Source organism: Bradyrhizobium sp. OK095, assembly GCF_900109945.1.
Taxonomy (GTDB): domain Bacteria; phylum Pseudomonadota; class Alphaproteobacteria; order Rhizobiales; family Xanthobacteraceae; genus Bradyrhizobium.
On the sequence record NZ_FOBX01000011.1, the window covers coordinates 1 to 57671 of the forward strand.

The 57671-nt window shown below is 64.5% G+C and carries 51 protein-coding genes (1 of these 51 running past the window's edge); 26 read left to right on the plus strand and 25 right to left on the minus strand.

The window, feature by feature from the left end; translation table 11 throughout:
• From BMW89_RS26670 to BMW89_RS26690, 5 genes are all read left to right on the plus strand, one after another.
• Positions 1–207 (plus strand): chemotaxis protein CheW (locus BMW89_RS26670; RefSeq protein ID WP_177196332.1); only part of this gene is annotated, 207 nt, incomplete at its 5' end.
• A gap of 31 nt (positions 208–238) precedes the next feature.
• Positions 239–625, plus strand: a complete 387-nt coding sequence (locus BMW89_RS26675; RefSeq protein ID WP_092030530.1) for a response regulator — start codon at positions 239–241, stop codon at positions 623–625.
• Between the two features lie 60 nt (positions 626–685).
• Positions 686–1564, plus strand: a complete 879-nt coding sequence (locus BMW89_RS26680; RefSeq protein WP_092030533.1) for a CheR family methyltransferase — start codon at positions 686–688, stop codon at positions 1562–1564.
• Positions 1565–1566: 2 nt separating this feature from the next.
• Positions 1567–1884, plus strand: coding sequence for a pilus assembly protein PilZ (locus BMW89_RS26685; protein ID WP_092030535.1), 318 nt, complete (start codon positions 1567–1569; stop codon positions 1882–1884).
• Between the two features lie 140 nt (positions 1885–2024).
• Positions 2025–2528, plus strand: a complete 504-nt coding sequence (locus BMW89_RS26690; RefSeq protein WP_092030538.1) for a response regulator — start codon at positions 2025–2027, stop codon at positions 2526–2528.
• A gap of 53 nt (positions 2529–2581) precedes the next feature.
• Here BMW89_RS26690 and BMW89_RS38460 read toward each other — a convergent pair whose 3' ends face one another.
• Positions 2582–2872: a hypothetical protein gene (locus BMW89_RS38460; RefSeq protein WP_092030541.1), complete on the minus strand. Its 291-nt coding sequence runs from the start codon at positions 2870–2872 to the stop codon at positions 2582–2584.
• 149 nt (positions 2873–3021) lie between these two features.
• Here BMW89_RS38460 and BMW89_RS26700 point away from each other — a divergent pair, with 149 nt between their 5' ends.
• Positions 3022–3657, plus strand: a complete 636-nt coding sequence (locus tag BMW89_RS26700; protein WP_092030544.1) for a response regulator transcription factor — start codon at positions 3022–3024, stop codon at positions 3655–3657.
• A gap of 156 nt (positions 3658–3813) precedes the next feature.
• Here the strand turns inward: BMW89_RS26700 and BMW89_RS26705 are convergent, their stop codons facing one another.
• The 3 genes from BMW89_RS26705 to BMW89_RS26715 form a co-directional block, all read right to left on the minus strand.
• A complete protein-coding gene (locus BMW89_RS26705) occupies positions 3814–7401 on the minus strand; it encodes a PAS domain S-box protein (RefSeq protein ID WP_092030547.1) in 3588 nt (1195 codons plus the stop codon).
• On the minus strand, positions 7382–7807 hold the full coding sequence (locus BMW89_RS26710; protein ID WP_092030550.1) for a response regulator: 426 nt from the start codon (positions 7805–7807) through the stop codon (positions 7382–7384). The genes BMW89_RS26705 and BMW89_RS26710 overlap by 20 nt, the downstream gene beginning before the upstream one ends.
• Before the next feature lie 191 nt (positions 7808–7998).
• Complete coding sequence (locus BMW89_RS26715; protein ID WP_092030552.1) at positions 7999–8721, minus strand: GntR family transcriptional regulator; 723 nt, start codon at positions 8719–8721, stop codon at positions 7999–8001.
• A 94-nt stretch (positions 8722–8815) separates the two neighbouring features.
• Between BMW89_RS26715 and BMW89_RS26720 the strand changes: the two genes are divergently transcribed.
• The 6 genes from BMW89_RS26720 to BMW89_RS26745 all read left to right on the plus strand — a co-directional run bounded on the left by BMW89_RS26720 (position 8816) and on the right by BMW89_RS26745 (position 15100).
• A complete protein-coding gene (locus BMW89_RS26720; protein WP_092030555.1) occupies positions 8816–9832 on the plus strand; it encodes an ABC transporter substrate-binding protein in 1017 nt (338 codons plus the stop codon).
• Positions 9832–10593 carry an ABC transporter ATP-binding protein gene (locus BMW89_RS26725; protein WP_092030557.1) on the plus strand — a complete coding sequence of 254 codons (762 nt, stop codon included), beginning with the start codon at positions 9832–9834 and terminating at the stop codon, positions 10591–10593. The genes BMW89_RS26720 and BMW89_RS26725 overlap by 1 nt, the downstream gene beginning before the upstream one ends.
• 11 nt (positions 10594–10604) lie before the next feature.
• Entirely contained in the window at positions 10605–11468 is an 864-nt protein-coding gene (locus BMW89_RS26730; protein WP_092030560.1) for an ABC transporter permease, read from the plus strand.
• Entirely contained in the window at positions 11465–13204 is a 1740-nt protein-coding gene (araD, locus tag BMW89_RS26735) for an L-arabinonate dehydratase (RefSeq protein ID WP_092030563.1), read from the plus strand. The genes BMW89_RS26730 and araD overlap by 4 nt, the downstream gene beginning before the upstream one ends.
• 10 nt (positions 13205–13214) lie before the next feature.
• Positions 13215–13934 carry a ribonuclease activity regulator RraA gene (locus BMW89_RS26740; protein WP_092030566.1) on the plus strand — a complete coding sequence of 240 codons (720 nt, stop codon included), beginning with the start codon at positions 13215–13217 and terminating at the stop codon, positions 13932–13934.
• Between the two features lie 74 nt (positions 13935–14008).
• Complete coding sequence (locus BMW89_RS26745) at positions 14009–15100, plus strand: SMP-30/gluconolactonase/LRE family protein (protein ID WP_092030569.1); 1092 nt, start codon at positions 14009–14011, stop codon at positions 15098–15100.
• 124 nt (positions 15101–15224) lie between these two features.
• Here the strand turns inward: BMW89_RS26745 and BMW89_RS26750 are convergent, their stop codons facing one another.
• Positions 15225–17324, minus strand: coding sequence for a S9 family peptidase (locus BMW89_RS26750; RefSeq protein ID WP_092031009.1), 2100 nt, complete (start codon positions 17322–17324; stop codon positions 15225–15227).
• A gap of 151 nt (positions 17325–17475) precedes the next feature.
• Here BMW89_RS26750 and BMW89_RS26755 point away from each other — a divergent pair, with 151 nt between their 5' ends.
• The gene (locus BMW89_RS26755) at positions 17476–18912 is read left to right on the plus strand and encodes an MBOAT family O-acyltransferase (RefSeq protein WP_092030571.1); all 1437 of its coding nucleotides are present in this window, start codon (positions 17476–17478) and stop codon (positions 18910–18912) included.
• Entirely contained in the window at positions 18912–20024 is a 1113-nt protein-coding gene (locus BMW89_RS26760; protein WP_092030573.1) for a hypothetical protein, read from the plus strand. Before BMW89_RS26755 ends, BMW89_RS26760 begins: the two co-directional genes overlap by 1 nt.
• A 176-nt stretch (positions 20025–20200) precedes the next feature.
• Here BMW89_RS26760 and BMW89_RS26765 read toward each other — a convergent pair whose 3' ends face one another.
• The 3 genes from BMW89_RS26765 to BMW89_RS26775 all read right to left on the minus strand — a co-directional run bounded on the left by BMW89_RS26765 (position 20201) and on the right by BMW89_RS26775 (position 24294).
• Entirely contained in the window at positions 20201–21388 is a 1188-nt protein-coding gene (locus BMW89_RS26765; RefSeq protein ID WP_092030575.1) for a pyridoxal-phosphate-dependent aminotransferase family protein, read from the minus strand.
• 168 nt (positions 21389–21556) lie between these two features.
• Positions 21557–22297, minus strand: a complete 741-nt coding sequence (locus tag BMW89_RS26770; protein WP_092030577.1) for a thermonuclease family protein — start codon at positions 22295–22297, stop codon at positions 21557–21559.
• Between the two features lie 266 nt (positions 22298–22563).
• Positions 22564–24294: a hypothetical protein gene (locus BMW89_RS26775; RefSeq protein WP_092030580.1), complete on the minus strand. Its 1731-nt coding sequence runs from the start codon at positions 24292–24294 to the stop codon at positions 22564–22566.
• A gap of 423 nt (positions 24295–24717) precedes the next feature.
• Here BMW89_RS26775 and BMW89_RS26780 point away from each other — a divergent pair, with 423 nt between their 5' ends.
• The gene (locus tag BMW89_RS26780) at positions 24718–25566 is read left to right on the plus strand and encodes a caspase family protein (RefSeq protein ID WP_092030582.1); all 849 of its coding nucleotides are present in this window, start codon (positions 24718–24720) and stop codon (positions 25564–25566) included.
• A gap of 162 nt (positions 25567–25728) precedes the next feature.
• Here BMW89_RS26780 and BMW89_RS26785 read toward each other — a convergent pair whose 3' ends face one another.
• From BMW89_RS26785 to BMW89_RS38075, 3 genes are all read right to left on the minus strand, one after another.
• Positions 25729–26616: an efflux RND transporter periplasmic adaptor subunit gene (locus BMW89_RS26785; RefSeq protein WP_092030584.1), complete on the minus strand. Its 888-nt coding sequence runs from the start codon at positions 26614–26616 to the stop codon at positions 25729–25731.
• 349 nt (positions 26617–26965) lie between these two features.
• Complete coding sequence (locus BMW89_RS26790) at positions 26966–28081, minus strand: lactonase family protein (RefSeq protein WP_092030587.1); 1116 nt, start codon at positions 28079–28081, stop codon at positions 26966–26968.
• Between the two features lie 174 nt (positions 28082–28255).
• On the minus strand, positions 28256–28393 hold the full coding sequence (locus BMW89_RS38075) for a hypothetical protein (protein ID WP_177196334.1): 138 nt from the start codon (positions 28391–28393) through the stop codon (positions 28256–28258).
• 279 nt (positions 28394–28672) lie between these two features.
• Here BMW89_RS38075 and BMW89_RS38585 point away from each other — a divergent pair, with 279 nt between their 5' ends.
• Complete coding sequence (locus BMW89_RS38585; RefSeq protein WP_283805334.1) at positions 28673–28795, plus strand: hypothetical protein; 123 nt, start codon at positions 28673–28675, stop codon at positions 28793–28795.
• Positions 28796–28916: 121 nt separating this feature from the next.
• Here BMW89_RS38585 and BMW89_RS26800 read toward each other — a convergent pair whose 3' ends face one another.
• The 3 genes from BMW89_RS26800 to BMW89_RS26810 all read right to left on the minus strand — a co-directional run bounded on the left by BMW89_RS26800 (position 28917) and on the right by BMW89_RS26810 (position 32286).
• On the minus strand, positions 28917–30611 hold the full coding sequence (locus BMW89_RS26800) for a GMC family oxidoreductase (RefSeq protein ID WP_092030592.1): 1695 nt from the start codon (positions 30609–30611) through the stop codon (positions 28917–28919).
• Positions 30612–30711: 100 nt separating this feature from the next.
• Entirely contained in the window at positions 30712–31386 is a 675-nt protein-coding gene (locus BMW89_RS26805; protein WP_092030595.1) for an NAD(P)-dependent oxidoreductase, read from the minus strand.
• Positions 31387–31416: 30 nt separating this feature from the next.
• A complete protein-coding gene (locus tag BMW89_RS26810) occupies positions 31417–32286 on the minus strand; it encodes an SDR family oxidoreductase (RefSeq protein WP_092030597.1) in 870 nt (289 codons plus the stop codon).
• A 102-nt stretch (positions 32287–32388) separates the two neighbouring features.
• On the opposite strand from BMW89_RS26810, the gene BMW89_RS26815 reads away from it, so the two are divergent.
• Positions 32389–33276: a LysR family transcriptional regulator gene (locus BMW89_RS26815; RefSeq protein WP_092030599.1), complete on the plus strand. Its 888-nt coding sequence runs from the start codon at positions 32389–32391 to the stop codon at positions 33274–33276.
• 3 nt (positions 33277–33279) lie between these two features.
• Here BMW89_RS26815 and BMW89_RS26820 read toward each other — a convergent pair whose 3' ends face one another.
• From BMW89_RS26820 to BMW89_RS26830, 3 genes are all read right to left on the minus strand, one after another.
• The gene (locus BMW89_RS26820) at positions 33280–33540 is read right to left on the minus strand and encodes a hypothetical protein (RefSeq protein WP_177196335.1); all 261 of its coding nucleotides are present in this window, start codon (positions 33538–33540) and stop codon (positions 33280–33282) included.
• Positions 33541–33592: 52 nt separating this feature from the next.
• The gene (locus tag BMW89_RS26825; RefSeq protein ID WP_092030603.1) at positions 33593–36256 is read right to left on the minus strand and encodes a bifunctional diguanylate cyclase/phosphodiesterase; all 2664 of its coding nucleotides are present in this window, start codon (positions 36254–36256) and stop codon (positions 33593–33595) included.
• Positions 36257–36410: 154 nt separating this feature from the next.
• Entirely contained in the window at positions 36411–37106 is a 696-nt protein-coding gene (locus BMW89_RS26830) for a hypothetical protein (RefSeq protein WP_092030605.1), read from the minus strand.
• A gap of 183 nt (positions 37107–37289) precedes the next feature.
• On the opposite strand from BMW89_RS26830, the gene BMW89_RS26835 reads away from it, so the two are divergent.
• The 4 genes from BMW89_RS26835 (at position 37290) to BMW89_RS26850 (ending at position 40499) form a co-directional block, all read left to right on the plus strand.
• Positions 37290–38267 (plus strand): LysM peptidoglycan-binding domain-containing protein, encoded by a 978-nt coding sequence (locus BMW89_RS26835; RefSeq protein WP_092030607.1) that lies wholly within the window; start codon positions 37290–37292, stop codon positions 38265–38267.
• Between the two features lie 100 nt (positions 38268–38367).
• A complete protein-coding gene (locus BMW89_RS26840; protein WP_244547694.1) occupies positions 38368–39729 on the plus strand; it encodes a Spy/CpxP family protein refolding chaperone in 1362 nt (453 codons plus the stop codon).
• 123 nt (positions 39730–39852) lie between these two features.
• On the plus strand, positions 39853–40089 hold the full coding sequence (locus BMW89_RS26845) for an AbrB/MazE/SpoVT family DNA-binding domain-containing protein (RefSeq protein WP_092031014.1): 237 nt from the start codon (positions 39853–39855) through the stop codon (positions 40087–40089).
• On the plus strand, positions 40086–40499 hold the full coding sequence (locus BMW89_RS26850) for a PIN domain-containing protein (protein ID WP_092030610.1): 414 nt from the start codon (positions 40086–40088) through the stop codon (positions 40497–40499). The genes BMW89_RS26845 and BMW89_RS26850 overlap by 4 nt, the downstream gene beginning before the upstream one ends.
• 2 nt (positions 40500–40501) lie before the next feature.
• Here BMW89_RS26850 and BMW89_RS26855 read toward each other — a convergent pair whose 3' ends face one another.
• The 3 genes from BMW89_RS26855 to BMW89_RS26865 form a co-directional block, all read right to left on the minus strand.
• On the minus strand, positions 40502–41368 hold the full coding sequence (locus BMW89_RS26855; RefSeq protein WP_092030612.1) for a hypothetical protein: 867 nt from the start codon (positions 41366–41368) through the stop codon (positions 40502–40504).
• Positions 41369–41594: 226 nt separating this feature from the next.
• On the minus strand, positions 41595–44042 hold the full coding sequence (locus BMW89_RS26860; RefSeq protein ID WP_092030615.1) for an adenylate/guanylate cyclase domain-containing protein: 2448 nt from the start codon (positions 44040–44042) through the stop codon (positions 41595–41597).
• A 247-nt stretch (positions 44043–44289) separates the two neighbouring features.
• Positions 44290–46365, minus strand: coding sequence for an AsmA family protein (locus BMW89_RS26865; protein WP_092030617.1), 2076 nt, complete (start codon positions 46363–46365; stop codon positions 44290–44292).
• 235 nt (positions 46366–46600) lie between these two features.
• Between BMW89_RS26865 and BMW89_RS26870 the strand changes: the two genes are divergently transcribed.
• Entirely contained in the window at positions 46601–47275 is a 675-nt protein-coding gene (locus BMW89_RS26870; protein ID WP_092030619.1) for a Crp/Fnr family transcriptional regulator, read from the plus strand.
• 110 nt (positions 47276–47385) lie between these two features.
• Here BMW89_RS26870 and BMW89_RS26875 read toward each other — a convergent pair whose 3' ends face one another.
• The 4 genes from BMW89_RS26875 to BMW89_RS26890 all read right to left on the minus strand — a co-directional run bounded on the left by BMW89_RS26875 (position 47386) and on the right by BMW89_RS26890 (position 53952).
• Positions 47386–50550, minus strand: coding sequence for an efflux RND transporter permease subunit (locus BMW89_RS26875; RefSeq protein WP_092030621.1), 3165 nt, complete (start codon positions 50548–50550; stop codon positions 47386–47388).
• Positions 50550–51479 (minus strand): RND family efflux transporter, encoded by a 930-nt coding sequence (locus tag BMW89_RS26880; protein WP_092030624.1) that lies wholly within the window; start codon positions 51477–51479, stop codon positions 50550–50552. The genes BMW89_RS26875 and BMW89_RS26880 overlap by 1 nt, the downstream gene beginning before the upstream one ends.
• A 158-nt stretch (positions 51480–51637) precedes the next feature.
• Complete coding sequence (locus BMW89_RS26885) at positions 51638–52312, minus strand: OmpA family protein (protein WP_092030626.1); 675 nt, start codon at positions 52310–52312, stop codon at positions 51638–51640.
• Positions 52313–52458: 146 nt separating this feature from the next.
• Complete coding sequence (locus BMW89_RS26890) at positions 52459–53952, minus strand: caspase family protein (RefSeq protein WP_092030629.1); 1494 nt, start codon at positions 53950–53952, stop codon at positions 52459–52461.
• Positions 53953–54322: 370 nt separating this feature from the next.
• On the opposite strand from BMW89_RS26890, the gene BMW89_RS26895 reads away from it, so the two are divergent.
• Entirely contained in the window at positions 54323–55129 is an 807-nt protein-coding gene (locus BMW89_RS26895) for an N-acyl homoserine lactonase family protein (RefSeq protein ID WP_092030630.1), read from the plus strand.
• Here the strand turns inward: BMW89_RS26895 and BMW89_RS26900 are convergent, their stop codons facing one another.
• Positions 55130–55672: a MarR family winged helix-turn-helix transcriptional regulator gene (locus tag BMW89_RS26900; protein ID WP_092030632.1), complete on the minus strand. Its 543-nt coding sequence runs from the start codon at positions 55670–55672 to the stop codon at positions 55130–55132.
• 110 nt (positions 55673–55782) lie between these two features.
• On the opposite strand from BMW89_RS26900, the gene BMW89_RS26905 reads away from it, so the two are divergent.
• The 3 genes in view from BMW89_RS26905 to BMW89_RS26915 are tightly spaced (at most 22 nt apart) and all read left to right on the plus strand, a layout consistent with a single transcriptional unit that may run on beyond the window.
• Complete coding sequence (locus BMW89_RS26905) at positions 55783–57399, plus strand: FAD-dependent oxidoreductase (RefSeq protein ID WP_092030634.1); 1617 nt, start codon at positions 55783–55785, stop codon at positions 57397–57399.
• Between the two features lie 8 nt (positions 57400–57407).
• Positions 57408–57632, plus strand: a complete 225-nt coding sequence (locus BMW89_RS26910) for a DUF2783 domain-containing protein (protein WP_008137646.1) — start codon at positions 57408–57410, stop codon at positions 57630–57632.
• A 22-nt stretch (positions 57633–57654) separates the two neighbouring features.
• On the plus strand, positions 57655–57671 hold the beginning of the coding sequence (locus BMW89_RS26915; RefSeq protein WP_092030637.1) for an MBL fold metallo-hydrolase. It continues 946 nt past the right edge of the window; only the first 17 of its 963 coding nucleotides appear in the window; its start codon is at positions 57655–57657; its stop codon lies off the right edge, out of view.

Here is a 57671-nt window from a genome sequence, read left to right on the forward strand (position 1 = left end):
CGCGGTGAATCCTACGGCCTGCTGATCGACCAGATCGGCGAGGTGCTGCGGCTTGCCGAAGACAACATGGAAGAGAATCCCGTCAACCTCGACCCTCGCATGGCCAAGCTCGCCGGCGGTGTCCACCGTCTCGACGGCCAGCTCATGGTTGTCCTCGACGTCGATCGTGTCCTCGAGCTCAAGACCGAAGTGCAGATGGCTGCGTGAGCCAACGAAACATCGAAGCCGGAGAATCAAAATGAAGACCTGTTTGGTGGTCGATGATTCCAGCGTCGTGCGCAAGATCGCGCGCCGGATCCTGGAAGGCCTGGAATTCGAAGTCACCGAGGCCGAGGACGGCTCCAAGGCGCTCGAGGTCTGTCAGCGCAAGCTGCCCGACGCAGTGCTGCTCGACTGGAACATGCCCGTGATGGACGGCTTCGAGTTCATGGGGCACATGCGCCGGCTGCCCGGCGGCGAACAGCCGAAAGTGGTGTTCTGCACCACCGAGAACAACGTGGCTCATATTGCTCAGGCGCTCAGCGGCGGCGCCAACGAGTACATCATGAAGCCCTTCGACAAAGACATCATCGCCGACAAATTCGCTGAAGTTGGCTTGCTCCCGGTCGGACAAGTCATGGTCTGAGTGTGTCTGGCCGCGTGCGTTGGCCAGAGTGTTCCCAGTACAGCTTCCGAGAGGCCATCCGTGACCCCGACCGAGTACGAGTATCTGCGTAAGTTCCTGAAGGACAATTCCGGGCTCGACCTGTCCGCAGACAAGCAATATCTGATCGAAAGCCGCCTGCTGCCGCTGGCCCGCAAGGCCGGACTCTCCGGCATCGGCGAGCTCGTGCAAAAGCTTCAGGGCGGCGCGCGTCCGCTGATCACCAACGTGATCGAAGCCATGACCACCAACGAGACCTTCTTCTTCCGCGACAAGGTCCCGTTCGATCATTTCCGCGACCACATCATGCCTGAGGTCATCAAGGCGCGGGCCGGCCGCCGCAGCGTGCGGATCTGGTGCGCCGCCGGCTCGACCGGGCAGGAGCCCTATTCGCTGGCGATGAGCCTGAAGGAGATGGGCGCAGCCCTCACCGGCTGGCGGGTCGAGATCATTGCGACCGACCTGTCGCAGGAGGTGCTGGAGAAGGCCAAGGCCGGCATCTACAGCCAGTTCGAAGTGCAGCGCGGTCTGCCGATCCAGATGCTGATGAAATATTTCAAGCAGACTGGCGAGACCTGGCAGGTCAATCCCGAACTGCGGGCGATGATCCAGCACCGCCAGCTCAATTTGCTGCACGATTTCGCCTCGCTCGGAACGTTCGACGTCATCTTCTGCCGCAACGTGCTGATCTATTTTGATCAGGACACCAAGATCAACATCTTCAACCGCCTGGCGCGCCAGATCGAGCCCGACGGCTTCCTGGTGCTGGGTGCCGCCGAAACCGTGGTCGGGTTGACCGACACGTTCAGGCCGATTCCGGAGCGTCGCGGCCTCTACAAGCCGAACGACCCGCGTGCGGCCGCAGCCAAGCCGGCCGTCGCCGGTGCGGCGCCGCGCGTTGCGGTGATGGCGGGACGGTAAGCATGTCCGAGGATGGAAAAGGTGTGGAGCGCGTCACGTTCAGTCGCGGCTATGATGTCTGCATCATGGCTATCGACGGCACCTGGCGCCGCGACTGCAAGCTCAACGCCATCTCCGACACCGACGCCATCCTCACGGTGGAAGGCTCGATCCAGGGATTGAACCTGAAGGAGTTCTTCCTGCTGTTGTCGTCCACGGGCCTTGCCTACCGCCGCTGCGAGCTGGTGCGCGTCAACGGTGCCGAGATGGACATCCAGTTCCTGCGCGGCAAGAACAGGAAGAAGCGCGGCGCTGCCGGCGGCCGTGACGAAGCGGCCTGACCGGCGCGTGGCGCAGCCTGCGCTTTCCGCCACGTTGCTTTATATTTGCTGAAACATCCAAACGAATTTGCCGTAGCGGTTTTACGTCGCCTAAGCGCGACCCGTGTATCCATTGCCGGTCTCAATCTCAGGATACGGTAATGCCCAGAAGTTCCCTCTCCCCTGTCACGTCAAACCTGCCCGACGGCACCGAACGGCGTGCGCTTCAGCTCCTCGTCGTCGACGACGACGCCACGCAGCGCAGCCTGATCACGGTCGCCGCCAAGCAGGCCGGCCACGAGGTCAGCGTGGCGCCGTCGGTGGCGGAAGCGATCGAAAAGCTCCGCGCCGCGCGCTTCGACTGCGTGACGCTCGATCTGGTACTGGAGGATGGCGACGGCATCGACGTGTTGCGCGAGATGGCGGCGGCGAAATTCGCCGGCGCGGTGATCGTGATCAGCGGTATGGACGGCAAGCGCCGCAGCGCCGCCCGCAGCTTCGCCCGCTCAGTCGGGATCGAACTCCAGAGCCTGCCGAAGCCGCTCGATCTGGCGGCCCTGCGCATCAGCCTCGCCAACCTCGGCAAGACCGCGATGGGGCTGCCGGCGATCCACACCTGGGGTGGTGTCGCCACCGACGCGATCGTGGAGCGGCACCGCACCTGACGCGCGGAGCTGCCATGCGATCGGATGCGGATTTCCGCCGCGCCGATCGCGGTCTATGTCGCGTTGCCAGATTCCGACATACATTGCAGGGCGTGGCCGAGGCCCGCCCGACAGGCGTTGAGGGCGGCATTCGCCGTGGCATAACGCGGCGTGACATCGTCAAGAATGAAGACGTCGGCGGAACCTTCCGGATCGCTACCGTGTTCTTGATCCAGGACTGCGGCTATCCGGCGCATGCTGGTCTCGATTTGCGAGATCAGGCTGCGAAGGTCGGCTGCGATCAGCTGACGGCTATCGGCGTCCGGCATCGTGACGTGAGGCGGCGTGCCAGCGAAATTTAGCATGGATATTCTCCGTCCCCTGCAATTAGGCGCCATGCCGCTACTTGTGCGTTAAGTCCATGTCCCGTACAAATACGGGTGGGCCGAATCCGCGCCGAACGCCATAAAGGTTGGCGCGGACGCGAGTCCGTAATGCCAACTGGATGTGGCACATGGCCGAGCAAACCTCTCGTGGTGAAATCTTTGTAGTCGACGACGACCCTGCCGTTCGCGAAACCTTGTCGATGGTGTTGAAGGCGGCGGGCTATGAGGTGATCTGTTTCGCGGACGGCGCAGCGCTGCTTTCCGTTGCGCGGAATCGCACACCTGCTGCGATCCTGCTCGACGTGAATATTCCCGGAAAGTCGGGTCTCGACATTCTGAAGGAACTGCAGGGCGAGGACTATCCGGCTCCGATCTTCATGATCTCCGGACAAGGCGACATCGCGATGGCGGTGGGCGCCATCAAGAGCGGTGCGCTCGACTTCATCGAGAAGCCGTTCCGTGGCAGCGAGATCGTCGGTCGGCTCGACGAGGCGATCGGAGCCTATGCACGCAGGCAGGCGGAGAGCGCATCGCCGAAATTCAATGCGCTGCACTTCCCCGGGCGCGAGCCGTTGACGCGGCGCGAACGCGAGGTGCTCGAACAGTTCGCCTCCGGTGCGTCCAACAAGGAAGCCGGTCGTACGCTCGGCATCAGCCCGCGCACCATCGAAGACCACCGCGCCAACATCATGAAGAAGCTCGGCGCGCGCAACGCCGCCGACCTGATCCGCATCGTGATGACCGCGGCCCAGCGCGCGTCTTAGCGCCGGGTTTTCCTCTCGTGCCCCGGGCGCAGCGCGTCACGCAGTGATGCGCTGCTGAGCCGGGGCCCATTTCTCCAAGTGCACGGTTGACAGTTCTGGGTCCCGGCTCTGCCACAGCAGCGCTTACGCGCTGCAGTGCGTCCGGGACACGAGGCCTCAAGCGCTCAGCGCCTTGCGGATGATCCGCGCCAGATCCGACTTCCGATACGGCTTTGCCAGCAGCAGCACGCCCGAATCCAGCCGGCCGTGATGGATGATCGCGTTCTCGGTATAGCCCGACGTGTAGACCACCCTGAGATCGGGGCGTGTCTTCATCAGCGCGTCGGCGAGCTGCCGTCCGTTCATCTTGCCGGGCATGATGACGTCGGTGAACAGCAGGTCGAACGGCTTTCCGGTGGCGACGATTGCGACGGCCTCCGCGGCGTTCGCAGCCTGCAAGGTGACGTAACCGAGCGAATGCAGCTGCGCCAGCACGTAGTCGCGCACCAGGCGGTCGTCCTCGACCACCAGGATCGTCTCGTGGCCGCCTTCGATCGGCGCCGGCGTGACGCCCTCGCCGACCGCTGTCGCGGTCTTGCCGGGCGGCAGGTACATCTTGATCGTGGTGCCGTGACCCTCCTCGCTATAGATCTTGATGTGCCCTGCGGACTGCTTGATGAAGCCGTAGACCATGGAGAGCCCGAGGCCGGTGCCCTTGCCCGGTCCCTTCGAGGTGAAGAAGGGGTCGAATACCCGGGCCAGCATATTGGCGGGAATGCCGGTGCCGGTGTCGCTCACGGCGATCAGCACGTAATGGCCGGGCGGAACGTCGTTGGCGCCGGCATAGATTTCGTCGAGATAGGCCGCCCCCGTCTCCACGATCAGCTTGCCGCCGCTGGGCATGGCGTCGCGGGCATTGAGCGCGAGGTTGAGGATCGCGGTGGTGAGCTGGTTGGGATCGACGATCGCAACGCAGTTCTCGTCCTCGAACACCGATTCGATCTGGATCTGCTCGCCCAGCGTCGGCCGCAGCAGCTTTGCGGTGTCGATGATCAACGAGTTGACGTCGATCTCGCGCGGCTGGAGCGGCTGCTTGCGCGCGAACGCGAGCAAATGCTGGGTCAGCTCGGCGCCGCGCCCGGCGGCCTCGTCGATCATCTTGGTGATCGCCACAAGCTCCGGCTCCCTGGCGACCGCGTCGGCCAGGATCTCGATGGTTCCTGTGATGACCGTGAGGATGTTGTTGAAATCGTGCGCCACGCCGCCGGTGAGCTGGCCGACCGCCTCCATCTTCTCGGCGTGGCGGATGCGTTCCTCGGACGCGATCTTGTCGGTGAGGTCGCGGTAGAACACGTTGAATAGAATGCCCTCGCGGCGCCGCAGCGCCGTGACGCTCAGCTCCGCCTTGAACTCCTTGCCGTCGCGGCGGCGGACCATCAGCTCGCGGCGGCGGTTGAGCGTCTGGCCGTCCGCGGTCTCGAGGAAACGCGCGAGGCCGACCTTGACCCGTTCGCGCTCGCCCTCGGCGACGATCAGGTCGACCGCATTCCTGCCCAGCACCTCGTCGCGGCGCCAGCCGAACAGCTCCTCGGCCCGCGAGCTCCAGTTCAGGATGGTGCTGCGGTCGTCGGTCTGGACGAAGGCGTCGAGTGCGGTCTCGACGATGTTGCGCGCAAGCTGCTCGCTCTCGCGCAAGGACTCTTCCGCGAGTCTCGCCTCGGTCATGTCGCGCCCGACGAAGAAGAAGCGGTTGGCCTGGTCGGACCAATTGCCGAGCCAGGATAGCCAGACCTCGCGCCCGTCCTTGTGGAAGCAGCGGGTGTCGGCGAGCTTCGGACTGCCGCCGCGCCGGAGCGCGCGCATCTCCTCGCGCGATTGATCGAGATGCGCGGGGTGGATGAAATCGACGCCGCTGCGGCCGATCATCTCGTCCGGCCGGTAGCCGAGAACGGCCTCGCAGCTCGGGCTGATCTGCACGATGTGGCCGCGCGAATCCATGATCATGATCAGATCCTGCGAGGCGTCGAAAAGCTGTCGCCGTTCCTCGATCTGCTGTTGCAGGGCCCGCTCGGTCTGGCGCGCGTCGGTGAGGCGGCGCGCCGAGCCGGAGGCGCCGATGATCTCGCCCGACGCTCCCCTGATCGGCGAAAGGCTCACCGAGATATCGACCGGCGTGCCGTCCTTGCGCAGGCGCACGGTCTCGAAATGCTCGATCCGCTCCCCCCGCGCAATCCGTTGGAGATAATCCTTGCCTTCTTCGTGGCGATCGGGCGGCAGCAGGATCGAGGTCGGCTGTCCGACCGCTTCCTCGGCCGAATAGCCGTAGAGACGCTCGGCCGCCGCATTCCACCCGATGATGCTGCCATTGAGCGTCTGCATGATGATCGAATCGTCGGACGACTCGACCGCCGCGCTGAACAGGCGTTCGCGGACGGCCAGCTGGTCGCGCGCGGCCTCGGTGCGGCGCCGCTCTTCAACCTCGTGCTCCAGTGCCGAGGTTTTTGCCTCGGTCTCCTCGACCATGCGGGCAAAGGCCCGCGCCAGCATGCCGGTCTCGCCCGATGCATCGACCGGGATTTTGGCCTCTTTGCCGCGTCCGATCGCCTCGACCGCCGTGGTGAGCCGCCCGATCGGACGGGTCAGCGATTGAGCCAGCAGCACGGCCAGCACGGCCGCGACCAGCACCGCGACGAGGCCGATCGTGACGGTTGTTCGCCCGATGGTGATAGCCGGCGCCATGAACGCGGCGTTGGGCACGACGCGGATGATGCCGACCCACTGGTCCTCGGCCAGGATGGCGGGCGCGATCGCGGTGCCGCCCGGCTTGCCGTCGCTGCCTTGCACGGCCTCGCTGGCACTCTGTGTCGATCCGGTGAGGGCTGCGAAATGGGGGAACTCGTTCTGCCAACGCGTCGGCGTCCCCAATTGCGAGCCGAACTCGCGGGTGCGATCGGGATGCACGAGATAGTCGCCGTTGCGGCCGACGACATAGACCTGCTCGCCCGGCCGGATCGAGATGCGAATACGGTCGAATACCTGGCGCATATCGACATTGACGACGACGATGCCGAACAGCCGGTGGCCGGATCCGTACAGCGGCCCCGCGACCCGCAGGGTGGGGACATAGGGCATTTGAACTACGCCACCGTCCACGTTCAGATCGACCGGCGAGACGTAGACCTGGTCCTCGGACAGCTTGATCGCCTCCTGGAAGAAGAAGCGGTCGTCCTTGTTCTGCAAGGCATCGTCGGGGACGCTCCGCACCGATCCGTCAGCGCCGGAGCGGTCGACGCGAAGATATTCGGTGCCGTCGGCGCTGATGATGCGAAATTTTGCGTAGGCCGGGTTGGCGCCGACGTCGGCGACGAGGCGTGTCAGCAGCCGATCACGCCAGGTCTTTTCGGAGAGGTGGTCGACCGGATCCACCCCGTTGTTGAAATGGGCGTCGATCAAGCCGCGCGCGGAGGCGCGGGAGCGGAACGTTGTGATATCCGCACGCGCGCCATTGGCATGGGCCTCGAGCTGGGAAGCGAGCAGCCGCGAGTGGCTTTCGATGCGGTCGAGCACGCGCGGCAGCAGCGCCCGTTCCAGGCTGGAATGGCTCAGCCATCCGACGGCGGAGACCGCAACCGCGACCAGCAGAATCATTGCGATGGCCAGTCGGGTTGCGAGGGTCATGTTGGCCTTCGCGCCGCGTCGGGAATGCTCTCGACTGTTCTGTGACTGCCCACCATGCATGGCTCTGTCATCCGCCGGAGCCGGCATCGGGTTGCGGTACGGATGATGATTGGGCAGATGTCAGGCAGCCATCGACTGCGGCGAGCAGCGCGTCGGGGCGGAACGGCTTCTGAAGGCTCGCCACAGCGCCGAGCTTGGTCGCCATCTTCAGGAAATCCGGTTCCGCATAGGCGTCCGGCGTGATCGAACGGCCTGAAATCACGATGATCGGAATGGCCGGCTGCAGCGCCCTGATACGGCGCATCGTCTCCAGCCCGTCCATGCCGGGCATGAAGATGTCGAGAAACAGCAGGTCGAACCGGCTAGCCTCGAACAGCGCCAGTCCCTTGCGGCCATCGCCGGCGACGGTGACGTGATGACCGGCCCGCTCCAGGAGCAGCCGGATCGTGATCTGCACGGCCGCGTCGTCATCCACGATCAGGATGTTGGCCACGTCAAAAACCTCCGGGTCGAACAGGGATGTTCCCTGCGACCCAAATCAAAGCTTCAAATGCGAAATTGTTGCGCGGATTGTGCCCGTCCTGCAAGCACTTCGCGCCGGTCCGATGGTTGTAAGCCGCGTCTGAATTCGAGGGACGTCTGTATGCACGACTACGTGCAGATGATCAGGATGCCGTCACACGGCTAGTCGGTCAGGTACTCCGGATGATGGCTCCGGATCCTGTCGAGCTCACTGAGCGTGCCCGATAGATGCTTGCGCAGATGCTGTTGTGCAGCATCGGCGTCGCTCGCCTCGATCGCACGGGTGATCAGCTTGTGATGACGCACGATGTTCTGGGCCTTGCCGGGCGAGGGCAAATGCAGCCGGCGCAGCCGGTCGATATGTCCGCTGCGGCTGCGAACGAGCGCCCACAAATCCTGCTTTCCGGCGGCGGTATACAGCTGCGCGTGAAAATCATTGTCGCCGGCCATGAAGGCTTCGAAGTCACCGGCCTTGGCAGATTGTTGTTGCAGCGCAATGGCGTGATCGAGGCGGATGATCAGGGCTTCATCATGCTGTTCCGTGAGCAGCCGGACGATCTCCAGCTCCAGCGCCTGACGCAGGAAATGCGCCTGTTCGGCGCGACCGATATCGATCCGGCTCACGACAGTCGCGTGCTGCGGAAAGACGTCGACCAGGCCCTCTTCCTCGAGCCGCATCAGGGCATCGCGCACGGGCGTCGAGCTGACGCCGAACTGGCCGGCGAGCTCGGCGCGAGACAGCGGCGCCCCCGGCGGCAGCTCCAGCGCGATGATCGCATTGCGCAGCCGCTCGAACACCTGCGGCGCGGCCTGCCGAGCGCGATCGAGCCTTGAAGCGGCTTTTGCGGGTCGCGCCGCGCGCGGCGCGGAGTGGGCTGCTTCCATGTCGGGTCCCGCGGGCTTGCCTTTGATGCACTAATATATTAGTGCATCAACAGGGTCAACGCAGCGCTACGCTGGCCGGAGGAAACACACAACAATGATCAAGCATCTTCGCAGCCGACTCGCGGCCGCCCTGATCGCCGCAACCGCTCTCTCGGTGTCCGCGGCGCATGCGCAGCAGAAGTCCGAGATCTCGCTGTCGCGCCAGCCCGGCATTTTCTACATGCCGAGCCACATCATGGAAAAGCAAAAGCTGATCGAGAAGCACGCGGCTGCTCTCGGCGTGCCTGATGTCACCACCAAATGGATCACCTTCTCCGGCGGCGGTGCGCAGACGGATGCGCTGCTCGCGGGCGGCGTCGATATTCTCAATACCGGCACGGGCAATCTGCTGCTGCTGTGGGATCGTACGCGCGGCGGCGTGAAGGGCATCGTCGCGACCTCGGCGCAGCCGATGACGCTGATCAGCCGGGATCCCAACATCAAGTCGATCAGGGATTTTGGCCCGAGCGACAAGATCGCGGTGCCGACGGTGAAGATCTCGACCCAGGCGATCGTGCTTCAGATCGCGGCTTCCGAGGCGTTCGGGGCTGATCAATGGGCGAAGCTCGATGTCAACACCGTGCAGCTCGGCCATCCCGATGCCTATGCGGCGCTCGCCAATCCCAAGCACGAGGTGCACAACCACTTCTCGATCCCGCCTTTCACGTTCCTGGAGTTGAAGAACGTGCCGGGCGCGCATGTCGTGCTGAACTCGCCTGACGTGATGGGCGGTCCGCTCAGCCAGGCGCAGTTCTTCACCACGACGAAGTTCGCCGACGCCAATCCAAAGATCATCCAGGCGGTGCGTGACGCGACCAAGGAAGCGCAGGACCTGATCCGCAGCGACACCAAACAGGCCGTCGAGATCTACAAGGAGATCACCGGCGACAAGACCTCGGTGGAAGAGCTGCTCGATCTCCTGAAAGAGCCCGGCATGATGGAGTGGAATCTCGAGCCGCAGGGCACGATGAAATTCGCAGCCCATCTGTTCAAGACCGGCACGCTGAAGATGCAGCCCAAGGCCTGGACGGACTATTACCTCCCCGTCGCGCATGATCTGAAGGGCAACTGATGGCCCTGCTCGATGTCAGTGGGGTGACGCTGCGCTACAAGACCTCCAGCGCCGTCGTCACCGCCACGGAAAGGGTGAGCTTTACCGTCGACAGGTCCGATCGCTTCGTGCTGCTCGGTCCCTCCGGCTGCGGCAAGTCGACGCTGCTCAAGGCCGTCGGCGGCTACATGAGTCCGAGCGAAGGCCGCATGACCATCGGCGATCGCGAGATCCGCGGTCCCGGCGCCGACCGCATGATGATTTTTCAGGAGTTCGACCAACTGCTGCCCTGGAAGAGCGTGCTCGCCAACGTGATGTTCCCGCTGCTGACTGCGCGAAAGCTGTCGCGCAAGGACGCCGAGGCGCGAGCGCGGGCCTATATCGAGAAGGTCGGCCTCACCCGCGTGGTCGATGCCTATCCGCACACGCTATCCGGCGGCATGAAGCAGCGCGTCGCAATCGCGCGCGGCATGGCGATGGAGCCTGATATCCTGCTGATGGACGAGCCGTTCGCGGCACTCGACGCGCTGACGCGCCGGACTTGTCAGGACGAGCTGCTCCAGCTGTGGAGCGAGACCAAATTCACCGTGCTGTTCGTGACCCATTCGATTGCGGAAGCGATCCGCATCGGCAACCGCATCCTGCTGCTGTCGCCGCATCCCGGCCGCGTCAAGGCCGAGGTGGTCGATGTCGACAAGGTCTCGAACGAGGACGGCAGCGCCGGCCGGCTGGAGAAGGAGATCCACGATCTCCTGTTCGCCGGCGAAGCCACAGCGCATTGAGGGAGCCGTTGATGGGCGAAGCAAGAATTCTGCTGCGTGATGCACCGGGAGCGACCGCAGGCGGTGCAGTCGAGGTCGAGCGCAAGCTGAGTGTGCTCGAGCTGTTGTGGAACGACGGTTTTGTCCGCAAGACCGTCATCATACTGTTCCTCGCGGCGGTCTGGGAAGCCTACGGCGTCACTCTCGACAATCCCCTGCTGTTTCCGACGCTGCACGACACGATCGCCACGCTGTGGGATCGCGTCAAGGACGGCACGATCCCGCTGCGGGCGTGGGCCTCGCTAAAAGTCCTGTTCATGGGCTATTCGGCCGGCATCGTGCTCGCGGCAATCTTCACGGTTCTCGCCATCTCGACGCGCATCGGCACCGACTTTTTGGAAACGGTGACGGCGATGTTCAACCCGCTGCCGGCGATTGCGCTGTTGCCGCTCGCTTTGATCTGGTTCGGGCTCGGCAACGGCAGTCTTGTTTTCGTGCTGGTCCATTCGGTGCTGTGGCCGGTCGCGCTCAACACCCATTCCGGCTTCAAGAGCGTGTCCAACACGCTGCGCATGGTCGGCCGCAATTACGGCCTGCGCGGACTGCCCTATGTGGCGAAAATCCTGATCCCCGCGGCGTTCGGCTCGATCCTCACCGGCCTCAAGATCGGCTGGGCGTTTGCCTGGCGCACGCTGATCGCGGCCGAGCTGGTGTTCGGCGTGTCCTCAGGCCAGGGCGGGCTTGGCTGGTTCATCTTCGAGAACCGCAACCTCCTCGACATACCTGCGGTCTTCGCAGGCCTCTTGACGGTGATTATCATCGGGCTTTTTGTCGAGAACCTGATCTTCCGCGCCATCGAGCGGAATACCGTCCAGAAATGGGGCACCCAATCATGACCAAGAAAAAAATCACGCCCGACCAGCTTCGCAGCGCGCGCTGGTTCGCGCCCGACGATCTGCGCTCGTTCGGCCACCGCTCCCGCACCATGCAGATGGGCTACGCGCCGGAGGAGTGGAAGGACCGCCCGATCATCGCGATCCTCAACACCTGGTCGGACGCACAGCCCTGCCACATGCACTTCAAGTCGCGCGTCGACGACGTCAAGCGCGGCATCCTGATGGCCGGTGGCCTGCCGCTGGAGCTGCCGGCGCTGTCGCTGTCGGAATCGCTGCTGAAGCCGACCACCATGCTCTATCGCAATCTGCTGGCGATGGACGCGGAAGAATTGCTGCGCAGCCATCCTGTTGACGGCGTGGTGCTGATGGGCGGCTGCGACAAGACCACGCCTGCGCTTTTGCTCGGCGCCACCTCGATGAATATCCCGGCGATCTATCTGCCGGCGGGCCCGATGCTGCGCGGCAATTGGAAGGGCAAGACGCTCGGCTCCGGCTCGGACGGCTGGAAATATTGGGACGAGCGGCGCGCCGGAAAGATCTCCGACAAGGACTGGCTCGACATCGAAGCTGGCATTGCCCGCAGCTATGGCACCTGCATGACCATGGGCACCGCTTCGACCATGACCGCGATCGCGGAAGCGATCGGCATGACGCTGCCGGGTGCCTCCTCGATCCCCGCCGCTGATGCCAACCACATCCGCATGGCCAGCGAGTGCGGCCGTCGCATCGTCGAGATGGTGTGGGAGGATCTGACGCCGAAGACGATCCAGACCCGGAAAGCCTTCGAGAACGCGATCGCGGTGGCGATGGCGATGGGCTGCTCGACCAATGCGATCATCCATCTGATCGCGCAGGCCCGTCGCGCCGGCCAGGATATCGGGCTCGACGATTTCGAGATCGCGAGCCGCAAGGTGCCTGTGATTGCCAACGTCCGGCCGAGCGGCGATGCCTATCTGATGGAGGACTTCTTCTATGCCGGCGGTCTGCCGGCGCTGATGGGTCAGATCAAGCAACATCTGCATCTCGACTGCATCACCGTCACAGGCAGGACGCTCGGCGAAGATATCGCGGGCGCCGAAGTGCACAATGACGACGTGATCCGTTCGGTCGATAATCCCATCTACAAGGAGGGCGCGCTCGCCGTGCTCAAGGGCAATCTCGCGCCCGACGGCTGCGTCATCAAGCCGAGCGCCTGCGAGCCGCGATTCCTCAGGCACACCGGCCCGGCGCTGGTGTTCGACGATTATCCATCAATGAAGAAGGCGGTCGATGATCCCAATCTCGACGTCACCGCTGACCATATCCTCATCCTGCGTAATGCAGGACCGCAGGGCGGGCCGGGCATGCCGGAATGGGGCATGCTGCCGATCCCGACAAAGCTCGTGAAGCAGGGCGTGCGCGACATGGTGCGCATTTCCGATGCGCGCATGAGCGGCACCAGCTACGGCGCCTGCATTTTGCACGTCTCGCCCGAATCCTACATCGGTGGCCCGCTGGCGCTGGTGCAGAACGGCGATCGCATCACGCTCGACGTTGCCGCGCGCACGATCAATCTCGATGTCTCCGAAGCCGAGCTCGAAAAGCGCCGCGCCGCCTGGAAGCAGCCCGAGCGTCGCTTCGAGCGCGGCTATGGCTGGATGTTCACCAAACACATCAAGCAGGCCAATGACGGCTGCGACTTCGACTTCCTTGAGACCGATTTCGGCGCGCCGATCGGCGAGCCGTCGATTTACTAGAGAGAACGACATGACAAAACTAAGCGACGCCACCCGCAACAAACTCAAATCCGTCTCCACTGCCACTGTCGCCACCGCATTGTTCAAGCGCGGCCTGCGCATCCAGATGATCCAGGATGTGCACCCCCTCGGTGTCGATCAGCCGACCATGGTCGGTGAGGCCTTCACGCTGCGCTACATGCCGGCGCGCGAGGATCTCAACACCATCGAGGTCTTCAAGGACCGGTCGCATCCGCAGCGCAAGGCGGTCGAGGATTGCCCGGCAGGCAGCGTGCTGGTGATGGACAGCCGCAAGGACGCGCGCGCGGCTTCGGCTGGTGCGATCCTGGTGACGCGGCTGATGAAGCGCGGCGTCGCCGGTGTCGTCACCGATGGCGGCTTTCGCGATTCCGCCGAGATCGCCAAGCTCGGCATTCCCGCCTATCACCATCGCCCATCAGCGCCGACCAATCTGACGCTGCATCACGCCATCGAGATCAACGTTCCCATCGGCTGCGGTGATGCGCCGGTGTTCCCCGGCGACGTCATTTTGGGCGACAGCGACGGCGTCATCGTGATCCCCGCGCATCTCGCCGACGACATCGCCAACGAAACGTTTGAGATGACCGCATTCGAGGACTTCGTCACCGAGGAAGTCAACAAGGGCCGCGGCATTTTCGGACTCTATCCGGCGACGGACCCGCAGACGCTGGTCGACTTCGCGGAATGGCGGAAGAAGAACAGCCGCTAGGCCGGGACTAACTCACGTCAAGAAACGAGCCGGCGCATCAAGCGCCGGCCTTTTATCACCCAGGGAGGACTCCAATGAATTTCACGCGACGCAACCTTATGGCCGGAGCTGGTGCAGCAGCGGCTTCGGCGCTTCTTACCCGTGCCGCCGGTGCCCAGTCGTTCCCGTTCGCGCCGAGCCAGCGCTATCCAGACCCCGCGGTCCAGATCCTGGATCCGAGCTTCGCAAAATACCGGCTCTATTCCTCGACCCTCGAGCAGGTCGCAACCGGCCTGCGCTGGGCCGAAGGTCCGGTCTATTTCCCCGAGGGCGGTTATCTCCTGTTTTCCGACATTCCCAACAACCGGATCATGAAGTTCGACGAGAAGACCGGGCAGACCAGCGTCTTCCGCGCCAACGCCAACTATGCCAACGGCAATACGCGCGACCGCCAGGGTCGCCTCGTCACCTGTGAACACTCTGTCACCCGCCGCATCACCCGCACCGAGAAGGACGGCAAGATCACCGTTCTTGCCGACAAGTTCGAGGGCAAGCGGCTGAACGCGCCGAACGACATCGTGGTGAAGTCGGACGACAGCATCTGGTTTACCGATCCCCTGTTCGGCATCGGTGGCGAGTGGGAGGGCAAGAAGGATAAGCCCGAGCAGGCCACCACCAATGTCTATCGCATCGCCAAGGACGGCAAGCTCACCGCCGTCCTCACCGACCTCGTCAATCCGAATGGCCTTGCCTTCTCGCCGGACGAGAAGAAGCTCTACATCGTCGAATGGAAGGGCACGCCCAATCGCAGCATCTGGAGCTACAATGTCGGCGACGATGGTGCGCTGAGCGGCAAGACCAAGCTGATCGACGCCGCCGACCAGGGCTCGCTCGACGGCTTCCGCGTCGATCGTGACGGCAATCTCTGGTGCGGCTGGGGCTCGAACGGCGCGCTGCAATCCGAGCCGACCGATTTCGGCGGCCGCAAGGTGTTTCAGCTCAAGGGCAAGTCGGAGGACCTCGACGGCGTGATGGTGTTCAGCTCTGAGGGCAAGCGGCTCGCCTTCATCAAGCTGCCCGAACGCTGCGAAAATCTTTGCTTTGGCGGCCCCAAGAACAACCGCCTCTATATGGCGAGCTGCCACTCCATCTACGCGCTTTATGTGGAAGCGCACGGCGCGGTGTGAGCTTTCGCCTCTCCCCGTTTGCGGGGAGAGGCCCGGAGCCCGGATGGAGCAAAGCGTAATCCGGTAACGGTGTTGCGGTTTGCACGAGTCCCGGATTTCGCTGCGCTCCATCCGGGCTACGAAGTTAAGCCTCCGCCATCCCCGCCGCCCACAGCGCGAACGCATAGACGATCGCGACTTCGTCGAGACGGTCGAAGCGCCCCGAAGCGCCGCCATGGCCCGCGCCCATGTTGGTGCGGAGAAGCACCGGGCCACCGCCGCTCATGGTGGCGCGCAGGCGCGCGATCCACTTCGCCGGTTCCCAGTAAGTCACGCGCGGATCGGTCAAGCCGCCCATCGCCAGGATCGCCGGATAGTCCTTTGCCGCGACATTGTCGTAGGGCGAGTACGACAGGATCGTGCGAAAATCCTTCTCGCTCTCGATCGGGTTGCCCCATTCCGGCCATTCCGGCGGCGTCAGCGGCAGCGTGTCGTCGAGCATGGTGTTGAGCACGTCGACGAACGGCACTTCCGCGACGATGCCCGCGAACAATTCGCCGGCGCGGTTGGCGACGGCGCCCATCAGCATGCCGCCCGCCGAGCCGCCATGGCCGACGATGCGCTTGGCGCTGGTGTATTTCGCATCGATCAGCGCACGGGCGCTGGCTGAGAAATCATCGAACGAGTTGGTCTTCTTCTCGCGCTTGCCGTCGAGATACCAACCCCAGCCCTTGTCGGCGCCGCCGCGGATATGGGCGATGGCGTAAACAAAACCGCGATCGACCAGCGACAGGCGGTTGGCGCTGAACGAGGCCGGCATCGCCATGCCGTAGGAGCCGTAGCCGTAGAGCAGCAGCGGCGCCGTGCCGTCGAGCTTCAAGCCGCGGCGATACAGGATCGACACCGGCACCTCGGCGCCATCATGCGCCTTCGCCATGATGCGCGTGGTGACATAATCGGCGGCGTTGTGGCCGGACGGGATCTCCTGCCGCTTGCGCAGGGTGCGCGCGCGCTTGACCATGTCATAATCATAGACTTCCGACGGCGTCGTCATCGACGAATAGGCGAAGCGCAAATTCGTCGTGTCGAATTCGTAGGAGCCCATCGTATCCAGCGAATAGGCGGCCTCGTCGAAGGCGATGGCGTGCTCGTCCTTCGTCGCGAGGTCGCGGATCACGATTCCCGGCAGCGCATTGGCGCGCTCCAGCCGCACCAGATGGCCGGAATAGAGATCGAGGTCGATGATGTAGATGCCCGGACGATACGGGATCAGATCGCGCCAGTTCTTGCGCTCGGGCGAGCGAAGCGGCGCCGTGACGATCTTGAAGTCGATGGCGTCATCGGCATTGGTGAGGATGAACAGCTCGTCGCCGCGGTCGGCCAGCGAATATTGCACGCCCTCCTCGCGCGCCGCGACCAGAAGCGGCGGCGCCTCCGGATGGGCGAGATCGATCAGCCGCTGCTCGGATGTTTCGTGATCGCCGCCGGCAATCACGCAGAAGCGGCCGCTGGTGCTCTCGTGCAGATGGGTGAACCAGCCGGAATCCTGCTCTTCATAGACAAGCGTGTCGTCGGCTTGTTTGGTGCCGAGCTTGTGCCGCCACACCTGCATCGGGCGGTGGTTGTCGTCGAGCTTCACATAGAAGAAGGATTTTGCATCCGCGCTCCAGACCACGCCGCCGTCGGTCTCCTCGACGAGATCGTCAAAATCCTTAGCCGTCGCCCAGTCGCGGACGCGGATCGTAAAATACTCCGAGCCCTTGGTGTCGGCGCTCCAGGCCTGCAGCTTGTGATCGTTCGAGTGCCGGCTGCCGCCGAACTTGAAATATTTGTGGTCCTTGGCGAGCGCGTCGCCGTCGAGCACGATATGGCCCTCGCCGCCATCGCGCGGCATGCGGCCGAACAGCTCGTGCTGCCCGCCCTCGCGAAACCGGCGGAAATAGGCGAAGGGCCCGTCCGGTGACGGCACGCTGGAATCGTCTTCCTTGATTCGCCCGCGCATCTCGCGCACCAGAATCTTCTTCAAGCCAGCGGTGTGGCCGAGCAGGCTCTCGGTGTAGACGTTCTCCTCATCAAGATATTTGCGGATGTCGGGATCGAGCACCTTGGGCTCGCGCAGCACCTCCTGCCATTTCTCGTCCTTCAGCCAGGCATAGTCGTCGGTCACGGTAATGCCGTGGTGGGTGAAGGAATGCGGCCGGCGCGGGGCGACGGGGGGCAGGGAAGGTGTTTTGGCCTGGGTCACTCGATCCTCGTTGAGATGCGTGTTCGACCTTATATCGTCCTGTTTCTGCGAATTGCCAGCGGGCTGCGCCAAGGACTGTGCCAAGTCGCCGGGTTGTTGATCGTGCCCTTGTATGCTTTACGGGCAATACCCCCGCCGCCGGTCCAGCCTGATGCTGTTCAATTCCTACCCGTTCATCCTGCTGTTCCTCCCCGTGGTGCTGGCCGGCTATTTCTGGCTCGGGCGGCGCAGCAATCTGACGCCGGTGATCTGGCTGGCGCTGGCCTCGCTCGCCTTCTATGCGATCGGCAACTGGCAGTTCGTGGCCCTGCTGCTGATCTCGATCGCTTTCAACTATGGCATCGGCCATCTCCTGATCGTGGCGCAGCTCGGGGCGTCACAACGCAAGGTGGCGCTCGCCCTCGGCGTCACCGGCGATCTCCTCATGCTCGGCATCTTCAAATATGCCGGCTTCGCCGCCGACAATCTCAATGCGCTGCTCGGCACGCATGCCGCGGTCCACATCCTGCTCCCGGTCGGCATCTCCTTCTACACGTTCACCCAGATCGCGTTCCTGGTCGATGCCTATCGTGGCCAGGTCGCGGCCTACGCCTTGCCGCACTACGCGCTGTTCGTGACCTATTTCCCGCATCTGATCGCGGGACCGATCCTCCACCACAAGGACATGATCCCGCAATTCGAGCGGGAGGAATCAAAGCATCCGGACGCGCATCTGATCCTGTGCGGTGTCATCATCTTCGCCATCGGCCTGTTCAAGAAGACCTGCCTTGCCGACGGCATCCAGCCGCTGGTCGCGCTCGCCTTCGAGGCGCGCTTCCCGAGTTTTGATCAGGCCTGGCTCGGCGCGCTCGCCTACACCTTCCAGCTCTATTTCGACTTTTCCGGCTATTCCGACATGGCGATCGGGATATCGTTGATGTTCGGCATTTTTCTGCCCATCAATTTCAACTCGCCATACAAGGCCACCAGCATCGTCGAGTTCTGGCGGCGCTGGCACATGACGCTGTCGCAGTTCCTGCGCGACTATCTCTACATCCCGCTCGGCGGCAATCGCCATGGCCGCGTGCTGCGCTACGTCAATTTGATGATCACGATGCTGCTCGGCGGGCTCTGGCACGGCGCGGCCTGGACGTTTGTCGTTTGGGGCGCGCTGCACGGCGCCTATCTCTGCATCAATCACGCTTTCAACGCGCTGGTGCCCAACATCCCTTCGGCTCTCGCGCGCCCGGTCCGCATCGCCGGCGCCGTGCTGACTTTCCTCGCCGTCGTCGTCGCCTGGGTGTTCTTCCGGGCCGAACGGGTCGATTGGGCGCTGCGGATGCTCACCGCCATGACCGATCCTTCGACCATCGTCTCCGGCCGTGAAGAAATCGCGGCGCTGGTGCAGGTCTCGATCTATGCCGCACTGGTGTGGTTCGCGCCAAACACGCAAGGCATCATGGGCTACGATCATGCCAATCGCAGGGTCGGCGAGGACTTTCGAGGTGGGCGGCTGCGGCCGCTGTTTCTCTACGGCGCATCGCTGGTGCTCGCGTTCGGCATTCTGGGCATCCAGAGCCACAGCGAATTCATCTATTTCCGGTTCTGATGCGAGGCACCTTCACACATCTGAGGCGTCTTCTGCTCGCGAGTGTGATCTGCGCGCTCGGCGCGGCCGCACTCACTTATCTCGTCGATCCCTTGCAACTGTTCCGTCCTTCGCGTCTCGCCATCTATTCCGACGATACGCGCGTGCAGAATGCCGGACTGATCCGCAGCCAGTCGTTCGACACCGCCTTCATGGGGACCTCGCTCGCGATCCATTTTCGCCAGAGCGATATCGACCGCACACTCGGGGTGCATTCGCTCAAGCTGGCAATGACCGGCTCCAATTCGCGCCAGCAGGGCTTTGTGCTGGAGCAGGCGATCGACCGCGGCGCCCGGCGCGTGATCTGGGAGATGGACGATTTTATCTTCGTCGATGCGGCCAACATCGAGGCCGATCCTTTTCTGTCGGCCGATCTCTACCGCAGGACGACGAAGGGCATCGCGTCCTATCTGTTCAGCGCCGCGATGGCGAAGGAATCCCTGTTCGCCTTGCTGAGGTCTGTTCCGCCATTGCGAGAGCCGCTGACGCGCGCGGCGCCTTATCTGCCCGTCAAGTTTGCGCTGGCGGATGTCGACGACATCTACGCACTGCCGCGCGATTTCGACGTCGCACGCGGTTACAACGCTAAGAGGACGCTTGCCGCCTTCGCCTACATCACCAGTCCCGTGCGCAGCCGTTTTCTCGGCGAAGGCTATGGCTACGAGGTCATGGTGCGGCATTTCGAGCGCGATGCCGTCGGTTTGATCACGCGCCATCCGGACGTGACCTTCGACATCTACTTCCCGCCTTATTCGATCCTGCAATTCGTCGCCATGCGCGATGCGGCACCAGAGGCGCTGAAGATCGTCACCGATCTCACGGCGGTGATTGCGCAGCGCCTGACGCAGCTTCCCAACGTTCGCCTTTATGATTTCCGCGCGATCGAGGCGGTGACGCACGACCTCGATAATTACAGCGACGTCATCCACCATTCGCCGGTGGTGGATGCGAAAGTGCTGGAGTGGCTCGCGAGTGGGGAATATCGGGTGGATCCGAGCAAGCCGCTCGCGTCGTTGGATGAGTTGAAGGCGCAGATCGAGGCGTACCGCGTGCCGCCAGTGAACCAGCCGTAGCCCGCATGAGCGAAGCAAGATGCGGGGCTTCGTGCACGACGATACCCGCTTTCGTGTCCCGGACGCGGTGCGGCGCGAAGTGCCGCTCCGCTGAGCCGGGACCCATCGCAGCCAGTGGGCCCCGGCTCAGCAGCGCATCACTCCGTGCTGCGCTGCGTCCGGGGCACGAGGGCCAGTTAAGCCGCCACCTCTTCACCGAGATACGACACCGCGGCTTCCAGCCCGCCCTTGCCGTGCGGGATCTTCAGCGCGTTCAGGGCGATTTCGATCACCCCTAACGTACCCAGCAGCATCGGCGCATTCACATGGCCCATATGGGCGATGCGGAAGGCCTGGCCGGAGAGGTCGCCGATGCCGGTGCCGAGCACGACGCCGCACTTGTCCTTGCAATAGCGTTGCAGCACTGCCGGATCATGGCCGTTGCTCATGGTCACCGTGGTCACGGTGTTGGAGCGCTCGCTGGCTTCGGCGATATTGAAGCCGAGCACCTGGCCTTCCGACCATGCCCCCACCGCGCGGCGCGCGGCTTCGCCGAGCAGGCTGTGGCGGCGGAAGGCGTTCTCCTGCCCTTCCTCGTGCAGCATGTCGATAGCCTGGCGCAAGGCGAACAACAGATGCACCGGCGCGGTGCCGGCATATTTGCGATAATTCTCGGTGCCCTCGCGCTCGCTCCAGCTCCAATAGGGCGTCGACATATTCGCCTTCTTTTGCACCTCGCGCGCGCGCGCGTTGGCGGCGACGAAGCCGAGGCCGGGCGGTGTCATCAGGCCCTTCTGCGAGCCGGACATCGCGACGTCGACGCCCCATTTGTCCATCTCGAACGGCATGCAGCCGAGCGAGGCCACGGTGTCGACCATGTACAGCGCGGGATGGCCGCTGGCCTTGATCGCCTTGCCGATCGCCTCGATGTCGTTCTGCACACCGCTGGCCGTGTCGACCTGAACGACGACGACGACCTTGATCTTGTGCTCCTTGTCGCGGCGCAGGCGCTCCTCGACCTCATCAGGCCGCACCGCGCGGCGCCAGTCGCCCTTGAGCACCTCGACCTCGGCGCCCATCAGGGCGGCCGCATTGCCCCAGCCGATCGCGAAGCGTCCGCTCTCCAGCACGAGCACCTTGTCGCCTCGCGACAAAACATTGCTCAAAGCGGCTTCCCAGGCGCCATGACCGTTGGCGATGTAGATGTAAGACTGGCCCTTGGTTGCGAACAGCTTCGAGACGTCCCCGAGCAGGCTGTTGGTCAGCTCGTGCATCTCCTTGGAGTAGATGTCGATCGCCGGACGGTGCATGGCCCGCAGCACTTCGTCGGGCATCGTGGTGGGCCCGGGGATGGCCAGAAATTCCCGGCCCGCGCGAACGGTCATTGCTATCAGTCCTTGTTGGTTGAGAACAGGATGGTGGGTCGCTGATTCCTACTTTTACGCGGCGCTGCGATGCAAGAAAAGCGCCTAAAACGCAGGCCAGACGGTCGCTTTTTGTTTTTTGAGCATGGTCTTGCCGGAAAACCGCTGCACACTTTTCCGGACCATGCGCTATCGTTTGGTCTCCCGACAACCGGCGGCCTCCGCCTCCTCGACCGAGCAGAACCAGCGGGTGCCCTTGCTGATCTTCATCTTGATCTGGGTGTACCAGCGGCTGGTCGGCTGGTGATAGATGCACTCGCCGGCGGTGTTGACATTGCCCTTGATGGTGCAGTCGGGCGCGGGGGCGACCGGCCCCGAGGCCGAGGCGAGCAGCACCGCATGCGCTCCCTCCGGCGGCTTGGTGGCACCCAATATCGTCGTCTTCTTGTTGCGGACGCGCCAGTCCCAGGGCGCGATGAAGGCGCCCTGCCACATCCCGGCCTTGGCCTCACGCGCGGCAGCCTCGTCCGAATCATAGTCATGCGAGACGCGGGTGTAGGACAGCGCCCAGCCGGCGCGCGCCAGCCATTTCTGGATGTCCTCGCCGCCGACGTCGCAGCGCGCCACGGTGCGGCCGCGCCGGTCGATCGACCGTGTATGGCAGACCCAGCTCTTGCCCTCGGTGTATTTGGCGAGCTCGTCGCGGGCCGCGATGCCGCAGGTCCAGCGCTCGCTCTTGGTGTTGAGGCAGAGCTGGTCGACCGCGGGTGCATCGATGCCGCCGAGGCGGACGCGCGTGTTTCCGATCACGACGGAATCGCCGGAGCGGACTTTGGCCGTGCCGGTGATGTCGGCGGCCTCGGCCAGCGACGGGAGAGCGAGCCAAGATAAGCTGAGCAAAGACAGCGCAATCAGGAATTTTCGCAACATGCCGGTCCGCGTGTGATGAAACCTCGATAGAGCCCGCAATTGTGGTCGGCTTTTGGCCTGCGGGCCAGCTTATGCCTAACGGATAGGCTTTCAACTTCCCGTCATTGGGCGAACAACTCTCGTGTCCCGGACGCGGTGCGGCGTGCAACGCCGCTCGGCAGAGCCGGGACCCAGAAAACCCCAGGCGAGCTTTTGGCGAGATGGGCCCCGGCTCTGCAGCGCACCGCCGAAGAGGCGCTGCGCTGCGTCCGGGGCACGAGACCATCTCACTCCCGCCCTGCCATCGCCCGCTTCGCCACCGCCAGCCCCATCAGCACGAACGCCGACGTCACCTCGGGACCACCGACCAGAATCCGCGTCGGGGTCTTCATCTTGTTCCACTCATAGGCACGGAACGGGCCGCGGCGACCGCCTTCGCCGAGTTGGGTGATAATGACGTTCAGCGCCGGCGCGAAGGCGCGCGGGTCGGCGCCGAGATGGCCGAGCGCGATCAGCGCCAGCGCCGCGTCGAACACGTTCATCTCCGCGGCCATCAGCTCGCCCTTCACATAGGAGAGCACGCGGTGGCGGATGAAATCGAAATCGCCGCCGGGATCGATGATGGCCTGCGCCGCCAGCGGCAGTGCCAGGAAGGCCGCATAGCAGCGGCCGAAATAGGCGCTGTAGAGCTCCGGCAAATAATAGATGTGTGAGCGCGGATTGGCGAAGGCGCCGCTGGCCGCCAGCCGCTTCTGGAAGCCGATGATGCGATGAACCGTCGCCAGCCGCGCCGGCGTCTCCAATACTTTCCAGCGCGCCAGGTTACGAAAGCTCACCTCGAGAATGTCGAGGTTGAGCGTCGGATCGAGATCGTTGCCGTAGGGCCGCTCGCCCTTGAGGTTGTCGATCCAGGTCGCAACCCCGCCCTCATAGTCGATATTGTCGTTGATCGGCACGGTCACGCGCGGCTCGTTGACGCCGGCGCGCACCTGGTAGCCGGAATAGAAGTCCAGCAGCGGCTGGTCGAGGATCGGATCGGTGCAGCCCGCCTGCGTCGCAGCCGAGATCGAGCAGGCCGTGGTGTCGCAATCCGGCACGTAGACGCCGAAGCCGAGGTCCTGCTTGATCTGCGCGAAATAGCGGGAAAAGCGCGGATGCGGCGCCGGCGCCAGCGCGGTGATGACGTTGAAGCGCGCGCCGTCGCTGCCCTCGACCTCCTCGCGGCTGATATTGACGCAGAAATCGACCATGTCGGCGATCGCGCGCTCGGCCGCGTTCTTGTCGGCGGGCGAGGCGAGCCCGGTCTCGACGAAGCTGAGCAGCGCCTCGATGAAGAACGCATCGTAATAGGCCGAGCGGTGACGGATCTGCACCGGCTCCCACATCGGCTCGGCGATGCCGGTCCAGGGCGGATTGACCACGGCGCGGGCCTGCGAGCGCGCGATGAAGACGCGGGCGAGATTGAACAGCAGCGAGGAGTTCTTGTAGCCGCGCGCGTTCAGCCCGGTGAGCGCCATGATCAGCTCGCGGCCGCGAAAATCAGGGTCGCCGATCAGGTTGAAGGCAGCATAGGTCGGCAGAAAACCGTTTTTGCGGTACGAGCCGAGCAGATGCTGCGCGCAGTCGCGGATGACCCCGTCGATCTGCGCCTGCGACGGCGCGGAGCCGGTGAACATCGCCGGCGGCGGTTTGGGATGATCGAGCGCGATGCTGTCGACGAGATCGGCGACGGGCTGGCCGACCGCCGCCCAGTCGGGCTCGGCCTCGTCGCGGGCGCGCACCAGCGCCTCGCGCAGCCGGGTCAGCTTCGCCTCGTCCCGCAGCTCGGGCACGCCCGCGCGGCGGAGCAGTATTCGCAATGCGGGATTACCGAGCGCGGTCTTGTAGAACTTGGCCAGATGCGGATCGCCGCTGGCGGAGCCCGACAAGACGGGATCGCAGACATCGTAAAGCGAGGGGCCGTCTTTGCGCGCCGTCAGCGCCCGGCAGGCGGCGCCGGCGAAATAATGAAAGCTCATGAAATACCTGGTCGCGGGGCCTTGCCCAGGGCCGGCGAGCAAGCACCCGTCCGCACGCCACCCCCTGCAAGTCGTTGAAAAAGCTACCCGGATTCGCGGGAAATACAAATGTGACGGCAGTCACGGCAAAACTCGGCACGAGGGCTGCATGATGGAGCCCCGGAAGACTACTGGGAAGCGAAAAATGCCGCTCTTCGGATCGGAGGATTAACCAATATATTCAGCAACTTAGCTCAATTTTTGGGCGATCTATTGCCGGGGAGGCTATATCCGGTTAAGGGTTTGTTTGGTGCGGCGCCGCAAATTGCGCGCAGTTCGGGGGCACATCCCCGGCCAATCCCTCAAACCTGAAGACGCTATCGCGCTACTCAAACTGTGTGCGCGCGCTTGAATGGTCTTTGGCACTGACAGGAATGAAGCGAGATGAATGTAACGCAGCTCGACATTTCCCGACGCACGATCGCGGTGGCCGCAGCCCTCATCGGCACGGTCTCGCTCGTGATCGGTGCCCATGCTGCCCTCAACATGCGCGCGCTCGATGCCGCCAAGGCTGTTACGACCGACCAGGTCACCGGTTCGATCGGCCAGACCTCGCGGCTCGCCCTCGTCATCGGTAATGGACATTATCCCGACGCCACCGCGCCGCTGACGCAGTCGATCAACGACGCCCGTGCGCTGTCCTCGACCCTGCGCAAGAACGGTTTTGATGTCGACATGGTGGAAGACGCGACCAAGGACGACATGGTCCGCGCCGTCAACCGCCTGAAGTCCCGGATCAAGCGCGACACCGTCGTCATGCTGTTCTTCGGCGGCTACGGCGTGCAGGCCGGCCGCGAGAGCTACATGCTGCCGGTCGATGCTGCGATCTGGAAGGAAAGCGACGTCCGCCGCCAGGGCGTCTCCATCGAGGGCGTGCTCGGCATGATGAAGGAGCAGGGCGCCAAGGCCAAGCTCGTCGTCGTCGATGCGTCCCGCCGTAACCCCTATGAGCGCCGCTTCCGGTCCTACAGCCACGGTCTCGCGCCGATCGGCACGCCCGATAACGCGCTGATCCTCTCCTCGGCCTCGCCCGGCAAGGTCGTCGATGACGGCAAGGGCGAGCACAGCGTGCTGGTCAGCGAGCTGCTCGGCAACATCAATGCGCAGGGCAGCGCCGAGAGCGTCTTCAACAAGACCCGCGTCGCCATCTCCCGCGCCTCCGAAGGCGACCAGATCCCGAGCGTGTCGTCGTCATTGCTCGAAGACGTGAATTTCGACCAGGCCGGCGGTTAGGCTATCGAGGGTTTGCGACGTCTCGTGCCCCGGACGCGGCGCATCATGCAATGATGCGACGCTGAGCCGAGGCCCATTCTTTTTAGCCTGTCGCTTGCGGACAAATGGGTCCCGGCTCTGCGCAGCAGCGTTGCACGCTGCAGCGCGTCCGGGACAAGCGACTTACTTCGCAGCTTCCGCGGCCATCGCCGGGCGCACGGGATCGCCTTCGCGCAGCAGCGCGCCGGCGCGGGCGACGACGACGTCGCCTTCGTTGAGGCCGTCGCGGACCTCGATATTGCCGCCCGACATCAATCCGACCTCGACGCGCTTGGTCTCGACGCGGTTGCGGCGGATCACCTGCACTACGGTGCCGGCGGATGAATATTGCACGGCGGTGAGGGGGACTGCGACATTGCAGCTCTGGCCGGTCTTGATCAGCGCACGTCCGCTCGCGTTCAGCAGCAGCCGCTTCTGCGAGGAGATGCCGATATAGACCATGCCCTGCTGGATGTTCGGTTCGACGGTCGGGCCGATGCGGCGCACCTTGCCGTCGAGATCGCCGGCGCCGGCAATGCGCACGGTCGCCTGCTGGGCGACCGCGAGTCTGCGGATATCGCTGGTCGCGACCAGGCCGACGAGATCATATTCGCTGCGCGCCACGATCGTGAACAGCGCCTCGCCCTTGGCCGAGGCGAGGTTGCCGATCTGCGCGGTCGATGTCGCGATCACACCCGCAACGGGCGCCGTTACTTGAAGCGTGCCACCTTCGGGCAGCGCCAGCCGCGCCAGCACCTGGCCGGCCGTGGTGGTCTCGCCCGCCTCCGCCAGCACCTCCGTGACCTTCAGGCCGGGACGCTCCGGCCGCACCGAGGTCTCCTCGCGCGCGATGATCGTGCCGGTGGCCTCGACGATGTCGGAGAAGCAGGATTTTGCGACTTTCAGCACGGTGACCGCCGGCCCCTTCGGCGCGTCGTCTTCGGCTGCGCGCGCGAGCGGGGCGGACAGCAGCAGCAATCCGGCGAGCGCAACGAATTTTCGGGAAATGGAAGGCGCAGGCAATGGACGCATCGGTCATTCCGGTTGGGGCCCTGACGGCCTCATCGATAGCAGAAGCGCTAGCGGTGGGCCAAGAGCCGATCGAGATCCGGCCGGATGAGAATGCCGCAGCACAGGCGGCGCGATGCCGCCTGTTGAATTAGTCTTTGGGAGAGGGGGTAAGGTTCGCTGCTGGCAGCCACCCCTGCGGCCATCCTTCGAGACGCCCGCCTCCGGCGGGCCCTCAGGATGACGTCGTGTTTCGCGGCGAAATATCAGACCCTCATGGTGAGGAGCCCGCCAAAGCGGGCGTCTCGAACCATGCTGGCCCCGCTCGCACGGCAGGCTCCTGCACTGTTCATCCAAGGGAGGGTAAGAGCCTTCACTGCAAGCTCAAAAACTCCACCCAATTCGGCTTCTTGCCGGTGGGATAGGATTTCAGCTTGGCGAGTGCGCCGCTGCTCTGGTCGATGGCATAGATCGTCATGCCGTCGGAGAGCTCGCCGACCGCGGCGAGGTAGCGGCCGGAGGGATCGATGTTGAAGCCGCGCGGCTGCTTCTCGGTCGGCACGCTGCCGATCGTGGTCAGCTTGCCGCTCGTCGCGTCGACCTTGTAGGCGGTGAGCGTGTTGGTGGTGCGCTCGGAGGCGTAGAGGAAGCGGCCGTCCGGGGTGATGTGGATGTCGGCGGCCCAGGGTTTTCCGTTGAATCCCTCAGGCAACGCGGTGGTGCGCTGGATCTCGGTCCAGGCCCCGCTCTTGGCTTCATAGCTGTAGGCCGCGACGTCGGCGTTCAGCTCGTGGATGAGGTAGACGAACTTGCCGTTGGGGTGGAACACGAAGTGCCGCGGCCCGGATTTCTCCGGCGTCTTGAACAAGGGCGGATCGCTCGGCGTCAGCGTGCCCGCCGTGGCGTCGAAGGCGAAGGCCAGCACCTGGTCGGAGCCGAGATTGGTTGCGAACACAAAGCGGTTGTCGGGAGAAGGCAGGAAGGCGTGCGCGTTCAGCCCGGTCGGGATCACCTGCTTCGGCTCGGCCACGACGCCGTTGGCCTGAAGCGGATTCAGCGCGACCTTGTTGCCGCCATAGGAGGCGCTGAACAGCACCTTGCCGCCGCGGTCGGTGGCGATGTTGGCCATGCTGTCGGCGAGCGGCCCGCTGCCGACAGGGCTGAGCTGGCCGGTCTTGGGATCGATCGCGAAGCTGACCGCGAGGAACGGCTGCGAGCGCACGCCGGCAATCAGCACGCGGTGGTCGGGCGTGATCGCGAGCGGGGTCGAGGATCCCGGTTTTTCGACGCCCGTGAAAGCAGCCGTCTGCACCGGGGTCATCTCGCCGCTCTCGGCCAGCTTGAACACGCTGATGTCGTTGCTGTCGGCGTTGCCGACATAGGCGAAGGTCTCGGCCATGCCGGCGCGGACTCCCGAAATGAGGGTGAGAAAAGTGAGGGTGGTGGCGATCGCAGCGCGGGACGCGATGCGGCTGGTCGGTCTCAACATGGGCTCCTCCTGGGATGTGCGGCGTTGTTGTTTTGCCGGGTAGGATAGCGGCAGGCGCGTCACCGCACCAAATTCCAATTGAGATCGATCGATGCTGAAATTGTATCGGTCCAAAAGCGTTTTCGAGCGAAGTGGATACCGGTTCGCGTGAAGAAAACGCGTCAAAGCAAGAATCTACCGCACAGCCGCCGTCAGGTCGCGGGAGGGCAGATGCGGGCCGGCGGGATGGTCGGGCGGCCCGAGCACGGTCCACACCGCAACTGCGAGCAGCGCCGAGGTCAAAATGGTCCAGGCGACGAGCCGTTTCCGCATCAGGCCAAATCCGTCGGTCGAAGGTTCGAGCCATCCTGCACTGCAACCGGCGACGACCCTATGAACTCGTTCACAGCCTGGGGTGTCGCGGACCGGGGATGTCGTGGCAAAGCGCCACACCGGTTAAACCGATCGCAAGGTCTTGCCGACTAACTTTACTAGCGTTGCGCTTCGCCTGCCCAAGCCGTAGGCGCCGGCCACAGGATCGTTCGGGAACGGCAAGCCTTCTTCCGCCGTTATCCCCGTCTTGCGGGTGGACACCGAAACGGAGGCTGACACGTGTTTTGGATTTGTTGGAACACCGCCTGGTCGCTCATCATCAGCGGCATCATGTTCGCCACCATCGTCACGCATCCCGACGCCGAGTTCGTCGAAGTGCGTGCCGCCAAGCGGCTGATGTGAACTTTTGACCTCATAGAGGCGTTGCCGCTCGATCGTTGGGTCCGCCTTCACGGCGAAGCCCGCGGTCCGAGGTCCGGTTTGGATTCGCCTCCGTTTCCGGGCCTCGTCCTGCCGGGCTCGCTCACTGCATCGCGGCTGCGATCTTCTCCGCCGTCATCAGCACCGGAAAATTGGTGTTGGCGCAGGGCACCACCGGGAAGATCGAGGCGTCGACGACGCGCAGGCCCTGGATGCCCTTGACGCGTCCCTGGTTGTCGACCACCGCCATCGGATCGCTGGCCAGGCCCATGCGGCATGAGCAGGAGGCGTGCCAGACGCCGATCGTCGCATTGCGCACGAACGCTTCCAGCGCCTCGTCGTCGTTGATCACCTGGTCGAAGGTGAAACCTTCGACGACGAAATTATCGATCATGTAGTGGCGCAGCGCCGCCGGACCGTCCATCAGCGTCGCGGCGATCTTGGTCAAGATCCTGTTCCTGGTGTTGACCACGCCGATCTTGCGGACCTTGTCGGTATAGGCGGCCGGAAACGGCTTGTCCGTCACCGCCTTGACCACGTCGCTCATCTGCACCGCCGCCATTTTGCGGAAGCCGCTCATCAGGCGATCGAGATCACGCCGGTCGGACAGCAGATTGAACTCGACGATCGGCTCGGCCGAGGGATCGCGCGAGGCAAGCTTGACCTGTCCGGTCTCCGAATAGGTCTTGTTGACGAAGGTCAGCAGCGAGCCGATTTGCTCGCCGACCGCGTGCCAGGCCGATTTGCTGAGCAGAACGACGAACATGTCGCCCTTCGGCACGCCCGCGAGCCCGGACGAATAACGAAGGCCCAGTTGCATGTGGCGCCTGGTATGCTCGTTCATGCGCGCGCCGCGGCGAACAAATGACGACAGCGAAATCGAGGGATGATCCATCAGGCGCTGGCCGACGCCCGGCAAGCCCATCAGGACGGGAATCCCGAGATCCTTGAGGTGGCCGACCGGGCCGATGCCGGCACGCAGCAGATGCGCCGGCGAATGGATCGCGCCCGAGGAGAGAATGATCTCGCGGCCGCGGAATTCCTGCTCCCGTCCGTCGACGACCGCCTTCACGCCGACGCATTGGGTGCCTTCGAACAGCAGCTCTCTCACCTGCGTGCCGGTGGAGATCGTCAGATTGGCGCGCTTGCGCGTGTCGCGATCGAGATAGCCCATCGCGGCCGAGACGCGTTGCTCGGCCTGGTTGGAGTGCGTCACCGGGAAATAGCCGTCGACGAACTCGCCGTTCTGGTCGGCTACGAATGGATGGCCGGCCTGCTGAAAGGCGTCGGCGAAGGCCTGCGAATGCCGCGTCCAGTGCTCCCTTGGAATTCTGCGCACCGGAATTCGGCCGTCCTTGCCGTGATAGGGGCCGTCAAAATCGAGGTCGCGCTCGACCTTCTTGAAGAACGGCAGCACGTCGTTCCAGGTCCACCCCTCGGCGCCGCGCGCATCCCATTCGTCGTAATCGGTCGGTGCGCCGCGGTTGGCCATCTGGCCGTTGATCGACGAGCCGCCGCCCAGCACGCGCGCCTGCTCGTATTTGCGTAAAGGCGGCCGCGCTTCGTTCGGATTGTTGTGGCTGACGACCTGCGTCGTGACCTTCAGCTCGGTCCAGTGGAAGCGCGGATCGAAATAGGCCGTGCCCGGATAGCTGTCTCGAATTTCGGCCGGCTCGTTGCCGGGTGGCGTGTCCTGACCGGCTTCGCAGAGCAGGACCTTGTTGGCACTCTTGGCGGAGAGCCGGTGGGCCAGCACGGACCCCGCCGAGCCGCCGCCCACGATAATGAAGTCGTACACGATTGGCGTTTCCTCTTGTTCTTGTCCCAAGAGGGTAGCGTGGTTTGATCGCGAGGTCACGCCGCGTGGATCACTGCATCGGCTGATACGCAGATTTCTGTCACCATGTGATCAACGGAGAACGATGCAGCCAGGCATCGGTCCGCAGTTGATCCAGCACGAACGCCGCAACGTCCGCGCGCGATATCGTGCCGCCATGAAAGTTGGAGAGCTCCGTAAGCGAGCGGATCGCATCGCGGCCGGGCTTGTCATTCAGGACGGCGGGGCGAACGAGAACCCAGTCGAGCCCGCTGTCCCTGACGATGGCTTCCTGCCGGTCCTTGTCGGCGTAGACCTTGCGCAACAGAAGCGGGAATATCAGTCTGTCGAAGAGAAAGCCGCCATGCCCGGCGCTTTCGCCGGCGCCCATCCCCGTGATGCACAACAGGCGCGAGACGTGCTTGGCCTTCATCGCGTCGACCAGCGCGCGCGTCGCGGTCGAGAGCAGCGTCACCTCGCGGAATGGGCTTGCCGGCGTGCCGAGCGCGCTGACGACGGCGTCCTGTCCCTTGAGGGCTTCGCGCAACGCACTCTCGTCGCGGACGTCTCCGACGATCAGCCTGGCGCCTTTCAGATCGCTCGCCTTCGCGGCTGACCGCACCAGCGCGGTGACCTGATGTCCGCGCGCCAGAGCCTGGCTGACGATCAGACGCCCGGTGCCGCCGGTCGCTCCGAGCACCAGAATCTTCGAAGGGGAAGTCTTGGAGGGGGAAGTCTTGGCGTCAGTGTCGATCATGGTCGTATTCCCTGATTGTCGTTGTCTGGTTCAGGAGGAGGCTGTGATCTCGGCGACGAAGTCGCGATAGGAGCGCAAGGGACGGCCCAGCAGTGACGTCAGCCGCTCGACGTCGCCGGTCTCGGGGAGCATTCCGTCGGTGAGAAAGCGCTCGCTCATCAGCCGCATGTCGAAGGCCATCCAGCCCGGCATGAACTGTCTGAGGTTGTTCTCGAAGCCGGCGGTGTCGTCGCCGGGATAGGCGATGGTGCGGCCCAGCACCTCCGACCAGATGGCGGCGGCCTTTGCGCCGGTCAGCGTATCGGGACCGACAAGATTGATCCGGTCGCGCGGAAGCGGCACGGCAGACCTCTCACGACGGATCAGCTCGATGGCGGCGACCTCGCCGATGTCGCGCGCGTCGATCATCGCGAGGCCCTTGCTGCCGATCGGCATCGGGTAGATGCCGTATCCGGTCACCACGTCCCTGATCGTGATCTCGTTGTTCATGAAATATGCGGGGCGCAGGATCGTGGCGTTGAGGCCCATCTGCTCGATCATCCGCTCGACACCGTACTTGCCGGCGAAGTGCGGCACGTTCACGTAGACATCGCTGTGGATCACCGACAGGTACACGATCCGCTCGATGCCGGCCTCGCGCGCCAGGTTCAGCGCGATCAGCGCCTGAGTGAATTCATCCGGCACCACGGCGTTGAGCAGGAACAGGGTCGAAACACCCGAGAGTGCGCTGCGCATCGACTCGACATCGAGCAGGTCGCCCTTCACGGCGGTCACGCTAGCCGGGAAGCTGGCCTTCGCGGGATCGCGGACGAGGGCGCGGACGTCGGCGCCGCGCTTGACGAGCTGCTCGACGACGCTGCGGCCGACAGTGCCGGTGGCACCGGTAACGAGGATGGTCATGGGGATCACTCCGGTTGGGGTTGGAAGACACCCCCAAGCTAGTGATCCACATTCAGGTCGATAGCCGCTATATTTGGACAGTCTGTCTCACTGGTGGAACAAATGGATTTGCTTGCGCTGGCCGATTTTAATCTGGTCGCCCGTCACGGCGGCTTTGGACGGGCCGCGCGAGCCACCGGCCGTCCAAAAGCGACGTTGTCTCGCCGGGTCTCCGAACTGGAGAGCAGCCTCGATCTGCGTCTGTTCGAGCGCGGAACGCGCATATTGAAGCTCACCCAGGAAGGGCGGGCGCTCCACGAGCGGACTGGGGCGTTGCTCGCCGAGCTCGACGAGACGGCAGCCGCGATCGCATCCGGCGGAGACAGTCCGCGCGGCCGGCTGCGGATCAGCGCGCCGCTTCTGTTCTCACAGGCCGCGATGGGAAAACTCGCCGCAGCATTCGCGCTGAAATATCCGGAGGTCCGCCTCGAGGTCACGACGGAAGATCGCGCCGTCAACATGATCGAGGAGGGCCATGATCTGGTGATCCGCGTCAATCCGGATCCTGACGAAAGTCTTGTCGGACGAATCTTTCTACGCGATCGGGTGGTGGTGGTGGCGAGCCCGAGCCTGGATCGTCCGACGGACGATGGCGCCGTACCGGCCGTGGTGCGCGGAGCGAGTGATCTGACCGCTTGGGATGTGGTGGCGTCAAACGGAAGCTCACGGATCACGGTCGAGCCGGTGCTTCGCCTGTCATCGCTCATCATGGTCCGCGATGCGGTGCGCGCCGGTGTCGGTGCCGCGCGGCTTCCTGTCTCGCTGGTGAGCCGTGACCTCGCTGCCGGCAAGCTCGTGCACTGGGGTAATGTCGACGGACCCGAGATCGCTCTCTGGACGCTCTATCCGTCGCGTCGGCTGCTGAGTGCGCGCGTATCCGCGTTCCTCGACTTTCTGAAGGAAGCGTTTCCCGCAGGGACACCCGAGGAACTTGCGTCGTTTATCGACTGAGTCCTATTGCAGGACCTTCGGCATCACGACGACGACGTCGACCTGCTTGCCCAACACCCGCGATGCGACTGTGGCGATGAGAGGCGAATAGCTGTCCTCGATGTCGGAGGCGACGTCCTCGTTCCTGGCGAAGGCGTAGAGCATTGTGCTCTCGATTTCGTCGAAACGGATGCCGGCGAAGACGCGATCGAATGCCTCGGCGCCGACGGCGCCCGCTACGAGCGCCTGGATGGCCTGGTCCTGGACGAGTGTGAGCTTCATCATGCGAAGGAGATATGGAACGCCCGCGCGAATGCAAGGCGCGGAGGAAAAAGTCTCAGGCCGCTTCCGCCTGCTTCGCCAGCAAAAGCTTCAGCTTCGCCGCCGGCACCGCCGGGCTGAACAGCCAGCCCTGCATCTGGCTGCATCCGAGCTTTTGCAGCACCTCGCGCTGGGCTTCTGTCTCGACACCTTCGGCGGTCGTCGCCATGTGGCGGGCGGCGGCCATGTGCACCACGGCTTGGACAATAGGCGAAGAATCCTCGGACTGGCCGATGTCGCTGATGAAGCTGCGGTCGATCTTGATCTTGTCGAACGGGAAGCGGTGCAGATAGCTCAGCGACGAATAGCCGGTGCCGAAATCGTCGAGCGCGATGCGCACGCCGAGCTCGCGCAGCTGCTGGAGGATCGTCAGCGCTTCCTCGTCGTCGCGGATCAGCACGGTTTCGGTGATTTCGAGCTCGAGCCGGCCGGGCGCAAGGCCTGATTCCGCGAGCGCGGCGGCGACCTTCAGCGCCAGCGTCCGGGAGCGGAACTGCACCGGCGAGACGTTGACGGCGATGTGGATATCGCCTGGCCAACTGGCGGCCTCGGTGCAGGCCTGCCTCAGGACCCATTCGCCGATCTCGCCGATCAATCCGGTGTCTTCCGCGACCGGAATGAAGTCCGCGGGCGAGACCATGCCGCGCTCGGGATGGTGCCAGCGCAGCAGCGCCTCGCAGCCGTTCACGACGTTGGCCGCGAGGTCGACCAGCGGCTGGTAATGCACCTCGAACTCGCCGCGCGCGAGCGCCTGCCGCAGATCGAGCTCGAGCTGGCGGCGCAGCCCGGCCTTGGCGTCGTATTCGGGCACGAAGATGCGGAAGGTGCCGCGGCCTTCCGATTTCGCCGCATACATTGCAAGATCAGCGCGCTTGAGCAGCTCGTCGAGATTGTCGCCGTGGTCGGGCGCGATCGCGATGCCGATGCTGGCATCGGTCTGGATTTCCTGATCCTTGCAGTTCACCGGCGTGCGCAGCACGTTGAGGATCGTGTCGGCGAGTGCCGCCAGCTCGGCCTGGTCTTTTGTGCCGGCCTTGATGATGGCGAATTCGTCGCCGCCTAACCGCGCGACGAGATCGTTGCCGCTGACGCAGGCGCGCAGGCGGTTGGCGACCTGGCGGAGCAGTTCGTCGCCGACCTCGTGGCCGAGCGAATCGTTGACGCCCTTGAATTCGTCGACGTCGATATAGAGGATCGCGAACGGCTTGCCCTGGGCGAGCTCCGCGACGCGGCGCTCCAGATGGCCGCGCATCAGCACGCGGTTGGGCAGGTCGGTCAGCGCGTCGTAATGCGCCATATGCGCGATGCGTTCGTCGGCGCGGATGCGTTCGGTGACGTCGTTATGGGTGGCGAGCCAGCCGCCGGCGGCGCCGGGCTGGTTCTTGATCTCGATCAGGCGGCCGTCGGCGGTCTCGACGATCGCGCTGTGCGTCTGTCCGACAGTGCCCAAAATACCGTCGCAATAGGCATCGACGTCGCCCTCGAACGAGCCGGTGTCATGGCGGTGCTGGATCACGTCGCGGAAATAGGCGCCGGGCTTCACCAATTCGGCCGACAGCCGGTACATGTCGATGTAGCGGCGGTTGCAGACGATGAGCCGCTCGTCCTGGTCGAACATCAACAGGCCTTGCGTCATCGTGTTCAAGGCGGTGTCGAGCCGCTGCTTCTCCAGCGAGACGCGCCTCGTCACCTGGCGGAAGATCAGAAACAGCGTCAGCACCAACAGGCCGATCGACAACACGGCGACGGTGACGAAGAACCTGGTTTGCGTGCGCCAGGTGGCGAGCGTTGCGTCCAGCGACTTGGTCGCGACCACGACCAGCGGCTCGCCGGTGAGAAGGCGCGAGGCGACGATGCGGTCCTTGCCGTCGATCGGGCTCGTGAGCTTGGTCGTGACGAAGGTGCGCTCGAACACCGCCATCTGGTCCGGCGTGCCCTCGCGAAAATTCTGCCCGATCATGTCATCGACATGCGGGACGCGCGCGAGCAGCTGGCCGTTCTGGTGATGCATCGCGATCGAGGATTCCTCGCCGAGCCCGGCCGAGGCGAAGAAGGATTCGAGCTGCTCCGGCGTGATCGCGCGCGAGACGATCCCGAGAAATTCGCCGTGCGGGCCGGAGATGCGCCGTGCGAACACGATCGCCGACCCGTTGCCGAACCGGCCGGGCACGACCTCGATCTCTTCCTGCGCGGCCGGATCGTTCCTGAGTCGGTTGAAATAGCCGCGGTCGGCGACCACGATGTCGGCGACCGGCCAGCGCCGCGACGAGTTGATCAGCATGCCGCCAGCGTCGAACACATTGGCGCCGGCAACGTCGGACCAGCCGCTGGCCTTTGCGCGCAGCACCTCATGCATCGCAAGGGTGCCCATCTCGCTGCGGAAGATATCGGCGGAGGTGATGCCGTGGCTTTCGAGCTCCGCGATCACGCTCTTCTGGAGCACCGCAAAGTCTGCGAATTCGCGGTCGAAATGGCGGGCCAGCAGGCGGACGGAGTTTTCAAGGCTGTCGCGGCCGCTTTCGATCGCATTCTGCCGGAAGCGGTCGACGGTGAGCGCGGTGCCGATGGCGGTCGCAAGCATCAGCACGAAGCCGCCGACGATCAGCCACGTCAGCGGCGCCCCGCGCCAACGGCGGAGCAGCGCGCGTAGTCGCGCGGTCCATCGGATCGATGCGCCCATCCAGCCCTCCCGTGGGATGCAAGATGCAGCAAAACCGACAAGAGCCAGTTACCATTGAGGGTTAGGAAAATATGAATCAGAGCGGAATCAGGGGGTTCCCGCAGGGAGGGCCAAGGCGCTTGTCGCGCGCCGTGCCCGCGCTACGAAGCGACCCTTACCGCTTGATCTCCCAGTTCAGCGCTTCCGCATTTCCCTTGGCGAACATCTTGGGCACATCGAACTTGCCGGTCTTGAGGTCATAGCGGCATTGCCAGCCGCCCAGTCCTTTCACGGCGACGTTCTTCGGGTGCTTGTCGAATGCGCCACCGAGCGAGATCAAGAGGTAGCGGTTGTCGGGCCAATCCACGCCGAGCCAGCGATAGCCCTCTTCCGTGCCCTTCATGAGATTGGCCGTGATGTGATAGTCGAGCTTGGCGAAATGCTTCGTCTCCGGCCGGGCGTAGAAATAATCCCAGGCGAGATCGCTCAGCGACTTCTTCGTCGCATTCACGAAGGCGCCGTTCTCGACATGGTAGAGAAAGAGATCCTGCTCGCCGGAGCCGGTCTTCTGCATCCGCACCAGCCATTGCGAATCGTTGCTGAAGCGGAAGCCGGCGCCATAGCCCTGCTCGGGCTTCAGTTCCGTCATCTGCTCGCCGTGCCGGGCCCAGACCTGCCATTTGACGTCGAAATCCCCGCCGTCCTTCATGTACTGCTCGAGCCTGGTGGCGCCGTCGGGCGAGGTGAAGGCGAGATCGGCATTGTCGGTGAGGGCGAACCCCGGCGGCGGGCCGGAGGCGGCGAGTGCGGGGGCGGCGGCCAGCGTCAAAGCAAGCGCCAGCGATGGCGCGGCGCGGCAAAATGCGTTCACGGGAAAAATCCTCAAAAAATGCCGCGTTACGGCCTCGCTCGTTTGACTCCGGCCGGGCCGTGCCGGTTCATTTGAGGGGCGGTCATCCCTTCGACCGTCTTGCTGCCGGTGCCAAATCGGCGCAATTTGCCGGCCTCGGCTGATGTGCAAGGTTCGTTCAAGGTTCGTTGAGGTTCGTGTCTGATGATCACCGCTTCCAAGGCCTTCATTGCATTCTGTCTGCTCGCATTGGTCGGCACCGTGCTGGTGATCGGTCCCAACGAGCTCCGCCGCCTGTTGCCGGGCGGGGAGACGACCGCGGTCGTTGCGGCGGCCAAGCCAGAGGCAAAGCCCGAAGCCAAGGTCGAACCCAAAGCCGAAGCCAAGCCGGCGGAGCCAAAGCTCGCCGCGGCCCCGCCGAAGGCTGATGCGCTGGCCGAGACGCAGAAGCAGGTCACGGCGCTGGCCGATCTCGTGCCGGTCAAGCCGCCGGCCGCCGCGACCGATTCCACTCCTCGTTTCGACGTGGGGCGCATCGACGATCATGGCGAAGCCGCGGTGATCGCCGGCCAGGCCGCGCCGGGCGCCAAGGTCGAGCTGCTGCGCGACGGCAAGCCGCTCGACACGGTGGTGGCCGATGCCTCCGGCCAGTTCGTGATGACCCCGCCGCAGCTCCCCGCCGGCTCCTACGAGCTGACGCTGCGCGCGAAAGCGCCCGACGGCACCGTCACGCAGTCCGCCCGCACCATGCCGGTGACTATCGCCGAGGCCGCGCCGCCGCCCGCGCGCCCGGCGCCGGCCGCGAAGCAGGCTGAGAAGCCCGACGACAAATCGGACGTCGTGGCGTCGCTGCCGGCGCCGCATCTCGCCTCAGTGCCGGAAAGGCCCCGGCCCAGAATGATGGGCGCACCGAAGCCAAGAGCTATGGCGCGTGTGCCGGTCGCGCCTGCGGCCACGACGGTTGCATCGGCTTCGCCGGTGGACATTTTCAACAACGCACCGGCGGAGACGAGTGGCAACAGGGTGATCTCCCGTGGCGACAGCCTGTGGGCCCTCAGCCGGCTCGCCTACGGCGACGGCGCCCGCTACGCGGTGATCGTCAACGCCAACCGCGACAAGATCCACAATCCAAACCTGATCTATCCTGGTCAGACCCTGGTGCTGCCGCAAAAGTCGCAGTGACGTTGGGGCAGCTTCGCGGCTGCGCATTTCAAGCTATCCTTTCGCGACGCTTTGACCGTCGTGCGCTCGGAACCTTTTGGTTCCGTTCCGAGTCATTTCCATGCGACGAGGTACGCGCTCGGTGCTGGAGGAGGGCCAAAAAGTGGTCAGCTCGGTTGTCATGTCGAGATCACGCATGGGGCTGGTGCTATCAGGCGCTGTCCTCGCGGTTCTGGCAGTGCTGCTGCCTGACAGGGCCGAGGCACAATTCGGCCTGCGCGGCGGTCCGCTCGGCGTTGCCCGCTTCGCCGTCGGCCACGTGATCGGCATGTCGCGCTTGCGCCATGCCCGCATGGCGGTGCGCGGCGGGCGCTACCGTTCCGCCGCGTTGCGGTCGCAAGATCCTCGCCAATATCCCGGCGGCGTCGAGCGCGAGCAGGCGGCCAATCCCATGATCCTGCGCGCGGCGCTCACGGCGCAGGTCGCGCTGTCGGGCTGGCGCGGCGGCCGCCGCCCGCAGGGCTGGTGGCGTCATCCCGACGGCAGCTATGGCTGGGCCGGCCCGGTGTTCTGGCCGTTCGCGCATGACGATCTCACCAATGCGATGATCTTCGCCGATACGACCAGCATCTCGCTCTATGGCTATGGCGACATCTACGCCGCGATCTTCGCGCCCTATGCGGCCACGGAGCTCGCCGCCTACACCGCCCCGCAAGGACGGCGTGCGCGAAAGATTCCATCGGCGCAGAACATCTGCGATATCAGCGATCCCGCCGGTTTTCCCGCCGATCGCATCGCCGCCGCCGTGCAACTGAGCGAATTGCAGCGCACCGCGCTCGACGATCTCAGTGCCGCCTGGCTTTCTGCCCGCGACAGCATTCGCGCGGCCTGCCCGACAGAGGTGCCCGCGACCGCAGCGGATCGCCTCGGCCTGATGCGCGAGCGTCTCGAAGCCATGATCAAGGCGACGGATGCGATCGCGCCACGGCTCGCAAAATTTGGCGATCTCCTCGACGACGGCCAGAAGGCCAGGCTCGATGCGCTGGCGCAAGACCCGCTTGGAAAAGAGCGCCGCGCCGCGCTCGCAGCCGGCCAGCGCAAGGACGCGCGGGCGGAAGCAGCCTGCGATCCGGACAAGGATCCCCGCTATGATGTGCAGGCGCAACGCCAATATGAGCAGCTCGTGCAGCAGCAATGGCCCGTCGCCGACATCGCGTCCACGCTAAAACTCGACGACACCGCCCGCGCGCGCCTCGACGTGCTCCAGGACACCACGCTGCGCACCATGGAGACGCTCAGCGCCTGCCCGACCAAGGCCGCCGCAACACCGCAGGCCCGCCTCGCTGCGGTGAAGGCGCGGCTGGAGACGATGCTGCAAGCGGTCAAGGGCGTTGGCGATGCGCTCGACGATTTCGAGGCGGATCTCAGTGACGAGCAGAAGGCGGGGTTTGAGGCGATGGGGCCGAAGCGGGGAGGCGCGTGAGTTTGATATAACGCTCGCGACGATCTTGAACCACTGGATGAGTGGGTTGCAGTTTTAAAGCCGACAGTTGCAAGATATCCGTATTATGATATACAAATTTTTATGTATATCATCGAGGATGCCATGCAGATTTCCAAATGGGGCAACAGCCTTGCGGTCCGCCTGCCGAAGTCGCTGGTCGATCAACTCGGCCTCAAGGAGGGCGACGAACTGGAAGTCGTCGCCGCCCGCGAAGGCACGATCGAGGTCGAGACCAAAGAGCAGCGGCGGCAGCGCGCAATCGAGAACATGCGCGCGCGGAACTGGCCGGCCTTGCCGGCCGACTACAAGTTCGATCGCGACGAGGCGAACGAACGGTGAGCGCGTTTCTTGACACCAACATCCTCGTTTACGCCCAGCAGACCGGCCCCAAGGCGACCATCTCGCAAGACCTCATCGCCGAGGGCGGCACGATCAGCGTGCAGGTGCTGAACGAACTGACGAATGTATTGCGCAAGAAAGACAATCGAAGCTGGCGCGATATCGAACTCGTTCTTGACGACGTCGACAACGCGCTCGAACCCGCTCTGCCGCTGGCGGCCGCGACCACCCGCGCCGCCCTCGCGCTAGCGCGGGATCACGGCTTCGCCTTCTATGACGCGCTGATCGTGGCCGCGGCGATCGAGGCCGGCTGCGACGTGCTCTACTCCGAGGACATGCAGCACGGCCGCAGCATCGCCGGGCTCTCCATCGTCAATCCGTTTCTCGGGATTGGGCCAGGGCACCCGTAGCCTCACCCGCACGCCCAGTCGAACTTCATATCCCTGAAGTCGAGCTGCGCATTGCCGCCGCCAAAGTTGTAGCCGCCGAAATATTCCTCGAACTCGAGGTAGAACGGGCTCATCTCGGGCACCGCCTGGCAGGGCCGCATGGTGCCGCCGAGATGATTCTGGGCGTGGTCCTTGCCCCAATCATGCAAGCGGAAATTGTCGCGGCTCCGGACGCCGCCGACATAGTAATAAAACGGCTGATAGCCGGTCGGCGAATTGCGGCTGGCGTGCTCGTCCTGCGGGCCCTTGCCGGCATTGGGATCGCTCGCGCGCGGGACGAGCGCAATCGCGCGGGTCTCGCTGAGATCGGTGCGCGGCGATGAGGCAAACATTTTCTTTGCGTAAGGCGCGGCGGCCTCGAAGAAAGCGCAGGCGCCGCCGACGTCGAGCCAGCGCGGCCGATCGGCTGTCGCCAACGGAAGCGGCACCGGTGGCGTCGCGAACGCGCCCTCGTATTCCGTTTTGGTGAGCAGCAGCGCGGCATATTCGTAGTCGAGAATGTCGGTCATGCGCGACAGCCGCGGATGCGCGGGGCGCGCCGCCACGGCCTCGCGGATCTCGGGATCATCGGGCGCGCCGCCGTCATTGTGGTCGGGCGCAGTGGCGAAGAAAGACACCGCGACGATGTCCTCGCCATGCACGCGATAATCCTCCGGCAGTTTTAGCGTAAAACCGTGCATCAGCGGAAAACCGGTGACGGGATCGAGCGGCCATTGCTCGCTGCTGATGCCAGGCGGCAGCCCATAGACCCAGCCCTGGTCACGCACGCGATCGGCGGGCCGGTCCAGCATCTGCAAATCATACGCGCGCGAAGGCAAGGCAAACGTCACGGGTCTCTCCCATCCGAACTTCCGCCTCGCCGTTGAGGCGATCGTTAGTCGCAAGGAGGGGGGATGTGGTTCGTACGACGGGTCGGGGGGATGATGCCATTCTGCCAGTGTTTTGCCCGACGCGTCAACGGAAATTCGTAAAATCCGCAGCGCTCGGAGATTCGCGAGGCCAGCCAGTGCCTTGTCTACTGTGCATGGGGTTGTTTTCGAATTTTGGTTTCGACCCCTACCCCCGCCGCCTTGCCACCGACGCATCCACCACGTCCGCCGCGTCGTCGTGCCAGCTCAAAATCTCCATCGCCAGCACGGGATGATTGAACCCCTTGAGCTGGAGATCGTCCAGCGCCCGGGCTTCGACGAAAGGTTCGACGATGCCGTAGACGCGGCGGCTGACCACGATCTGGTCGGCCTTGGCCTCGCCGCAGAGGCGGGAGGCGAGGTTGGTGACGCTGCCGATCGCGGCATATTCCAGCCGCTGTTCGAAGCCGACCTGGCCGAGCGTGGCATAGCCGACCGCAATGCCGATGCCGAAGCCGAGGCTATGCCCGCGGTTGCGCCAGCGCTCGGTCAAGGGACCGATAGTGTCGCGCATCTCCACCGCCATCTTCACGGCGCGCTTTGTGTGGTCCTCGAACTGGATCGGCGCGTTGAACAGAATCATCACGCCGTCGCCGGCATATTTGTCGAGCGTGCCCTCATATTTGAAGATCAGCTTGCCGAGGGCGGCGTGATATTCGCGCAGCACGTTCATCGCCTCTTCCGGCTCGGTCGCTTCCGTGAACGCGGTGAAGCCGCGCAAATCGCAGAACACCACCGTCACCTCGCGGCGCTGGCTGGTGAGCAGCCCCTCGGGGCTGTCGGAGGAGGCGATCAGCTGCGCCACCTGCGGCGCCAGGAAACGCTCGAGCTTGCGAATGCGCTCGATTTCGCCGAGCTGGGTCGCGACGCGCTCCTCCAGCGACTTGTTCCAGTCCTTGAGCTGTTCGGTCTGCTGCTTCAGCTTGTCGGCCTGGGCGCGCACGGTCTCGTGCGCCGCCTCCAGCGCGTGGCTCTTGTGGTCGACCTCGGTGAACAGCCGCGCATTGCGCATCGCCAGCACCGCCTGGTTGGCGAAGGTGCGCATCAACCCGATGATGCTGGCGGCGAACTCGCCGCTGGCGCGGCGCAGCACCACCAGCGAGCCGAGCGTGCCCTGCTGGTCCACCAGCGGCACCACCAGCACCGAGTGGAAGCCGGCATCGACCGCGACGTCGCGCAGCGGCTGTTCGGCGGCTTGGTCGAGATCGGCAATCGCGATCGGCTCGCCGCGAGCGGCGGCATCACTGAGAATGTTCTCGCCGTCGCCGATCGTGACATGCGCGCCCTCGGCCGATTTGTCGATGCCGTTGGATTCGACCAGGTTGAAGCGGCGCGTCTCGGCGTCATAGCCGTAGATCAGCACGGCATCGGCCTGGGTGATCTCTATCGCGCGCGCCGCGATCGTCGGCAGCACGGCGTTGAGATCGAGCGAGGAGGCAACGGCGCGGCCGACCTCTTCCAGAACCTTGAGCTCGTTGATCGACTGCGCGAGATCGCGGGTGCGCTCGTCGACCTTGGTTTCGAGATTGGAATAGGTTTCCTGGAGCTGGCCGGCCATGCGGTTGAACTGGCCGGCGAGATCTTCCAGCTCGTCGGAGGTGCGCACCTCGATGCGGTGGTTGAAATCGCCTTCGCCGAGCTTGTGCGCGCCGTCGCGCAGCGCCGTGATCGGGATGATCATGCGGCGCGCCAGCAGCGTGCCGGCGAGGATCGCGACCATCAGGCCCATGCCGATCAGCAGCGCGATGCGCACCAGCTGATCCCGGATCGGCGTCAGGGCCTGCGCGGTCGGCTGCTCGAACAGCACGCTCCAGCCGAGTTTCGGTACGGTGCTCGCGGCTGATAGCACCGAATGGCCGTTGAAGTCGGTGCCTGACGTGTCGGGCGCGCCGCCGGGCGCGATTGCGGCGGCCACCTGCGGCAGCTTCGAAAGATCCTTGCCGACATCGGGTCCCTTCGACGACGTCGCCAGCACGCGGCCGTGCGGATCGACCACATAGGCAAAGGCCGCCTTGCCGACCTGGGTGTCGGACAGGAAGTCGGAGAGGAAGCTGAGATCGATCTCGGCCACCGTGACGCCCGCATTGAAACCGGAATGCGCCACCGAGATCGACATCATCGGCCTCTGGTCGACGAAATAGGCCGGCGCATAGCTGACGCCGCGGGCAACCGTGTCGGTGAAGCGCATGTCGCGGGAGAGATCGGCATTGCTGCCGGTCGTGGTCGACTGGCGCGAGACGCGCAGCACCTCGCGGCCGTCACCGTTGAGCTGGAACAATTGGGAGACGACCGAGACCTGCTGCAAGAGCTGGGCGTAGTCGGCGCGGCGCTTCTCGAGCGTGTCCCGGCTGGCCGTCGTCACCCAGCTGATCTGGCGCTCGAGCTCGGAGACGGATTGCTCCATGCGCCGGGCGGCGGCCTGCGCCTTGTCCTCCAGTCCGTCGGTCAGGGACGTCTTGGTGGCGCGGTAGGAGATCCAGGTCTCCATCGCGCCGTTGACGGCGAGCACGAACACGACGAGGCCGACGAGGGAGACGACGTATTTGGCAAACAGGCCCTCGCGCAGAAACCGTGTCTTGTCGTTCGCTCCCGCCATCAGGGTCCTCTCGCGCCGCCATCGACGCCGGCGCTACGGGCCGTACGGGCCCAGCCGTCCTTCTACCATAATTTGGGAAAGGGGACCTTCCTGGGACCGGTGGACCGGCAGGCTTGGTTACCTGCCGTGGACGCCGGTTGGGCCGGACGGGTGGTGAATTGTCGCAGTCTCATCCGTTCGGATGAAGCGGCGGACAGGAAGGCCGATGTAAGGGATTGGCGTGGAGTCCAGAGCGTTGGTCCGCCCATCATCGATTGAAGAGCTGCCGCAGCACGTCGTTCATCGGCTGGCTGTCCTGCTGCGCCACCGGCGGGTTCTCCTGGGCCGGGGGTGCGGGCGAAGCCTGCGGCGCGGGTGTGGAGGACGTTGCCGGCAGGCTGCGGCTCCGCCCGGTGCCCGTGTTATTGCCCGTGCCGGTTGCCGCGCCGCTGGAAAGCCCCTGCTGGATCAGATTGCCGATCGCCTCGCCCAAGGGGCCGCCGAGCGGATTGTTCTGCCCCGGCTGCTGGGTTTGCGGATTGGCATTGCCAGCTGCATTGCCGCCACCCGGCGCGGCGGCACCTCCCAGTCCGAGGTTACCAAGGCTGCCCAAAATATTGCCGAGTCCGGCGCCGTCAGGGCCGAACAGGCCCTTGCCCATCTCGCGGAGCTTGGCATAGGCGGCATCGGGGTTGTCGAGCATGCCGGCCATATCGGGATAGATCCGCGGCTGCGACCAAGGGCCCGTGATCATCACGGGGATGCCGAAGCCGACCGGGTCGGAGGTGCGACCCTGACCTTCCGTCGTCATCACCAGCTTCGGCTCGACGCGAAAGCCCATCATCTTGGTGTCGAGTGCGATCGTGCCGGCGCCGGTGACGCGCACCAGCGGGCCGATCAGATTGAGATCGGTCGTCACGGCCTGGCCCTTGTCGATGCGGAAGGAGGCCGAGAGCTGCGACAGATCCGTGCTCTGCTCCTGACTGTTGTTTGGGGTGTCCTGCCAGCCGGACAGCGTGCCCGATGTCAGCGAGCGGATCATCTGCGCGACGTTGATGCCGCGGATGGCGCCGTCCTGGAAATTGACGAAGGCGGTGCCCTGCATGTTCGCCATCAGCGCGCGCTGGCTGGTGCCGGCACTGCGCAATGCGAGCTTGGCTTGCAGCTTGCCGTCGATCCGGTCGAATTCGGCAAGGCCCTGCAGCAGCGGCAGCGCGCGCACGCCGGCGAGATCGGAATGCATGGCAAAGCTCGGCGCGCCGGAGGTCGCATCCAGAATCACCTCGCCCGAGACCTGGCCGCCATAGGCGCCGAGATTGGCGGTGCCGGCCTTCAGCACGCCGCCGGCGAGTTTTGCGTCGAGCGCCAGTGGCGCAAGTCGTGCATCACCGATCACGGCCTCGTTCGCGGAGATCCTGACTTGCGCATCGACATAATTGAGCCCGGACACGTCAATCGGCGCATCGCTCCAGGGTTGCCCGGCCGCGCCGTCCGGCGACTTGGCCAGCGGAATTGTGAGCCGCTGGAAGTCGAGATCGACCTTCACGAGAGGCTTGCTTGCGATGTCGACCGAAGCCCAGCCATTGAAAGCGCCATCGCCGAGCGTGCCGTTCACGCCGTTGATCATCACGAGATCACCGCTCAGCCGCATCTCGGCGTGACCTGCGAGCTGAGACTTCAGCACATCAGGCATGTCGATGACGAAATCCACCGGGATGGTCGGCCGATCGGCGGGCGGCGCCGGCGCCGTCGCCTTGATGTCGAACTTGGTCGGATGATCGCCGACGCGCGCGGTGCCTGTTATGTTGACCTTGCGATCCCGGCCGACGGTTGCATCAGCGTTGATGGCGCTGATGCGGCCCTCGACGCGGTCGCGCAGGCGCGCGAAGGCGACCTCGCCGTCGGTGACCTTGACGCGGTCGATGGTCGCACCATTGGCGTCGAGCGCGAGCGGCTTCGACGAGGCGCCCGCATTCGGCAGGCGCTCGCGCAGCAGCGGCTGGTAGAGCACGGGATGGGTGACGACGAGCTCGCTGATCTTCGGGCTGCCCGACCACACGCTCGAGAGCGACATGTCGGCTTGCACGCTGTCGATCGTGAGGCGCGTGATGCCGCTGCGGTCCTTGGGGTCGGCAAGCGTCAGATCGTTCAAGGTGACATTCAGCGTCGGCCACAGGCTGACCTTGGTGGTGCCGTCGATCGACAGGCGATAGCCGGTCGCGCTCTCGACGCGCGCGGCAATCGTCGAGGTCAGGAAACCCGAGGGGATCCCGACCACGAGCAGAAGCGCGATCACGATGATGATTGCGGCGATCGCGGCGCCGGCAAATTTCACTGCTCTCATGTCGACTTTCCAACGACGGACGAATGGCGCCGAACCCGGCCGCTGACCCGCCCGTTGCGCGTGACTTTATCCCGGGACGGCAAGCCGCTCCAAGCGGTCAAAAATAGTCTGGGGGTGCTGCAAAGTTATGTGACTTATGACACACTTCCCCGGCGCGGTCTTACGCGATCCTGATGTTGATGGTTCCAGGCGATTTGACGACGAAATTGACAAGCAAGTTCACAAGGAAGTTGAAATGAGCAAGCAGGCCGAATTTGCGGTCATCCTAAAGATGAACCCGATGTTCGCCGACCTCGGCACGGACGAGCTCCAGCGGCTGTCCAATCTCTGCCACACCCAACATCTGGGGAATGGCGAGGTGCTGTTCCAGAAGGGCGATGCCGGGGACGCGCTGTTCGGCGTGCGCCGCGGCCAGGTCCGCATCGAGACGGGAGTCTCGGACGGCAGCCGGCTGACCCTGAACTTCATGGGCCCGGGCGACCTGTTCGGCGAGGTCGCGGTGCTGGACGGCCAGAGCCGCACCGCGGATGCCACCGCAGGCGAAGTCAGTGAATTGTTCGTGCTGCGGCGTGAAGACTTTCTCGCCTTTCTCGAGCGCGAGCCGAAGGTCGGGATCAAGATCATCGCACTATTGTGCCAGCGCATCCGCTGGCAGAGCGAGCGCATGGAAGAATCCATGTTGCAGCCGCTGCCGGTTCGCCTGGCGCGGCGGCTCTGCGCGCTCGCCGCCGATTTCGGCTCCGAGGTGCACATCTCGCAGGAGCAGCTCGGCGTCTTCGTCGGCGCCGCCCGCGAGAGCGTCAATCGCCAGCTTCAGGCCTGGCGCAAGGAGGCGATCCTCGATCTCCAGCGTGGCCGCATCCTGTTGCGGAACATGACCAAGCTGACGGCGATCGCGCGGAACGAATAGGACGTCAGATGCGTGTCTCGCGACCGTGCCAGATCCGCGTAATGAGAATGTCGTCTGTCTCTGGAGCGACGACGTATCGGACGATGTAGCCCGAGATTCCCAGCGACTGTCTACTCCGCCGCAGGATGGACGACGTTCCTCGGTATCGGCGCTGCCTCCGTGGGCGTTGCGGCGGAAGGCGCCGCTCCGTGATGACCGTCCGTCTCCGCATCCTCGCTGTGTACCACCAGCCGCTTGCCGAAGCGCCAGATCAGGGCGCCGAGATCATCCATCACCATGAACATCGCGGGCACGAACACCAGCGACAGGATGGTCGAGAAGATCAGGCCGCCGATCACCGCAAGCGCCATCGGCGAGCGGAACTCGCCGCCGGCGCCGACCGCGAGCGCGCTTGGCATCATGCCCGCGGCCATCGCGATCGTGGTCATCACGATCGGGCGGGCGCGCTTCATGCCGGCGTCGATCATGGCTTCGTCGCGCGGCTTGCCGGCGTGGATCGCCTCGATCGCGAATTCTACCAGCATGATCGCGTTCTTGGTGACGATGCCCATCAGCATCAGGATGCCGATCCAGACCGGCGTGGTGAGCTGCTTGCCGGTGATGAGCAGCGCCGCGATCGCGCCGCCAATCGACAGCGGCAGCGAGAACAGGATGGTGATCGGCTGGAGGAAGGTACCGAACAAGAGTACCAGCACCGCATAGACCATCATCAAGCCCGCCGTGATCGCGGTCGCGAAACCACCCGACAGCTCGGCCAGACTTTCGGCGTCGCCGGAGGGATTGACCTTCACGCCCGGCGGCAAGCTCTTCTTCACCGGCAGATCGTCGATCATCCTGGTGGCATCGCCGAGCGCGGCGGAGCCGACGAGGTCGGCCGCGACGGTGGCCTGCCGCTCGCGGTCGTAGCGGTTGATGCTGGTCGGACCCTGGTCGAGCTTGACGTCGGCGATCACTGAGAGCGGCACGCCGCCCTTCTCGCCATGCTCGCCGAGCGGTACGCGCAGCTGCTCGAGCGTCTTCAGATTGCCGCGCGCGGCATCCTCGAGCTGAACGCGGATCGGCACCAGCCGGTCGCCGACGTCGAACTTGGCGAGCGCGGGGCCGACGTCGCCGATGGTGGCGACGCGGATGGTCTGTGACAGACTCTCGGTCGAGACGCCGAGCCGCGCGGCGAGATCGGCGCGCGGCTGGACCCGCAGCTCCGGGCGCTCCAGCGAGGTTTCCGAGATCACGTTGGAAATCGTCGGAATCCGCTTCATCTGAGTCGCGAGTTCGCTCGCGACGTTATTGACGATGTTGGCGTCGGCGCCGGTGACCACGAGCGCGATCGCGCGCAGTCCGTTCTCGTCGAGGAACCAGAAGCGGACGTCGGGGACGTTCTCCAGTTCCTTGCTGATCGAGAATTCGAGCTCGCGCTGGGTGATGTCGCGATCGGCCTTGGGAACGTAGTTGATGATCAGGGCGGCGCGCCTGACTTCCTGGGTGCCCGGTGGTACGCGGCCGCCGTCGACGAAGATGCTCTTGACCTCGGACCGCTTGCGCAGGCGCGCGACGATGTCCTCGGTGACCTTTTCTGTGTAGCCGAGCTGCGTGCCCGGCGGCAGCTCGAGGGCAACCAGCGAGCGCGAGCTGTCCTGCGCCGGAAGGAAGCCTTGCGGCAGCAGCGTGATGCTCCAGATCGATGCAGCAAAGACGCCGAAGCCGATCAGCACCGTGATGAAATAGTGTTTCACCGACCAGGCGACGATCCGGTGATAGGACCTTAGCACGCGGCCGGGCGGCGGCTCCTCGTGATTGCCATGCTTGAGGAAGTAGGCAGCGAGCACCGGCGTGACGAAGCGCGCCGCGAGTAGCGAGAAGAACACCTGCACCGAGACGGTGATGCCGAACTGCTTGAAGAACTGTCCGGCGATGCCGGACATGAAGCTCGCAGGGGCGAAGATCGCGATGATGGTCAGCGAGATCGCGATGACCGCGAGGCCGATCTCGTCGGCGGCTTCCAGGGCGGCACGGTAGGGCGACTTGCCCATGTTCATGTGCCGGACGATGTTCTCGATCTCGACGATGGCGTCGTCGACGAGGATGCCTGTCGACAGCGTGATGGCGAGGAAGCTGACGAGGTTGAGTGAGAAGCCGAGGAAGTCCATCGCCCAGAATGCCGGGAAGATCGACAGCGGCAGCGAGATCGCGGCGATGATGGTGGCGCGCAAATCGCGCAGGAACAGCAGCACGATGACGACGGCGAGGATGGCGCCTTCGAACAGGGTCGAGATCGCCGCTTCGTAATTGCCCTTGGTGTACTCGACCGAGGTGTCGATCACCTTGAGATCGACGTCGGGATAGGCGGCTTTCAGCGTGTCGATGCGCTTCTGCACGGCCTCGGCGACCTTCACGTCGCTGGCGCCTTTGGAGCGCTTGATGCCGAGCGCGACGATCGGCTCGCCATTGAAGCGGGCGAAGGTGCGGCGGTCCGCGATGGTGTCGGTGACGGTGCCGAGATCGTCGAGCCGGACCTCGCCGCCGCCGAATAGCGGGATCATGGTGCCGGCGAGATCGCCCAGCGTCTTGGCGCCTGCGAGCGTCCGGATCGCCTGGTCGTTCTTGCCGATTTCGGCGCGGCCGCCGGCGACGTCGACATTGGTGCCGCGCAGGCTCTGGCTGACATTGACGGCAGTGAGGCCCATGGCCTGGAGCCGATCGGGATCGAGCGAGACCAGGATCTCGCGCTCGACACCGCCGATGCGCTCGACCTGGGCGACGCCGCGGACGCCCTGAAGCGCGCGCTTGACCACATCGTCGACGAAATAGGACAGCTGCTCCGGTGTCTTGCCCGGCGAGATCGCGGCATAGGTGACAATCGGCAGGCCGATGACGTCGACGCGCTGGATCAGGGGCTCGGTGACGTTCTGCGGCAGGTTGGAGCGGACGCGCGTCACCGCGTCCTTGATGTCGTTGAGCGCGCGGTCGGTGTTGGTCTCCAGCGCGAACTGGATGGTGGTAACCGACAGGCCGTCGGTAATCTGCGAGGTGATGTGCCTGACGCCCTCGACGCCTGAGACGGCGTCCTCAACCGTCTTGGTGACCTGGGATTCGAGCTCGGTCGGCGCGGCGCCGAACTGCGACACCGCGACCGAGATCACGGGAATGTCGGCCGAAGGCAGTCGCGTGATCGCGAGCTTGCTGAAGGAGGTCCAACCGAGGATCAGGAGGATGATCGAAAAGACCACCGACGGCAGCGGATTCCGGATCGACCATGCCGAGATATTGAGAGCCATCAGCGTACCCGCGTGCGATCGAGTTCATCGGCGAACATGGTCTTGATCTGGTCGCCGTCATGGAGCGAAGAGCCGGCGTCGGCCACGACGATTTCGCCGACGTCGAGGCCTTCCAGGATTTCCGTTGCGCTGTCGGACGTCAGGCCGACCCGCACCTTGCGCGTTTCAACCGTATTGCCTTTGACGACCTGCACGGTGAGATGGTCGATGGCGGTCTTGGGAACCGCGACGCCGCAGCTTCGCTTGGCATCGATGGAGGCACGGGCGAATACGCCGACCTTCAGCGAGGGATTGTTGGTGACGCTGATGCGGACGCGGCCGAGCTGCGTTGCGCGGTCGATTTCGGGCGCGACCAGCCGGACCCGTCCGATCAGATCGGGCGCGTCGTCGCGGCTGATGCGCACGGTCGCGCCGGCGCTGAGCTTGGGCATGTGCACGGCCGGGACCTGGGCGTCGAGCTCGATCTCGTTGTTGACGGCGATGCGGAACATCGGGCCGGCCTGCGGTGAAGCGGGCGCGCCGACGATGGTGCGCACCTCGGTGACGAGGCCCGGCGCAGGCGCCTTCAGCGAGACCGGGCCTTGCGGACCGGGTCGCTGCGGCTGGCCCGGGATCTGCGGCGGCGCCGTCAGGCGCGCCAGCTCTTGATTGTCGGTGACCATGGTGCCTTCGGTGACGAAGAGATCGGTGACCCTGGATCCCTCCTGGTCGGCGACGACCACGGCCTCGCGGCGGGGCACGAAGAAACCGGTCACGCGGACGAGGTCGGAAAAGCAGGCATTGGTCGACTTCGTCACGATGACGAGCGCCTCGCCCGGCGTTTCCTTCGCCTCGGGCCGATGCCGATGCTCGAACAGGTAATAGCCGACGCCGAGGGCCACGACGAAGACCACGGTTCCGGCCGGCTTGAGATAGTCGGAGAGGTTCATCGCCGGATCATCCTGGCCTGGCTCACGGCCGTCCGCACGAGGCCCGCTGAGAGCATTTCCCTGAAACAAAGCAGCGTCCCGCAAGGCTGCGGGACGCGCTTTGGAAGCATGACTTTACACCACATCACGACGGGGGACTTCAAACGATTGCGTCGTGCTTACTTCGATGCGGTGGTCTTGTTTTCCATGTTGACGACCTGCACGCGGCGATTGACCTCCGCCATCGGCTGGCTCGGATCCTTCAGCTTGCTCTTGCCGTAGCCGACGGTGACGAGATCGGTTGCCGTGATGCTGTACTTCTCGACCAAATAGCGCTTGATCGAATCCGCGCGGCGCTCCGACAGGTCCTGATTGTAGCCTTCGCCGCCGGCGGCGTCAGTGTGGCCGGCGACCACGAAGGTCGAGCCCTTCAGGTCGGGACTGGTCAGCGCCCGGCCGAGCGCCTGGACCGAGGCAACCGACTTGTTGCTGATGTTGGCCGAGTTGTAGTCGAAGGTGATCTCGAGATCGATGTTCGGCTTGTCCTTGGCGACGGAAGCGATCTCCTCGCGCTCGGTCGACGACAGCGACCGGGTCGAGCGGCCGCGCACGGACTGGATCAGCTTGGTCTCGGCCGCGCTTGGGGCGGGATCGGCCTGAGGGGCGGCGACCGAGAGGCCGCGGGTCAGCGGCTTCTTCGGCGCCGGCGCCAGCGCGCGGACGATCTCGTCCTCGGTGACGTTCTTGCTGTTGCCGTCATCGCCGGCGAATGCGGGCGGGATCGTCAGCGACAGAGCGGCGCTGACGGTGATGATGGACAGGATCGCGGTAAATCCTTTTGCAGCCAATCTCATTGCCAGTCCCTCCTGTGCAGCTAACCTGCTTGGTTCCAAAAATCCTGCAATAGGCCCCCCGGAAAGGCCGCCTGCGGCATCCGTTCATTAGTCTGTCTCGGGCGGCCGAGGGTTCGAGGCGCCTGTGGCCTCAACTCAAAAAAATACTAGCGTACTCCGTAGCTTGCGAATTCCTGAACGATGTTCGGGTCCATCGCCTTGGCATTGGCGATGTCCAGTGCCCCTTCCGGGGCGGAGCCGTTACGCTGCTTGGCGATTCCCCGTCCATAGAGCGAAGAGGTCAGGCGCGGGTTGATCCGCAAGGCCGCGTCGAAATCGGAGATCGCGTTCTTGACCGCGCCCGATTTCAGATTGACGAGCCCGCGGCTATCCAGCGCATCGACGAAGTTCGGGCGCAGCCGCAGCGCCTCGTTGCAATCCTTCAGCGCGCCCTGGAGGTCGCCGATCACGGTGCGGGTCCAGCAGCGGTTGTTGAGCGCCTCGACGTCCTTCGAATTGATCCGGAGCGTTTCGTCGAAATCCTTGATCGCAAGGTTATAGGCACCCTTGCTGGCATAGACCTGGCCGCGCCGGTACAGCGCGTTCACGTCATCAGGATTGGCCGCGATCTTGGCCGTCAGGCCCTTGATGGTGGGGTCTTCCGCCAGCACGCCCGGGTTCGGCCCGCTATCCATGCTCGGCGCGGGGGGGGGCTCGGCCGGTTTCACCGGCGGCGGCAAGGCGGCCTCGACCTGCGGCTTCGGCGCCGGGGGAGGTGCGGGAGCTGCAACCGTATCGGCCGGCTTCGACGGCTGAGGCGGTGATGGTGGTGCCGGCGGCGGGTTGTTGGCGACGACCGGCGGCGGCGCGGGAGGCGGCGGTGCCGCCGCTGAAGGGCGCGACCCGGCGGCACCCGGAATGAACGAGAAATCTTCGGCCAATGAAGAGGATATCCACGGCACCTGCTCGCCGCGCGAGGCGCGGGTGACGCCCATCTTGGTGCGGTTCAGCGTCTCCTCGGCCATCAGGTCGGGGACGCGGATCTCCTTGAGCAGCTCCTGGACGAACAGGCTGTGCTCGCCGCCGGCATCCGACACCACCGAGGCCAGCGCTGCCGAATACATCACCAGCGTGCCGTTCGGCGCGATGACGGGCGTCAGGCCGGCCGAGAAGCTGCGGAACCGGCGCTCGAACGGGTTGCGCCTGGACGCGTCGATCAGCGCGATCTTGACGCCGGCGCCGCGGGTGTTGAGCTCGCCGAGAACGGTCTCGAGGCTGATGCCGTCGCGGCGCACGTCGGATTCGGTCCAGATCTGGGCGTCGACCGGCAGCAGATAGCTCTGGCGCGCCGACTGGATGCCGAAGCCGCTGAAGAATACCAGCGCCACCGACCCCGGCTTGATCTTGCCGTAGAGCTTGTCGAAGGCGCGGCGCATGCCGTCGCCGGTCAGGTTCTCGTTGATCTCGACCGAAAAGCCGTCGCGCTTGAGCTCGTCGGCGACGTCGCGCGCGTCATTGAGCGGTTCCTTCAGCGGGGCGTCCGCATCCGGATATTTGGCGTTGCCGATGACAAGCGCGTAGCGGTCGCCGGCGGCCAGGGATGGCGTGGCCGGGACGAGCGAAACGAGCAAGGGCAGAAGAAAAAGGAAGCGAATTTTCATAATGAGCGCGGTCCAGCCAAAAAGGCGCCGTTACCAGCTTGCGCCGCGGCGACCTTAACTTACGCAATGTGCATTATCAAACCGGGGAAGGGAGGCGTCAACCGCTTGGAGTTCAGGCGTTATCGCGACAATTGACCGCGATGCATGGGCGCGCTGCGAGGGGAATAAACGGACTGTCACGGTTGAACTCGATACGATCTGGTTGGGTCTTGCGGGTGCCATGTTAATGCAGCGAGGGAGGCGATAGTGTGATTGGTCTCACATTGCAGGCCTGCCTCTGTCGCAGTGCGCGGCGTTTGACCTTTCCGGCGGACAATGGCTTGGTGCGCGCGATCGTCCCGCAAGATCCAACTCAGAAAAAGCAAGAACCATGGGAAACGCCTACGAAATCTACGCCCTGCGCTATGCGACGATGTCGCCGCGCACCCCCAGCATGAACTTCCTTCAGCCCGATCCGCATGACAGCGCGGCGCAGGACCTCGACTATTTCGTCTGGCTGATCCGCGGCGGCGGCCGGGAGATTTTGGTCGATACCGGCTTCAATGCCGAGGAGGCGAGCGCGCGGGCGCGCAAGCTGACGCTCAATCCGGTCGATGCGCTGGAGCGCTTTGGCGTCGCGGCATCGAGCATTCGCGACATTATCGTGACACATCTGCATTACGACCACGCCGGCAATCTCGACCGCTTCCCGAGCGCGCGCTTCCATCTCCAGGAGCGTGAGATGGCCTACGCGACGGGCCGCTGCATGTGCAACGGACTGCTGCGACATCCGTTCTCGGTCGAGCACGTCACGCAGATGGTGCGCCATGTCTATGGCGAGCGCGTCAATTTCTATTCGGGCGACGGCGAGATCGCGCCCGGCGTCACCGTGCATCGCGTCGGCGGCCATTCGGACGGATTGCAGGTGGTCAAGGTTGAGACTGCGCGAGGGCCGGTGGTGCTGGCGTCCGATGCCGCGCATTATTACGCCAATCTCCAGCGCCGGAGCCCCTTCCCGATCGTTCTCAATATCGGGGACATGGCGCAGGGCTGGGAGACGATCGAGCGTCTCGCCGGCCATCCTGACAGGTTCATTCCCGGCCACGATCCGATCGTGACGGAGATCTATCCGCGCGCCAGCGACAAGGTCGATGCCTGGGCGCTGCATTTGCCGCCGTCGCGGTCATTTGCGAAGTGATCAATACGCCTGCTTCGCATCCGCCTCTTCGCTGGTCTGGATCAAATCGAGACTCTGCTCGACCTTGCCGAGCAGGGCCGAGAGCTGTTTGCGCTCCTGCGCGGAGAGGCAGGCGAGGATTTCGTCCTCCCGCCGCAGCAATTGCGGGAACAGCTCTTCGTAGAGTGCGCGGCCTTTCTTGGTCAGCTGCAGGCGGAATTCGCGGCGGTCGGCTTCGTTCTCGACCCGCTCGATCAGCTTCTCGTGCAACAGCGTGGTCACCGCGCGGCTGATGGTGGATTTGTGCGTGCGGGTGCATTGCGAGATGTACTGCGCGCTACAGGCATCGTTACGAAAACCGAGCGTGGCGATCACGCGCCAGGCCGGAATGTCGAGACCGTGACGCTCCTGATATTCGACCGCGAGCGCGGAGCTCACCTCCGCCGCAAGCCGGTTGAGACGGAACGGCACGAACCTGAACAAATCAAGGCGCGCCTTCGGTTGTGGCGAGGCCTCGTCCATCTCTCGTCGCTTCAGCGCCGCATCGCTGGATGTCCTCGCCAAGGCTTGCGCTCCGAATTCCAGTTGACGGCCGGCCGGCTCCGGTCCAAAATAGTTGCACGTGAGACTATCTAGCAGATCAGTCCTCTTCTGACCAGAGCCGAGGTTAGTGTATGGCGCCGGCCAATACGCATCAGGCCAAATCCCAATTCGGCTATCGCCGCCACCCCGACCAGGATCGTCCCGGCCAAGGCGCGGCTGAGCATCCGGTTGTGGTCGTCGGCGCGGGCCCGGTCGGGCTGTCGCTGGCGATTGATCTCGCCCAGCGCGGTCAGCGCGTCGTCCTTCTGGATGATGCCGACCGTATCGGCGAAGGCTCCCGCGCGATCTGCTTCTCGAAGCGGTCGCTGGAATATTGGGACCGGCTTGGCGTTGCCGACCGCATGGTCGACAAGGGCGTGGTGTGGAGCGTCGGCCGCATTTTTCACGGCGAGTCGCAGCTCTACCAGTTCAACCTGCTGCCGGAGGACGGCCACAAGCGCCCCGCTTTCATCAATCTCCAGCAATATTACGCCGAGGCCTATCTGGTCGATCGCATCAGCGATCTGCCTGCGATCGACCTGCGCTGGAGCAACAAGGTGACGGCGCTGGAGCAACGCAACGATTCCGTTGCGCTGACGATCGAGACGCCCGAGGGCGCCTATCGGCTGCACGCGCAATATGTCGTCGCCTGCGACGGCGCGCGCTCCTCGCTGCGGCAGATGGTCGGCGCCGACTTCGCGGGACAGGTGTTCGAAGACCAGTTCCTGATCGCCGACGTCAAGATGACCGCGGAATTTCCGACCGAGCGCTGGTTCTGGTTCGATCCGCCGTTTCATGCGGGACGTTCGGCGCTGCTGCACCGGCAGCCCGACGACGTCTGGCGCATCGATCTCCAGCTCAACCGCTACGCCGATCCCACGGTCGAAAAGAAACCCGAGAATGTGCGGCCGCGGATCGCGCGAATGCTTGGCCACGACAAGTTCGAGTTCGAGTGGATCTCGCTCTACAAATTCCAGTGCCGGCGAATGGACCGCTTCCTCCATGGCCGCGTGATTTTTGCCGGCGACTCCGCGCATCAGGTCTCGCCCTTTGGCGCGCGCGGTGCCAATTCCGGGCTTGAGGACGCGGAGAACCTGTCGTGGAAGCTCGACCGCGTGCTGCGTGGCACCTCGCCCGCGAGCCTGCTCGAGAGCTACCATGTCGAGCGCAGCCTGGCTGCCGACGAGAATATTCGCGAGTCCACCCGCTCGACCGATTTCATGGCGCCGAACTCGCATCAGGAAGCGCGGCTGCGCAAGGCGGTGCTGTCGCTGGCCAAGGAGACGGAGTTCGGCAAGCGCATGGTCAATGGCGGCCGGCTGTCGGTGCCGTGCAGCTACGAGACGCCGCTGTCGTCGCGCGATGCGGATGTGTGGGACGCTGGCCCGCGGCCCGGATGTTCCATGCTCGATGCGCCTATTGGCGAGCATGCTTATCTGACGGATGAATTCCGCAGGGACGGAGCGGGCTTCACCTTGCTGTCGTTCAGCAATGGCGCGGCGATCGGCGCACCAGATGGCGTGAAAAATATCCGCATCGGTGGCGAAGAGGGGCTTGCCGATCCCTCAGGCCTTGTCGCAAGGCGCTACGGCGCCGAGCCGGGGGCGGCCTATCTGATCAGGCCCGATGGCTACGTTGCGGCGCGCTTCCGTCACCCGACGCGCGAGGCGATCGCGGCGGCACTGTCGCGCGCAGCCGGCCTGAATTGAGGTTTGATATGCCGCTTTCCACCAGCTCCAACTTCGCGCGGCCCGATGATGCCTTTCGCGCCATCGTCGAAGCGCATCGCGGCCTTACCGACGAGCAGAGCGCCGATTTCGATGCGGCGCTGGTGCTGATCCTCGCCAACCATATCGGCGATATCGACGTGCTGCGGGAAGCGCTCGTGCTGGCGAAGCGCCGCATGATCGACGGCCAGCAGCAACAACAGCAACAACAATGACCCAAGACTTAAGGATGAACTGATGGCGAAGAACTTCGC

Coding starts and splice junctions, on each gene's coding strand:
- BMW89_RS26700 (WP_092030544.1), top strand. CDS start 3,022: ATGGCCGAGCAAACCTCTCGTGGTGAAATCTTTGTAGTCGACGACGAC.
- BMW89_RS26740 (WP_092030566.1), top strand. CDS start 13,215: ATGACAAAACTAAGCGACGCCACCCGCAACAAACTCAAATCCGTCTCC.
- BMW89_RS26865 (WP_092030617.1), bottom strand. CDS start 46,365: ATGAGAGCAGTGAAATTTGCCGGCGCCGCGATCGCCGCAATCATCATC.
- BMW89_RS26745 (WP_092030569.1), top strand. CDS start 14,009: ATGAATTTCACGCGACGCAACCTTATGGCCGGAGCTGGTGCAGCAGCG.
- araD (WP_092030563.1), top strand. CDS start 11,465: ATGACCAAGAAAAAAATCACGCCCGACCAGCTTCGCAGCGCGCGCTGG.
- BMW89_RS26775 (WP_092030580.1), bottom strand. CDS start 24,294: ATGAGCTTTCATTATTTCGCCGGCGCCGCCTGCCGGGCGCTGACGGCG.
- BMW89_RS26845 (WP_092031014.1), top strand. CDS start 39,853: ATGCAGATTTCCAAATGGGGCAACAGCCTTGCGGTCCGCCTGCCGAAG.
- BMW89_RS26715 (WP_092030552.1), bottom strand. CDS start 8,721: ATGGAAGCAGCCCACTCCGCGCCGCGCGCGGCGCGACCCGCAAAAGCC.
- BMW89_RS26785 (WP_092030584.1), bottom strand. CDS start 26,616: ATGCGTCCATTGCCTGCGCCTTCCATTTCCCGAAAATTCGTTGCGCTC.
- BMW89_RS26755 (WP_092030571.1), top strand. CDS start 17,476: ATGCTGTTCAATTCCTACCCGTTCATCCTGCTGTTCCTCCCCGTGGTG.
- BMW89_RS26895 (WP_092030630.1), top strand. CDS start 54,323: ATGGGAAACGCCTACGAAATCTACGCCCTGCGCTATGCGACGATGTCG.
- BMW89_RS26720 (WP_092030555.1), top strand. CDS start 8,816: ATGATCAAGCATCTTCGCAGCCGACTCGCGGCCGCCCTGATCGCCGCA.
- BMW89_RS26810 (WP_092030597.1), bottom strand. CDS start 32,286: ATGACCATCCTCGTTACCGGTGCCACCGGCACTGTCGGCCGCAGCGTC.
- BMW89_RS26840 (WP_244547694.1), top strand. CDS start 38,368: ATGCGACGAGGTACGCGCTCGGTGCTGGAGGAGGGCCAAAAAGTGGTC.
- BMW89_RS26825 (WP_092030603.1), bottom strand. CDS start 36,256: ATGGGCGCATCGATCCGATGGACCGCGCGACTACGCGCGCTGCTCCGC.
- BMW89_RS26880 (WP_092030624.1), bottom strand. CDS start 51,479: ATGAACCTCTCCGACTATCTCAAGCCGGCCGGAACCGTGGTCTTCGTC.
- BMW89_RS26690 (WP_092030538.1), top strand. CDS start 2,025: ATGCCCAGAAGTTCCCTCTCCCCTGTCACGTCAAACCTGCCCGACGGC.
- BMW89_RS26685 (WP_092030535.1), top strand. CDS start 1,567: ATGTCCGAGGATGGAAAAGGTGTGGAGCGCGTCACGTTCAGTCGCGGC.
- BMW89_RS26675 (WP_092030530.1), top strand. CDS start 239: ATGAAGACCTGTTTGGTGGTCGATGATTCCAGCGTCGTGCGCAAGATC.
- BMW89_RS26815 (WP_092030599.1), top strand. CDS start 32,389: ATGGATTTGCTTGCGCTGGCCGATTTTAATCTGGTCGCCCGTCACGGC.
- BMW89_RS26890 (WP_092030629.1), bottom strand. CDS start 53,952: ATGAAAATTCGCTTCCTTTTTCTTCTGCCCTTGCTCGTTTCGCTCGTC.
- BMW89_RS26705 (WP_092030547.1), bottom strand. CDS start 7,401: ATGCCGGCTCCGGCGGATGACAGAGCCATGCATGGTGGGCAGTCACAG.
- BMW89_RS26760 (WP_092030573.1), top strand. CDS start 18,912: ATGCGAGGCACCTTCACACATCTGAGGCGTCTTCTGCTCGCGAGTGTG.
- BMW89_RS26780 (WP_092030582.1), top strand. CDS start 24,718: ATGAATGTAACGCAGCTCGACATTTCCCGACGCACGATCGCGGTGGCC.
- BMW89_RS26820 (WP_177196335.1), bottom strand. CDS start 33,540: ATGATGAAGCTCACACTCGTCCAGGACCAGGCCATCCAGGCGCTCGTA.
- BMW89_RS26730 (WP_092030560.1), top strand. CDS start 10,605: ATGGGCGAAGCAAGAATTCTGCTGCGTGATGCACCGGGAGCGACCGCA.
- BMW89_RS26870 (WP_092030619.1), top strand. CDS start 46,601: ATGAGCAAGCAGGCCGAATTTGCGGTCATCCTAAAGATGAACCCGATG.
- BMW89_RS26875 (WP_092030621.1), bottom strand. CDS start 50,550: ATGGCTCTCAATATCTCGGCATGGTCGATCCGGAATCCGCTGCCGTCG.
- BMW89_RS26835 (WP_092030607.1), top strand. CDS start 37,290: ATGATCACCGCTTCCAAGGCCTTCATTGCATTCTGTCTGCTCGCATTG.
- BMW89_RS38460 (WP_092030541.1), bottom strand. CDS start 2,872: ATGCTAAATTTCGCTGGCACGCCGCCTCACGTCACGATGCCGGACGCC.
- BMW89_RS26885 (WP_092030626.1), bottom strand. CDS start 52,312: ATGAGATTGGCTGCAAAAGGATTTACCGCGATCCTGTCCATCATCACC.
- BMW89_RS26805 (WP_092030595.1), bottom strand. CDS start 31,386: ATGATCGACACTGACGCCAAGACTTCCCCCTCCAAGACTTCCCCTTCG.
- BMW89_RS26910 (WP_008137646.1), top strand. CDS start 57,408: ATGCCGCTTTCCACCAGCTCCAACTTCGCGCGGCCCGATGATGCCTTT.
- BMW89_RS38075 (WP_177196334.1), bottom strand. CDS start 28,393: ATGCGGAAACGGCTCGTCGCCTGGACCATTTTGACCTCGGCGCTGCTC.
- BMW89_RS26790 (WP_092030587.1), bottom strand. CDS start 28,081: ATGTTGAGACCGACCAGCCGCATCGCGTCCCGCGCTGCGATCGCCACC.
- BMW89_RS26860 (WP_092030615.1), bottom strand. CDS start 44,042: ATGGCGGGAGCGAACGACAAGACACGGTTTCTGCGCGAGGGCCTGTTT.
- BMW89_RS26725 (WP_092030557.1), top strand. CDS start 9,832: ATGGCCCTGCTCGATGTCAGTGGGGTGACGCTGCGCTACAAGACCTCC.
- BMW89_RS26765 (WP_092030575.1), bottom strand. CDS start 21,388: ATGACCGTTCGCGCGGGCCGGGAATTTCTGGCCATCCCCGGGCCCACC.
- BMW89_RS26770 (WP_092030577.1), bottom strand. CDS start 22,297: ATGTTGCGAAAATTCCTGATTGCGCTGTCTTTGCTCAGCTTATCTTGG.
- BMW89_RS26905 (WP_092030634.1), top strand. CDS start 55,783: ATGGCGCCGGCCAATACGCATCAGGCCAAATCCCAATTCGGCTATCGC.